Source organism: Rheinheimera mesophila (assembly GCF_000986865.1).
In the GTDB taxonomy this organism is placed as follows: domain Bacteria; phylum Pseudomonadota; class Gammaproteobacteria; order Enterobacterales; family Alteromonadaceae; genus Pararheinheimera; species Pararheinheimera mesophila.
This window is the reverse complement of the sequence record NZ_LAVS01000023.1, coordinates 1-42,527: the sequence shown is the minus strand read 5'-3', so window position 1 is coordinate 42,527 and position 42,527 is coordinate 1. Positions and strand designations below refer to the sequence as shown.

At 49.3% G+C, this 42,527-nt stretch carries 36 protein-coding genes; 13 read left to right on the top strand and 23 right to left on the bottom strand.

Translation table 11 applies throughout. The features are described 5' to 3' along the window. Positions 1 to 682 (top strand): type 2 periplasmic-binding domain-containing protein (locus SD53_RS09775; protein ID WP_046520062.1); only part of this gene is annotated, 682 nt, incomplete at its 5' end. Here SD53_RS09775 and SD53_RS09770 read toward each other — a convergent pair. Continuing rightward, positions 679 to 1,974: a nitrate regulatory protein gene (locus tag SD53_RS09770; protein ID WP_046520054.1), complete on the bottom strand. Its 1,296-nt coding sequence runs from the start codon at positions 1,972 to 1,974 to the stop codon at positions 679 to 681. The genes SD53_RS09775 and SD53_RS09770 overlap by 4 nt on opposite strands. A gap of 446 nt (positions 1,975 to 2,420) precedes the next feature. Here SD53_RS09770 and SD53_RS09765 point away from each other — a divergent pair, with 446 nt between their 5' ends. Beyond that, positions 2,421 to 3,275, top strand: coding sequence for a formate/nitrite transporter family protein (locus SD53_RS09765; protein ID WP_046520053.1), 855 nt, complete (start codon positions 2,421 to 2,423; stop codon positions 3,273 to 3,275). A gap of 20 nt (positions 3,276 to 3,295) precedes the next feature. Next, positions 3,296 to 4,990, top strand: coding sequence for a bifunctional protein-serine/threonine kinase/phosphatase (locus tag SD53_RS09760; RefSeq protein ID WP_206539925.1), 1,695 nt, complete (start codon positions 3,296 to 3,298; stop codon positions 4,988 to 4,990). Positions 4,991 to 5,011: 21 nt separating this feature from the next. Here SD53_RS09760 and SD53_RS09755 read toward each other — a convergent pair whose 3' ends face one another. The 6 genes from SD53_RS09755 to SD53_RS09730 all read right to left on the bottom strand — a co-directional run bounded on the left by SD53_RS09755 (position 5,012) and on the right by SD53_RS09730 (position 12,052). Continuing rightward, positions 5,012 to 6,214 carry an alginate export family protein gene (locus tag SD53_RS09755; protein ID WP_046520052.1) on the bottom strand — a complete coding sequence of 401 codons (1,203 nt, stop codon included), beginning with the start codon at positions 6,212 to 6,214 and terminating at the stop codon, positions 5,012 to 5,014. 82 nt (positions 6,215 to 6,296) lie between these two features. Then, positions 6,297 to 7,175, bottom strand: coding sequence for a uroporphyrinogen-III C-methyltransferase (gene cobA / locus SD53_RS09750; RefSeq protein WP_046520051.1), 879 nt, complete (start codon positions 7,173 to 7,175; stop codon positions 6,297 to 6,299). A 38-nt stretch (positions 7,176 to 7,213) separates the two neighbouring features. Further along, positions 7,214 to 7,573: a nitrite reductase small subunit NirD gene (gene nirD, locus SD53_RS09745; RefSeq protein ID WP_046520050.1), complete on the bottom strand. Its 360-nt coding sequence runs from the start codon at positions 7,571 to 7,573 to the stop codon at positions 7,214 to 7,216. Position 7,574: 1 nt separating this feature from the next. Further along, complete coding sequence (gene nirB / locus SD53_RS09740; RefSeq protein ID WP_046520049.1) at positions 7,575 to 10,151, bottom strand: nitrite reductase large subunit NirB; 2,577 nt, start codon at positions 10,149 to 10,151, stop codon at positions 7,575 to 7,577. Between the two features lie 578 nt (positions 10,152 to 10,729). Then, positions 10,730 to 11,692: a S41 family peptidase gene (locus SD53_RS09735; RefSeq protein WP_046520048.1), complete on the bottom strand. Its 963-nt coding sequence runs from the start codon at positions 11,690 to 11,692 to the stop codon at positions 10,730 to 10,732. A 36-nt stretch (positions 11,693 to 11,728) separates the two neighbouring features. Continuing rightward, on the bottom strand, positions 11,729 to 12,052 hold the full coding sequence (locus tag SD53_RS09730) for a hypothetical protein (RefSeq protein WP_125060866.1): 324 nt from the start codon (positions 12,050 to 12,052) through the stop codon (positions 11,729 to 11,731). Positions 12,053 to 12,522: 470 nt separating this feature from the next. On the opposite strand from SD53_RS09730, the gene SD53_RS09725 reads away from it, so the two are divergent. Then, on the top strand, positions 12,523 to 13,515 hold the full coding sequence (locus SD53_RS09725; protein WP_046520046.1) for a branched-chain amino acid aminotransferase: 993 nt from the start codon (positions 12,523 to 12,525) through the stop codon (positions 13,513 to 13,515). Positions 13,516 to 13,610: 95 nt separating this feature from the next. Here SD53_RS09725 and frdD read toward each other — a convergent pair whose 3' ends face one another. From frdD to SD53_RS09695, 6 genes are all read right to left on the bottom strand, one after another. Continuing rightward, entirely contained in the window at positions 13,611 to 14,006 is a 396-nt protein-coding gene (frdD, locus tag SD53_RS09720; protein WP_046520045.1) for a fumarate reductase subunit FrdD, read from the bottom strand. Then, complete coding sequence (locus SD53_RS09715; RefSeq protein WP_046520044.1) at positions 14,006 to 14,404, bottom strand: fumarate reductase subunit C; 399 nt, start codon at positions 14,402 to 14,404, stop codon at positions 14,006 to 14,008. Before SD53_RS09715 ends, frdD begins: the two co-directional genes overlap by 1 nt. A gap of 9 nt (positions 14,405 to 14,413) precedes the next feature. After that, a complete protein-coding gene (locus SD53_RS09710; RefSeq protein WP_046520043.1) occupies positions 14,414 to 15,127 on the bottom strand; it encodes a succinate dehydrogenase/fumarate reductase iron-sulfur subunit in 714 nt (237 codons plus the stop codon). A 2-nt stretch (positions 15,128 to 15,129) separates the two neighbouring features. Beyond that, positions 15,130 to 16,899, bottom strand: a complete 1,770-nt coding sequence (gene frdA, locus SD53_RS09705; protein ID WP_046520042.1) for a fumarate reductase (quinol) flavoprotein subunit — start codon at positions 16,897 to 16,899, stop codon at positions 15,130 to 15,132. A gap of 30 nt (positions 16,900 to 16,929) precedes the next feature. Further along, entirely contained in the window at positions 16,930 to 17,832 is a 903-nt protein-coding gene (locus SD53_RS09700; protein WP_046520060.1) for a prenyltransferase, read from the bottom strand. 268 nt (positions 17,833 to 18,100) lie between these two features. Beyond that, positions 18,101 to 20,971 carry a DUF2135 domain-containing protein gene (locus tag SD53_RS09695; protein WP_046520041.1) on the bottom strand — a complete coding sequence of 957 codons (2,871 nt, stop codon included), beginning with the start codon at positions 20,969 to 20,971 and terminating at the stop codon, positions 18,101 to 18,103. Between the two features lie 427 nt (positions 20,972 to 21,398). Here SD53_RS09695 and SD53_RS09685 point away from each other — a divergent pair, with 427 nt between their 5' ends. From SD53_RS09685 to SD53_RS09665, 5 genes are all read left to right on the top strand, one after another. Continuing rightward, complete coding sequence (locus SD53_RS09685; RefSeq protein ID WP_046520039.1) at positions 21,399 to 21,890, top strand: hypothetical protein; 492 nt, start codon at positions 21,399 to 21,401, stop codon at positions 21,888 to 21,890. Beyond that, on the top strand, positions 21,890 to 22,105 hold the full coding sequence (locus tag SD53_RS09680) for a helix-turn-helix transcriptional regulator (RefSeq protein ID WP_173425696.1): 216 nt from the start codon (positions 21,890 to 21,892) through the stop codon (positions 22,103 to 22,105). The genes SD53_RS09685 and SD53_RS09680 overlap by 1 nt, the downstream gene beginning before the upstream one ends. A gap of 15 nt (positions 22,106 to 22,120) precedes the next feature. After that, a complete protein-coding gene (locus tag SD53_RS09675; RefSeq protein ID WP_046520038.1) occupies positions 22,121 to 22,411 on the top strand; it encodes a nucleotidyltransferase family protein in 291 nt (96 codons plus the stop codon). 352 nt (positions 22,412 to 22,763) lie between these two features. Continuing rightward, positions 22,764 to 23,138: a hypothetical protein gene (locus tag SD53_RS09670; protein WP_046520037.1), complete on the top strand. Its 375-nt coding sequence runs from the start codon at positions 22,764 to 22,766 to the stop codon at positions 23,136 to 23,138. Positions 23,139 to 23,518: 380 nt separating this feature from the next. Continuing rightward, positions 23,519 to 24,511 carry a hypothetical protein gene (locus SD53_RS09665; protein WP_131647779.1) on the top strand — a complete coding sequence of 331 codons (993 nt, stop codon included), beginning with the start codon at positions 23,519 to 23,521 and terminating at the stop codon, positions 24,509 to 24,511. A gap of 295 nt (positions 24,512 to 24,806) precedes the next feature. On the opposite strand, the gene ilvA is transcribed toward SD53_RS09665, so the two are convergent. The 4 genes from ilvA to ilvG all read right to left on the bottom strand — a co-directional run bounded on the left by ilvA (position 24,807) and on the right by ilvG (position 30,316). Then, the gene (ilvA, locus tag SD53_RS09660; protein ID WP_046520058.1) at positions 24,807 to 26,312 is read right to left on the bottom strand and encodes a threonine ammonia-lyase, biosynthetic; all 1,506 of its coding nucleotides are present in this window, start codon (positions 26,310 to 26,312) and stop codon (positions 24,807 to 24,809) included. Between the two features lie 65 nt (positions 26,313 to 26,377). Next, complete coding sequence (gene ilvD / locus SD53_RS09655) at positions 26,378 to 28,231, bottom strand: dihydroxy-acid dehydratase (protein WP_046520035.1); 1,854 nt, start codon at positions 28,229 to 28,231, stop codon at positions 26,378 to 26,380. Positions 28,232 to 28,388: 157 nt separating this feature from the next. Then, positions 28,389 to 28,661, bottom strand: a complete 273-nt coding sequence (ilvM, locus tag SD53_RS09650) for an acetolactate synthase 2 small subunit (RefSeq protein ID WP_046520034.1) — start codon at positions 28,659 to 28,661, stop codon at positions 28,389 to 28,391. After that, complete coding sequence (ilvG, locus tag SD53_RS09645; RefSeq protein ID WP_046520033.1) at positions 28,658 to 30,316, bottom strand: acetolactate synthase 2 catalytic subunit; 1,659 nt, start codon at positions 30,314 to 30,316, stop codon at positions 28,658 to 28,660. The genes ilvM and ilvG overlap by 4 nt, the downstream gene beginning before the upstream one ends. 564 nt (positions 30,317 to 30,880) lie before the next feature. Between ilvG and SD53_RS09640 the strand changes: the two genes are divergently transcribed. Next, positions 30,881 to 31,141 (top strand): DUF1289 domain-containing protein, encoded by a 261-nt coding sequence (locus tag SD53_RS09640; protein WP_046520032.1) that lies wholly within the window; start codon positions 30,881 to 30,883, stop codon positions 31,139 to 31,141. A 12-nt stretch (positions 31,142 to 31,153) separates the two neighbouring features. Here SD53_RS09640 and SD53_RS09635 read toward each other — a convergent pair whose 3' ends face one another. Beyond that, on the bottom strand, positions 31,154 to 31,699 hold the full coding sequence (locus SD53_RS09635) for a hypothetical protein (protein WP_046520031.1): 546 nt from the start codon (positions 31,697 to 31,699) through the stop codon (positions 31,154 to 31,156). 208 nt (positions 31,700 to 31,907) lie between these two features. On the opposite strand from SD53_RS09635, the gene SD53_RS18045 reads away from it, so the two are divergent. Beyond that, positions 31,908 to 33,527 carry a sensor histidine kinase gene (locus SD53_RS18045; protein WP_052749335.1) on the top strand — a complete coding sequence of 540 codons (1,620 nt, stop codon included), beginning with the start codon at positions 31,908 to 31,910 and terminating at the stop codon, positions 33,525 to 33,527. Between the two features lie 85 nt (positions 33,528 to 33,612). Here SD53_RS18045 and SD53_RS09625 read toward each other — a convergent pair whose 3' ends face one another. The 5 genes from SD53_RS09625 to SD53_RS09600 form a co-directional block, all read right to left on the bottom strand. Continuing rightward, a complete protein-coding gene (locus SD53_RS09625) occupies positions 33,613 to 35,307 on the bottom strand; it encodes an alpha-amylase family glycosyl hydrolase (protein WP_046520030.1) in 1,695 nt (564 codons plus the stop codon). 111 nt (positions 35,308 to 35,418) lie between these two features. Continuing rightward, on the bottom strand, positions 35,419 to 36,390 hold the full coding sequence (locus tag SD53_RS09620; RefSeq protein WP_046520029.1) for a catalase family peroxidase: 972 nt from the start codon (positions 36,388 to 36,390) through the stop codon (positions 35,419 to 35,421). Positions 36,391 to 36,646: 256 nt separating this feature from the next. Continuing rightward, on the bottom strand, positions 36,647 to 37,375 hold the full coding sequence (locus SD53_RS09610) for a complement resistance protein TraT (protein ID WP_052749334.1): 729 nt from the start codon (positions 37,373 to 37,375) through the stop codon (positions 36,647 to 36,649). 236 nt (positions 37,376 to 37,611) lie between these two features. After that, entirely contained in the window at positions 37,612 to 38,304 is a 693-nt protein-coding gene (gene rsuA / locus SD53_RS09605; protein ID WP_046520027.1) for a 16S rRNA pseudouridine(516) synthase RsuA, read from the bottom strand. A gap of 39 nt (positions 38,305 to 38,343) precedes the next feature. Further along, positions 38,344 to 39,855: a thioredoxin-like domain-containing protein gene (locus SD53_RS09600; protein WP_052749333.1), complete on the bottom strand. Its 1,512-nt coding sequence runs from the start codon at positions 39,853 to 39,855 to the stop codon at positions 38,344 to 38,346. A gap of 248 nt (positions 39,856 to 40,103) precedes the next feature. Between SD53_RS09600 and SD53_RS09595 the strand changes: the two genes are divergently transcribed. Both SD53_RS09595 and SD53_RS09590 read left to right on the top strand, forming a co-directional pair. Continuing rightward, positions 40,104 to 41,450, top strand: coding sequence for a sodium-dependent transporter (locus tag SD53_RS09595; protein WP_046520026.1), 1,347 nt, complete (start codon positions 40,104 to 40,106; stop codon positions 41,448 to 41,450). Between the two features lie 265 nt (positions 41,451 to 41,715). After that, positions 41,716 to 42,527, top strand: an 812-nt coding sequence (locus tag SD53_RS09590; RefSeq protein WP_241481782.1) for a lysylphosphatidylglycerol synthase transmembrane domain-containing protein, incomplete at its 3' end; no start/stop codon positions are given.

Genomic DNA, 42,527 nt, shown 5'->3' with positions numbered 1-42,527 from the left:
GCCGAGCGGACAAGTGATGACCCAGCACAGAACCTTACGCCAATTGGGTTCGAACACTGGCCTGGATGTGGTCTGGACTATGACCTCACCAGAGCGGGAACAGGAGTTACGGCCCATTCGTATCCCAATAGACAGAGGTTTAATTGGCTGGCGTTTGTTGCTTATTCATAACGATAACGAACAAAAAATTCAGCAACTGGATGAAAAACAATTAAAAACCAGCCCCTCTATTCAGGGCAGTGACTGGCCGGATTACCCTATTTTAAAAGCCAATCATTTTCGGGTATTAGGCAGCGGCGACTTTGACGCTATGTTTAAAATGCTGCAGGCGAAACGTATTGATTATTTCCCTCGATCCATCACAGAAATCTGGCCAGAACTGCAGCAAAAAACAGGCATGTCGCTGACAGTTGCGCCGAAGTGGGTGTTGCATTACCCGGCTGCGTTGTATTTTTTTGTGCAAAAAGACAATATCGAACTGGCCAATGCTATAGAGATTGGGCTGTTACGGGCTATTGAAGATGGCAGTATGCAGCAGCTGTTTTTACAACATTTCAGCAGTGCTATACAGCAGGCCGATTTAAAATCCAGAACTGTGATTGAACTAAAAAACCCTATACTTCCTGCCGAAACACCTCTGCAAAACAAAGCCCTGTGGTTTGACCCACAACTGGGGTACTAAGGCGAAGTTTTCACAGGATTTAACGCTTTCACCACAGCATCGGCCACATCGGAAATACGACATTGTTGTTTCATCGCACTTTGCTGTAATTGGCGATAGGCCTGCTCTTCAGTCAATTTTTTGTACTGCATCAGTAATAACTTAGCTCTGTCTATCAGCTTTTGTTCACTGATAGCGCGGCGGGCATCCGTCAGCTCTGTCTGCATCTGGCGGATATGTTGCGCCTGCTCAGACAATAACTGATAAAAAGACCTGCTGGGCGCCTGCACTGTGGGTTCGGCCTGGCCTGCGGGCATCACAGAAGCACCGTACAAACCCGGCATACTGGGGTCAATTAACAAAGTTAAGCCTGAACTTGTGGGCAGTCCGGTCAATTCGCTTAATTCTGTCAGTTTATGCTGATGTTGCTTTAACTTCTGCTGTGCTGTTTCTACTGTCGCTGATGTCAGTTGCTGCAATTGTGCTGTGAGTCCTGCCTGCAACAGATGCATTTCATCCATACGTTCTGTCGCAAACTGATACCAGAGATCACTGACCGCAGGCACAGGTGCTGCAGTACCAGACAGTTGCTGGATCATAGTTCGCAACTGGCGTAGTTGTTTTGCGGCTGTAGACTGGTCCAACTGGTGCCACTGCTGCTGTTGCTCTACTGTGGCAAATTCCAGAAATACAGCAGCGCTGTGTTGCTGCGCCTGTTGCAGCAACAATAAACGCTCAGCCAACTCAGTAGTAAGCTGTCCTGAAGCCAGGCCCATAGCCCCCCATGCCCGCTCCTGTCCTGCGTATTCTTTGGTTTGCAGTAAGTTAAATAAAGCGACCAGAAAACGGGTAATGCCAGCATCACAAGCCAAATCGGCAGACTCCAGTACCACAGCTAACCATGCAGCAATTAAACGGCTATAGGCTTCGGTAGCCTGTAATGGCGCGATTTTCTGCTGCTGTATTTGTTCACGCAATCCGGCCAGATGATCGACTCCCTGCAAAGCTAAAGAGATACCACTGAGTAAACGACTACTATGACAAGGCTCTTCCCCCTGCAGGTACTGTTTGTTCAACGCGGTACGCAGTTGCTGCTCGGCCTGAACACTTTGCAATAATTGTTGCTGACGCTGCAAAGCAAATAACTCGCAGCCCGAAGCCAGGAAAATATTACTGATACCACGCTCACGCTGCAGCTGGTGCACCAGCTCGCTGATACTGGTGACCAGTAAACAGTTGGTCGAAAGTTGTTGCAGTGCTTTAATTTCGGCTTGTTTAGCGGCCAGCAGAAAGAGTGCCGTTGGATGATTCATGGATCACTCACAGAGCTTTACATCACGAAACTCTAGCAATGGTTATTCCACGCGTGCAGCAACGGCTGCCATAGCGTGTTAATGCTGGATTGTCAGAATAAATTCGTATTTTTGCTGAGAAGCACAAAGCAGCAACGCCCCGTAACGGTGCAGAAAATGCACAACAATGGCACCTTGCCGTGGCAGCCCTCCAGAAGCAGTTTTGCGAAAACTAAACAAAATCAATGCATTGATATAAAAGCATCAGCTGGCATTAAAGTTGCTCTATCAAAAAGGCAGAGATGGTAAGCATCTCCCAACATAGAAACATACAGTACCTTACAAAATGATATTCAGGACAAAGGCGTCCCGAGATCTTCTGGCAACAGAATGATCCGGACGCCTTTTTTGTTTTTTAAAAAACAGCACCTGAACAAACCAATAGCAACAACAGGAAGAGGTGACCTATGGCTTATTTAGTTCCAGCCGAATTTGTGACCAAAATGGTCGATGCCGGCGAATCCAAAATTTTTATGTCGACCCGCGACACGCTGATCCGCTCTTATATGGCGGGGGCTATTCTGGCTTTGGCAGCTGTATTTGCCGTCACGGTTGCAGTCCAGACCGGCTCGTTTTTAGTCGGCTCTATGCTGTTTCCGGTCGGTTTTATTATGTTGTACCTGATGGGGTTTGACTTACTGACAGGGGTTTTTGTATTAACTCCGCTGGCCCTGCTCGACCGCCGCCCAGGTGTGACAGTGCAAGGTGTATTACGCAACTGGGGATTGGTATTTACCGGCAACTTTCTCGGGGCTTTAACAGTAGCGGCCATGATGGCTTTTGTATTAACCATGGGTTTTCATCTTGAACCCGATGCTGTCGGACAAAAACTGGCTGGTGTGGGTGAAGCCCGTACTTTAGGTTATGCCGAACATGGTGCCACAGGCTGGATGACCATATTCCTGCGTGGCATGTTATGTAACTGGATGGTATCTATGGGTGTGGTCGGCGCTATGATTTCTACTCATGTCAGCGGCAAAGTACTGGCGATGTGGATGCCCGTTATGTTGTTCTTTTTTATGGGTTTTGAGCACTCAGTGGTCAATATGTTCCTGTTCCCTTTTGCCATGATGATGGGCGGTGATTTCTCTGTGATGGATTATCTGATCTGGAACGAAATCCCAACGGCATTAGGCAATCTGGTCGGTGGTTTAGCCTTTACCGGTTTAACCCTTTACAGCACTCACTATAAAACAGCACCAAAACGTCAATTGGCTTCCAAAGCGGCGGAAAGCCCGACAGCAACTCTGGCCAAAGCCTGATGATGTTGCCAGGATCCTCCTTGCAAGTCTCCATAGGCCAGCACTCCACTGCTGGCCGTAAAGCATTTAATCAGGACAGCTTTGGCGCTTATCTGCCAAAAGAGCCGGAACTAAGCAACAAAGGCATAGTACTGGCTGTGGCCGATGGCATCAGCACCAGCACAGTCAGCCAGATTGCCAGTGACACTGCAGTAAAAAGTTTTCTGGCTGATTACTACTGCACCAGCGAGGCCTGGTCTGTACCGCACGCTGCCTTGCAGGTGCTCAAAGCCTGTCACAACTGGTTGTATGCACAAAATCGTAATGGCCCTTTTAGCTCAGACCCTGATAAAGGTTATGTCTGTACTTTTAGTGCTTTAATCTTAAAACAACGCCACGCCCATCTGCTGCATGTGGGCGACAGCCGGATTTACCTGCTGCGTCATCAGCAACTGGAGCAATTAACCAGGGATCATCGGCTCTGGCGTGGTAGCAGCAGTTTTTTAAGTCAGGCACTTGGCTCTGGCGCTGTACTGGAACCCGATTATCAAAGCATGGCTTTGCAGCAGGGCGATTTGTTTCTGCTGGCCACAGATGGTTTATTTGAGGTTTTGCCAGCCTCTGAGCTGATTAGGTTGCTGGGATCAGAAGCCGATTTATCCCTGCTGGCACTGCAACTGACCGAAGCAGCTTTAGCTGCAGGCAGCAAGGATAACATCACGCTGCAGTTAGTCCGTATTGATGGCTTGCCTGCCGAAAACAATCTGCCTCTGTGCCTGGATCAGCACTTAGCTTTACCACCGCTATTGCAACAAGGCGATATGCTGGATGGCTTGCAGGTGATCAGAGCTATACAGCAAAGCAGCCGTAGCCATGTGTATCTGATGCAGGACAAAACGACAGAGCAGTTGCTGGTACTCAAAGCCCCCTCCATAGATTTAGCCGAACAGCCGGATTATCTGGAACGGTTAATGCGCGAAGAGTGGATAGCCAAAAGAGTAACCAGCAACCATGTAGTGCGACCTGCCAGTATCAACAAGCCTCGTACTGCGCTCTATACCTTGTTTGAGTATGTTGAAGGCCAGACTTTAAAACAGTGGCAGTTGGATCACCCAACCCCTACTCTGGAACAAGTACGAAGCATTATTGAACAGCTGGGCAAAGGGCTACAGGCCTTGCACCGTAGTGAAATTCTGCATCAGGACATTCGCCCCGACAACCTGATCATCACACCCCAGGGCATAGTGAAAATTATCGACTTTGGCGCGGCACGACTGGCAGGTTTGCAGGCAGATGACGAAGTAGCAGGCGATATTCCAGGCACAGCTTTGTATACAGCGCCAGAGTATTTTTTAGGTGTCGCAGGCTCAGAACGCTCCGATTTATATTCGCTGGCGGTGCTTACGTACCAGCTATTATCCGGCCGTTATCCTTATGGCGCTGATGTGGCTCGTGCTAAAAGCATCAAAGCGCAGAGGAAATTGCGTTATCAGTCTGTGTTCAACAAAAACAGCGAACTACCCATCTGGCTGGATTTAACCTTAGAAAAAGCACTGCAAGTCGATCCGAACAAACGTTATCAGGCCTTGTCAGAGTTTTTATACGACTTACGCCACCCCAATGCCGAATTTCAAAAACCTCTGAGTTTAATTGAACGGCACCCGCTTTGGTTCTGGCAATGCCTTTGCGTAGGGCAGGCGCTGATTATTTTATGGTTAATAGCAGCCCGTTCTTAGCGAGCTGCTGCTTTGTTTACTCTAATATTTGGCCAACCACTGTAACCAGAACTTACTGGTGTCTGTGTGTAAGCTGTTGGCCTGATAATCGGCATATTTCAGCAATACGGCATGCTGAGCATTCAGGTTATAACTCAGCTGCAGATCCAGCTCTTTGCCATAGTCCGCTTCGCCCTCAACCGCATCCAGCCAATGATAAAAGGCTATCAGCTCCAGCTGGTCCATTTTGTATCCAAGTTTGAGGTATTTATCTTCAACGCCACTGGCCGGAGTTGTCAGAAACTTATCGGCAAACCCCTGAAACTTATGCAAAGTAGCCAGTGGTGTCGCAAAACCTATGCCGTTATCAGAACCTAAGACCTCAACTCCGACACCACTTTGCCAGGCTCCAAGCCAAAGGTTGGCTTCCAGAGTCCAATAATCTGCATCATAAGAGTTGGGGTTATCACCAGCGTCCTGTTGCAATGCATAAGAGCCATAGAGCGTATAACGACTACTGTGAGAGAAAGCCTGACTGTACTGATAATCCAACCCTAATGTTTGATTGGACACTAAAGGTGCGTCGTCAAATTCCATCTGATAGACAAAAGCGCCGAGCTGATGATTAGCGTTCGGTTGATAACGTAGATCCAGCAGATGTAAATCCGAACTCCAGTCGCCTTGTGGGCTTTTGCTGCCAAACACCCGGTTTACTTTACTGCTGTAGCTGTAATCCAGTTTGAGTTCAGAAGATAAACTGGCCTGATAACGCACTGCATCAAAGGTTTGTTCGTTCTGACGCCAACCTACGCCACCAACAAAACGTTCATTGGCTAAGTTAATACGCTGACGGCCAATTTTTAGCGTCTGGCTCTGACTGTCGCTTTGATACATCACAAACGCCTGATTTAAATCAGCTCCAGCAGGGTCTGCCACCACAGGATAGGCTGTTTTGCCATTAATACTGTCGTTGTAATTTTTATCACCTATTGCCGCCACATAATCAAATTCGCCGCCTGCTGACCAGCCATGGCTGAGGTTTTGCGTCAGGCTAAAACGCGATAACAACGTATTGGCCAAAGCATTTTCGGCCAGGCCATCCTGATCCACAGCTTCCAGCCGGTAACGAAACAGCATATTGAGCTGTGGCGCAGGCAAAGCAGTTGATGCAGTATCAGCCGCATGGACTGAAATCGAAGAGCAAGCGGCCATTACAGCCAAAGCGGGTAAAGAGTAATAGCGCATACAGTATTCCTTTTATTTTTGGCAAAGCTTCGCCAGCTGACTGCTTTAAAGCAGCCAGAGAGCAAAACGAATGGAATTTTAGTCAATTTTCTATAGTCACTTGCTGTAACAAGCTCAGATCCACTTTCATCCGCTGCTTCAGCACATCGCCCACCACTATCAGGGTTGGGCCAGTGAGTGGAAAAGCTGCAAGACGATCACTGATATCAGCCAAAGTGCCTTGCAGCTGACTTTGCTGAGCTGTGCTGACCTGATCGAGCAGCGCTATTGGTGTATGATCCGGCCAGCCGACCGACACTAAACCGGCACACAGTTGCTGCAAGCGGTTTAGTCCCATATAGACCACCAAAGTGGGGTTAGAGCCATTGGCTCTGTACTGATAACCAGACCAGTCGGGTTGTTTGGCCGGATCAGCAAACTGTGCTGTTAAAAACTGTACTGAAGTTGCACAACCCCGGGCGGTCAGCGGAATACCACAATAAGCTGAAGCAGCGCAGGCACTGGTCACGCCTGGCACTATGGCAAAAGCAATACCGGCTTGTTGCAAAGCTGCAGCTTCTTCTGACACCCGGCCAAAAATCGCCGGGTCGCCGCCTTTTAACCGCACTACTAAACCACCTTGTTGACCGTATTCAACCAGCAACTGGTTAATCTCGATTTGTGGCATCGTATGGCGGCCGGCTCTTTTACCTACAAAGACTTTTTTGCAGCGCCGTGGCACCAGTGCAAGCAGCTCAGCCGACACTAAAGAGTCAAACAGCAGCACATCAGCCTGCTGCAATAAACGCTGAGCTTTCACAGTAAGCAGCTCAGGATCGCCAGGCCCTGCACCAATCAACACGACCTGACCTTTACCCGCTGGTTTTTGCTGATCTGTTGCTGCGGTTTCACCTTTCCAGTTCCAGCCGGATAGCCACTGCGCTGTCCAGGGTGAACGCAATAAATTACTGACTACACTCATACACTATCTCCCCTTGCCCTTTGCCCTTTCTATTTGGATCAGGCCGCTGATGCCTGTTGATCTTGTTTTACCGCATTCAGCCATACCCTGCCCTGTTGCAGCTTGACGCCATACACAGGGATCACCACTTCAGGTTGCTCTAAGCACTGGCCAGTCGTCAGGTCAAAGTGCTGTTTATACAAAGGTGAAGCCACTACGATTTGCTCACCTATAGAACCTACAATCCCTCTCGATAGCACATTCGCCTGACCCAAAGGATCATAATTCCCGATCGCGTATACCAGTGGTTCGCCTTGCAGTTCTAACAAAAACACTGCTACCTGCTGACCATTCAGCAAAGCGCAAATACCGCTGTTTTCAACTAAGTCTTCAAAAGCACAAATATCAGTCCAGGCCATGTTAGTTCTCCTCTGCTAAAGCCTTTACAGGCAGCTCCGATGTTGAAAGCTGGGTAATAGGGATTTGTTGTTGCCACTGGCGCTTTTCTTCGGCTGTAGCCGGGCGGATTTGCGCACGCTCTTCGACAAAAACTATGTGTTCATCCGCGTCCGGGCTATTTACAAACTGGCGGAAACGTTTCAGCGCTTGTGGGTTTTCCAAGGTGGCTTTCCACTCACAGGCATAGGTATTGACTAAGGCAGCCATCTGGTTTTCCAGCTCTGCACCTATTCCCAGCTCGTCATCGATAATGACTTTACGCAGATAGTCCAGGCCGCCATCGAGCTTTTCCATCCAGACGGAGGTGCGCTGCAAACGGTCAGCAGTGCGGATATACAACATCAGAATGCGGTCTATGTAGCGGATTAAGGTCTCGGTATCGAGGTCGGTGGCAAATAAATCGGCGTGGCGTGGCCTCATGCCGCCGTTACCGCAGACATACAAATTCCAGCCGTTTTCTGTGGCAATAATGCCTATGTCTTTGCTTTGCGCCTCAGCACATTCGCGGGTACAACCCGACACTGCCATTTTGATTTTGTGGGGTGCACGTAAACCTTTGTAGCGGTTCTCAATAGCTATAGCCTGACCGACACTATCCTGCACACCATAACGACACCAGGTACTGCCAACACAAGATTTGACAGTACGCAGCGACTTGCCATAGGCATGGCCTGTTTCAAAGCCAGCATCAACCAAACGCTGCCAAATGGCGGGCAACTGCTCTAAACGGGCGCCAAATAAGTCGATCCGCTGCCCACCGGTAATTTTGGTGTAGAGATTAAAATCCAAAGCCACCTGACCTATCACCAGCAGTTTTTCTGCGGTAATTTCGCCACCGGCAATACGCGGCACCACTGAATAAGAGCCATCTTTTTGCATATTGGCGAGAAAGGTATCGTTGGTGTCCTGCAAACCCACATGCGGCTTTTTCAGCACATAATCATTCCAGCTTGACGCCAGAATAGAAGCCACAGTCGGCTTACAAATATCACAGCCCAAACCCTGACCATGGCGGCTCAAGAGTTCAGCAAAGGTTTTTATACCGCCCACCTGAACTAAATGCAGCAATTCCTGACGGGAATAGGCAAAGTGTTCGCAGAGGTGATTTTTCACCTCCACACCACGGCTTTTAAGCTCATCATCCACGACGGATTTGAGCAACGCCGTACAACCGCCACAGCCTGTGCTGGCCTTAGTGCAGCTTTTGATACTAGCTAAATCGCAGCAGCCAGAGTCCATAGCCGCCACTATGTCACCCTTAGCCACGTTATGGCAGGAACAAATGGTCGCGCTGTTGGGTAAAGTTAAAGCTGCTAAAGGTGCGCCGGACGCTGCAGGTAAAATCAGTTGCTCTGGCTGTTTTGGCAGCAACATATCGTTTAAGGCATATTGCAGCAGACTGTCGTAGTTGCTGGTATCGCCCACCAGCACAGCACCCAGCAGGCGTTTGCCGTCGGAGCTTACCACCATTTTTTTGTAGACTTGCGCCCGAGGATCGGTAAAGACATAGCTTAAGGCGCCGGGCGTTCTGGCATGCGCATCACCAATAGAACCGACTTCCACACCCAGCAGTTTTAGCTTGGTGCTCATATCAGCGCCGCTAAATTTTTGCCCGCCGCCTGTCAGTTGACTGACCACCACACGCGCCATCTGATAACCGGGTGCGACCAGACCAAAAATCTTTTGCTGCCATAAAGCACATTCACCTATGGCATAAATATGTGGATCAGAGGTCTGGCATTGATCGTTCACAACAATACCACCCCGATCGCCGACAGCTAAACCACAACTGCGCGCCAACTGGTCATAAGGCCGGATACCGGCAGAAAACAACACTAAATCCGTCTCTAAACTTTCGCCATCGGCAAACTGCAACTGATAACGGCATTCAGCGCCCGCTACTATGGCTTGCGTGGCTTTGCCAGTATGCACTTGCACACCCAATTGTGTAATTTTCTGGCTGAGCATCTGACCGCCGTTTTGATCCAGCTGCACCGCCATCAGTTGGGGCGCAAACTCCACCACATGAGTTTGTAAACCCAATTGTTTCAGCGCATTGGCCGCTTCCAGCCCAAGCAAACCACCACCTATCACCACACCCACTTTGCTGACTGCTGCACTTTTTGCTATCGCATCCAAATCCTGCAAAGTGCGGTACACCAGACAATGCGGCTGATCATTACCAGGAATAGGCGGCACAAAAGCGTAAGAGCCTGTTGCCAGTACCAGTTCGTCGTAATAAAACTGGCCGCCCTGACTGGTCACCACCAACTGCTGTTCGCGGTTGATTTGCTCCACCCAACAATTTAAGCGGTACTGAATATTAGCCGCCTGATAGGCCTGTTCTGTCGTCAACGCCAGTTGCTCCGCACTGGTGCCACTGAAATAGCCGGATAAATGCACCCTGTCGTACGCCAACTGAGCTTCACCACAAAGCACAGTAATTTGTGCCAATGGGTCTTTGGCCCTTAATTGATCGATAAAATGGTGCCCCACCATACCGTTGCCAATCACCAGAATTTGTTTGGTCTGCTGCATTTTTATGTCCTTAAGGCTTTTGGTGGCTGACTCAGCCACCAAATTTTGCCCATAAAAAAAGCCCAGGCCTGAACCACTTCAACAATGGTCAGAACCTGGGCCTCGTTGCCCGTGCAGAGCTAAGCTTTGCACCTCAATTCAAATTGTGTCAGCACCAGTCTGCGCTGGTGTTGCTGGCGATACAAAAGCACAAAGAGTGCCAGTTTATTAACTGGCTGATTTTATTGAGTAATGATCAATTTATGTGCTGGCATTGCTCAAAAGCTTGCGTTGAATTGGTGCAAAACGGCACCGGATTGAGGCACGACATTTTAGTAGACATAGATCCAAAGATAATTTTTAAAATTGAGTTTTGTCGTAAGTAGTCGCAGGAAAAACCGGAGAAAACGCAAAGAGGAAAAAACCAAAAACACATTTAAAACAACGAACTGCCTGTGCATCCAAATAACAAAACGCAAATTTGAAATTTTGCGTTTTGTCTGTACTCAGTTTTCTAATTTCAGACCGTTTAGTGCAGCACTCTAGGTCAAAGTCGAGAAAGTCTGCAATCACAAAAGCAACTACAGGCCCTTCACTTTCTAACGGCCTTTATTCACTACCCTCAAAGCCGTATACAACGCCATTTCTGCGCTTACCCTGATATTCGGCTGCACACCAACGCCTTCAAAGTTAGTGCCGGTGACAGGGTTCACCGGCCTGAACATGGGAATGCGCACAAAAAGCCAGTCGTTGACCCGGGCTGCGCCTGTGTAATGAGCCAGACCAGCGCTGGTTTCACCTATCACTACAGCGCGGCCAAGCTGCTGCAGTGTGTAGCTAAAAAACTCGCCCGCACTGACCAACTCTTTGCTTTGCAGAATATAAAGTGGCTTAGTTTTTAGCAGCTCAGAGTCAGGCACGGCCTGGCTTCGTACTTGTTCTGTGCTTTTACCATTTCGGTCAAACAGGTCCCATAACAAGGTATCTTCAGGAACAAAGTGGCTGATTAAATATTGCACCAGCTCTGGTGAACCTCCGCCACTGTCTCGTAGGTCTATGACGAGATGATCACTGTGACTTAAAAACACTAAAGCGGCGTGCCCGATTTTATGAGCTTCGTCCGCCTGCCAGAATTTATGCAGTTTCAGATAACCCACATTGCCCGGCAGAATACGGGCCTGCTCAAAAGCAAAGTTATTGGTTTTAAGCGGATCAGTCTCTTTTAATCGATGCGAAACCCCACCTTGTTCAGTGATTAACGCCAGACTCAAGTGGCCATCACCGCTATGCTGGCGCAGCAAAGCGCCGATTTTTTCGACAAACTGCTCCTGATTGGTGATATCCGCCAAAGCCCCTTTTTGCTCTTGCTGCTGCAAAAGCGCGCTGACTTTTAGCGCAGTGTCGGGGAAAACATACTGTTCGTTTAAAATACGGCTCACACCCTCAATACTGGCCGCACGTTCTGCTGGAGAAAGAGGGGTGTTTGCCTGAACAAAACATGAAAAAACAAAAGCGATAAGCAGCACCAGAGCAAGGCGCCGCCTTTTTAATAAAGTAATCATAACTACCTCAAATGACTGATAAAAGTTCTGTAAAACCTATAAATTCAGTGATTTGAGCGAAAGCTGATAATAAAGCCGTTTTTTATGCAGATTAGCGTCGTGCCATAACGACAGCCTGAAACGCCGGCCTGGGCCTGCGCGAATAAACCAGAGTAACAGCAGAAAACACAACGGAAGTATCAGCGGGATTAAAGCCAAAACCTGCTTGCCAAACTCCAGCACTAGTTGGTAATCCGCTTGTTGTTTCTGATGCAAAAACAATACAGCAGGACTGCGGTTAAGCTGCTGCAACAAAGGTGCTTCGCCTGTATCGGCAGGCGCAGTCCAAAGCTGTTCATACGCGGGGCCGTGCGAAGCCACCTCGGGCTCAGTATGCAAAAAAGCCAACAAGCAGACCAAAACACAACTTGCCAGCAGTAGGTGCATAAACCGAAACAAGCCTGTCCTTTGCATAGATATATCCATAAAAAACCTGAACAGGATATAAAGCCAGCTCCGGATAAAAACAAGGCTCTGACAACAAGGATGCTGTATTGAAAAGGATTGCCACATTGCTGTGTTGCAAAGCTATGCTTCACCAAACCCAGTAAAGCTTTAAATATCCAGCACTCAGAACATGAAACGGGCAATTAGTTGATGCCGAAAACAGCAAGCCTGAGTACAATAGCCGCGCGTTGATAATTCTCAGGGTTATGTTTTTCATTTACCAAGGCCGTGGCACAGTATCGCTCTGGCAGCCGCTATAATGCCCCAACCCATATAACAAAACGCATTCAACTTTAATCAGGCCAGCCTACACTGGGCCTTAGAACATCAGCAGGAAAGAAAAAATGGCAGCTTTTGGTAGTGTATTTATGCCTGAAATGGCAATGGCCCGTTTTGATGGTGCAAATTGGGGTCAATCGGCAATAGTGCCGTCCGACAGCATCAGTCTGCACCCGGGCGCTCATGTGTTGCATTACGCCAGCACTTGTTTTGAAGGCTTAAAGGCATTCCGCCATGAAGATGGTTCTGTGGCCATTTTCCGTATGGACAAAAACATTGCCCGTATGCAGCAAAGCTCAGAATTATTGTCTTTACCTAAGTTTGACGCTGCTTTGCTCAGCCAGATGATTATCGACATAGTGCGTCATTATGCTGCCGATGTACCAACACCTCCGGGTTCTATGTATATCCGCCCTACTCATATAGGCACTGAACCAGCTATTGGTAAAGCCGCAACTCCTACCCTGACCTCTTTGCTTTATGTATTGTTATCTCCGGTGGGTGATTATTTTGCCGGCGGCAGTCGTGGTTTACGTCTGCTGATGGAAGACAATGCCCGCTGTGCGCCTCATATGGGCATGATCAAAAGTGGTGGTAACTACGCCAGTGCTTTGTACCCAACTATGCAAGCCAAAGCTAAATACCAGGCCGATCAGGTGCTGTTCTGCCCGAATGGCGATGTGCAGGAAACTGGTGCAGCCAACTTCCTGTTGATTGATGGTAACGAAATTATCACCAAAGCGCTGGATGCTTCCTTCCTGCACGGTGTTACCCGCGACACTATTCTGACGCTGGCCCGTGATTTAGGTATGAAAGTGTCCGAACGTGAACTGACAGTGGAAGAACTGTTAGAACGCGCCGCCAAACCAGGCACAGAAGCTGCGCTTTCAGGCACAGCGGCTGTATTAGCTCCTGTTGGCACTTTGATCCATCAAGGCAAAGAATACAAAGTAGGCAACGGCGAACCGGGCAGCACCACAGCCAAGTTACGCCAGACGCTGAACGATATTCAGTGGGGCAAAACGGCTGATACTCATGGCTGGCTGACCAAAATCTAACTCAGCTCCCAGAGCGTAGATCTACAGAAGCAGACCTTAGGGTCTGCTTGTTTTTTGGAAAAAACACATCAGGCTACCAACTATCCACCTTGCAGTTAAACCAGCGGCTGTTTCAGCACACACCATAACAAAGCAAGTGCCGTGGCACTTAATAAAGCCGCCAGACCATAACAAAGTAATTTTCCGGCTAAGCCTGTGTTGAGTTTCAAATCGTGCATACCGTGGTGAATACGGTGTGCGGCGTGAAACAGCGGCAGGCAAATACAGGCCCCAACCAGCGCCAGTGCCGGTATACCGTAACCAAAAGCAGCCAACTGCTGCAAACTGGCATAATTTAGCGGCGAAAGTTCGAGAAAACCCAGCGGCCACAACACTCCTAAAAGCAGCATCAACCCCGGTAAAAACACGGCAAAACAAACACCACCGGCACTGAACAGCGCCCACCAGATCGGCTCGTCTGAACGTTTGGGTTGCGTATTTACAGGCTTCATCACCCAGCTCCCAGCATTAAAAACAGCACCGTAGCAACCCCTAAAGTTGCCAGCCACTGGCCTGCAATCATCAGGGCCGCCGGAGCCAGCGGCATCACGCGCGGAAACAACTCAAAAAAGGTTTTGGCGTGAAATAAACTGGCGACAAAAGCCAGCAGGTTCAGCGCGATCACCCAACCCTGCTGCATAAAGGCCACAAAGCCCAGCCAGTGCTGTTCAGATTGGCTCAGGCTGTACAAGCCATACATCAGACAGCCCAGAAAAAATAACAACGGCAGCACAGTCGCCTCACGCAGCATATAAAGCAGGTAATAACGGTGTTTTAACCACCAGAAGGCGCTTAGCTCGCTGTGATAGGGCTTAGGGGTGGATGACGAATTTACTTTTTGCTCAGTCATGATGCACTCCTAAGGCTTAAACATGCTGATCACAAAATCAGTCGCCGACGCCACTTTGCCCTGATTCACCGCTGCGGCAGGGTCTAAGTGTTTCGGGCACACATCAGAACAAAAGCCAACAAAGGTGCAGCCCCAGACGCCATTTTTGCCGTTCAGCTCGGGCATCCGCTCGGCTTTGCCCTGATCGCGGCTGTCGAGGTTATAACGCTGCGCCAGCGTCAGTGCCGCCGGACCAAGAAATTCAGGGTTTAAGCCAAACTGCGGGCAAGCCGAATAACACAGGCCACAATTAATACAGTTGGCAAATTTACGATACTTCGCCAGTTGCTGCGGGCTTTGTTTATGTGGCTGCTCACTTTGTTCCGGATTGATCAGATAAGGTTTTACCTGCTGCAAGTGCTGCAAAAACACATTGATATCAGGCACTAAATCCTTTTCCGTTGCGAAATGAGCCAAAGGTTCCAGCAGCACTTCGTCGCCATAATCCCGCAAAAAGGTTTTACAGCCCAGCTTCGGAATGCCATTAACCATCACGCTGCAGGAGCCACAAATCGCCATCCGGCACGACCAGCGAAACGCCAGCGTCGGGTCCAGTTGCTCCTGAATATACAGCAGCGCATCCAGCACCGACGTGCTGTTATCAACAGGCACCTGATAACTTTGGCTGTGAGGCTGGCTGTCCAGTTCGGGGTTATAACGCACTATGCTCAGAGTTTTTTCCATGCTCAGGCCTCCTTCGACTGTGCCGCGCCATAAAGCCGGGCCGCAGGCGCAGATTTAGTAATGTTCACCTGCTGATAACTAATCCGGGCCGAGCCATCGGCTTGATAACTGGCCAGCGAATGTTGCAGATAGTCGCTGTCATTGCGGCTGTTCATGCCGGCATCCAGGCGCTGATGGGATCCACGCGACTCGCGCCTTGCCAGCGCACTGGCGCACATGGCTTCGGCTACATCCAGCCCAAAGCCCAGCTCGTAATGCTGCAGCAATTCATAATTAAATACTTTACTGCGATCGCCTACTTTCAACTGCTGATAGCGCTGTTTCAGCGCCTGCAGTGTATCCAGACACTGCTGCATCCCCGCTGCATCGCGGTAAATACCGCAGCCTTGCTCCATCGCCATGGTCATTTCGCGGCGAAGCCCAGCCACAGTGTCTTTTTGCCGTTCACCAAAACGCGCCTGTAGCTGCTGCAATTGCTCCTGACATTGGGCCTTTAGCGCAGCTTCTGGTACGGCTCGGCTTTGTCTGGCATGTCTGGCTGCTTCCATGCCTGCCACTTTGCCAAACACCAGCAATTCCGTCAGCGAGTTCGAGCCTAATCTGTTGGCGCCATGCAAGCCAACAGAGGCACACTCGCCCGCGGCATATAAGCCCTGAATAGCGGTATGGCACTGCACATCAGTTTGTATGCCCCCCATGGTGTAATGCACAGCCGGGCGTATTGGGATCAGCTGATGCTGCGGGTCAACATTGACATAAGATTTCGCCAGATCACAAATAAAAGGCAGACGTTCGTTCAGTTTGTCGCAGCCCAAGTGGCGTAAATCCAGATAAACCACAGCGTGCCCTTGATAGTCGCCGGTGCGGCCTTTTTGTTGTTCGTGCCAGAAGGCCTGAGACAACTTATCGCGTGGTCCCAGCTCCATACATTTGTTTTCTGGTTGGCCCAGCGGGGTTTCTGGCCCTAAGCCGTAATCCTGCAAATAACGGTAACCGTCTTTATTCAGCAGTACGCCGCTTTCGCCACGACAGGCTTCGGTGATTAAAATGCCCGAACCGGGTAAACCTGTTGGGTGATACTGCACAAACTCCATATCGCGCAGCGCCACGCCATGACGATACGCCAGCGCCATGCCATCGCCTGTGACTATGCCGCCATTGGTGTTGTAATGAAACACCCGGCCAGCGCCGCCTGTGGCCAGTACCACACTTTTCGCCTGAATGTGAAACAGCTCGCCGGTACTCAGTTGCATCGCCAGCACACCGGCCACCTGCTGCTCAGCCACCAGCAAATCCAGTACAAAAAATTCGTCAAAGCGTTGAATATTCGGATACTTCAGCGAGGTTTGAAACAAGGTATGCAGAATATGAAAGCCGGTTTTATCAGCGGCAAACCAGGTACGTTCGGTTTTCATGCCACCAAAACGCCGTACCTGCACAGTGCCATCCGCTTTGCGGCTCCAGGGGCAACCCCAACGTTCCAGTTGCACCAGCTCCTGATAGGCATGGCTGACAAAATAATCCACCACATCCTGATCGGCCAGCCAGTCGCTGCCTGCGACTGTATCCTGAAAATGCTGTTCCAGACTATCTTCCGGCAGGGTGACCGCTGCGGCACCACCTTCGGCCGCCACTGTATGCGAGCGCATCGGATACACCTTGGACAATAAGGCAATGCGGCACTCTGGGTCGGCCTCAGCGGCAGCGATAGCGGCCCGCAAACCAGCCCCTCCGCCACCAATAATCACCACGTCAGTTTGTATGATCTGCATCTTTGCTCCTTCAAAGCACAAGGCCGGACATCAGCCCGCCAGCGGGCCAGCCCAATATAAACCCAGACTAAGCAGCAAGGGGTACAAGTGGCATAACAACACATTCATGCCCAGATAAGGCCGCAGCTGGTCCGGACGGTCGGCATATTTAAAAATGCCCGGCAGTAATTTTAATAGTAACGGCAGGCTGAAAAGCCCCAGTAAACTTTGCCACGGCAACAGCTGCATCAGCACAGCAAGGATCAGCAACAGATAACTGCCAAGCGCCAGCAGACAATAAACACTGGCGCTACGCCGCCGCCCTATCACAATAGGCAAATGCCGACGCCCAACCTGACGGTCAGCTTCCAGGTCCGGAAACTGGTTCAGCAGTAATAAGTTACTGACCAGCAAACTGATAATCAGCGCCAGCACCCAGGCCCCGGCTGTTAATTCACCGGCAAACACCCAAAAAGCGCCCAGTGTCATCAGCACACCAAAACCCAGCCCAGGTGCCAGTAAACAAGCCAGCGGCAGTTTATTCAGATACTGGGTATAGGCGTAAATAATCAGTACACCCGGAATGCCAATCAGCAATAAAGGCCAGCCGTGCTGCGACACCAGATACAAGCCCCCGGTTATCACCACCAATAAACTCAGCAGCGCCAAAACCAGCGCCATAGTGCTGGCGTGAGGATTCTCCACCAGGGTGCCGCTGCCGCCGCTAAAAGGAGTGCGTTCGGTTAAAAAATCCAGACCAGATTTAAAATCAAAGTATTCGTTAAAGGCATTCACACTGATATGAGCTGCTAGCCCAATCAGGGTGACAAGCGCGGCTAAACCAGCCTGCAGCGGATGACCCGCCTGCCAGCTAGCGACAGCGGCCAGTGCTATACAGACTAAAGTGAGAGTAAGAAAGTTGGCGCGGGCAACGCCACAAAGAATTTTTAACAACACAAGCTCCATATCAACTAAACAGCGGCAGCATAACCTGATCCCATAGCTTAGCTGTTGATCTGTGACAGTGTATTGACACTTACCGCTGCACAAACAGGCGACAGCCCTGTGTTGTTTAACAGGAAACTGCAGAACCCGCTAAGCCACAACAGGCCATAACAAGGCTAAGCACGACAGCAACAACTTACCCAGTAATTGCTGTAGCAGCAAGGCTTTAAGTAAAGCACTGCGCCCACACTGCCTCAGAGCCGCCCCATGTTTTCCGTTATTTGCTCAGTTGTAACTTGCCCGAAGCTGTTACTTTGAAACTGCCAACCAACACCTTGTCGGTTTTTTCCAGCAATCTCATACTGACCCGCTGTTGCTGCAGAGCAGGACTGCCAAAACCGGTTTGTAATTTTAAGTCCAGCATCACGCCCCGGCTTAAACGCGCCAGCTGACTGCCGTAATAACGCACCAGCACCTGATACTCACCCGCTTTGGGGGAGCGCAGAATAAACTCTTCCGGGCCATAACCACCGGTAAAATCTTTTGACATCCGGCCGCCCTGATAGGTGGCTCTGTGGCCATAAAAAGCTTCTTCGCCATTGGGATCAATCACATGCAGGTCGATATCTGTGTCGTTTAAATCCCAGGCCAGCACCACCCTCATCTCAACAGGCAAAGGTGTTTTCATCACGCCTGACCACTGCGCAGGCTTGGCTGTCTGGCAACGGCTGGCTCTGTCGTGATATTCACCCAGCGCAATTAAACCAATCTCGGCAAAGCGGTCGTGCCATGGCGTTTCAACCACATGCTGCAACAAGTTTAAAGCCTGCTGACATTCCGCCTCAGCAGTCAGCGCCAGCGCTAAATCGCGATAAGATTGCGGCTCATCCGGCGCCAGTTGCACTACCTTAGTCAACAGAGCCTTTGCCAGCTCGTCATCGCCTGCCTGCTGTAAACGGTAGGCCACTAATCTTAATGTGGAGTGTTGCTCTGGCATCAATTCGAGCAAGTTACTCAGCACCCGCTGCGCTAAAGCAGAGTCAGACAGTTCATACAAGCGCTGCGCGACATCAAAATAAAAGGCCGGGCTTTGCGCATAAGCCGTGCGTAAATCCAGATAACGCTGATACAGCGCCTGTGCAGAACTGGCTAGTTTCAGCTCAGCTAAATAAGGCGACTCCATACTCACCGCCTGCAACTGCATCGCAATGCTCTGGTCCGCCTGTGGCGCTGCAGTATTTGGGATTGAACCCGAGGCTGGCGGTGGTGCAGCCGGAGCGGCCACCGCCATAGCCTCGTAAGCGCTTTGTGTGGCTGAGGCTACTTCCATCCGCTGCTCGGACGCACTGCGCTGCGCCATAGCGCGTCGTTCTGAAGCTGCGGCCTGCTCAGCGCTGTTTTTCACAGGTTGAGGTTTATCTTTCGGGAAACTGCGTTGCCACCACTCCAAACGTTCCTGCCAACCGGCTTCAATAGCGGCTCTGTTGCTGATCGCCTGCGCCGCTTTTTGCTGCGCCAGCAGTTCAGCCTGTTGCAGCACTTTTTGCCGCAACGGGGCGTCAGCCTCAGGCGGCATAATAGCGTGGCGCAGATAATCCTGTTCAGACTCTAATACCAGCAGGCTGCTGTGCGTGGTCGCTATACCAAAACGACTGCCCAACTGCGCCAGTTCAGTGCTGTGTTTAGCGCCTTGTAAAGCCAGGCTTTCTGCCCACCAGCTGGCGCACCAGAAGGTCGCCAGCTCACTGCTGCGCCCCTGTTTCAGTGCATGCTGTTTCAGCCCGGCATCGCCTGCATAAAGCACAGGTAAAGTAATGGCAGATGCGGCCGGACCAGCAGAAGGCGCGATATAGCAGGCACGCAAAGCACCTTGCTGCGGCGTATGGCTCTGGCTGAACCAGGATAAATCACCCGGTGTTAAACTAAGTTGCAGTGCAGGCAAGGTAGTTAACAGCTGCAGCGCTTCAAGTGCATTATGGCGGGATAAATCAATAATGCGCCCGCCTGCGCGGCTCAACCAGGCCGCTAAGGCCGGGTCGGTCAGACTGCTGCTGATGCTGTAAATAGGTTTAGACGGCGCAGGCCATTGCTGTGCTGGCATAGTGTTTTTCAAATCATTGAACAGCAGCACTTCATCTGCCTCTGCCAGTGCAGTCCAGCCCGCAAGGTTGGTGGCACCATCGGCAGGTTCAGCACTGAGGCGTTGCACCAGTGCCTGAATATCTGCCGCCGTGTTGATGGAAAGCTGCTGACGCTGCAGATCCTGCCGCAACAAGGTAAGAGTGACAGTGCTACTGCGGTTTTTCAGATAAGCCGCCAACAATTCCAGCTCCGCCTGACGCGATTGCTGGTGGCTGCTTAACGACAAATCCCACACCACCTCGATATGCCGCGTCTGAGTTTTCGGCCGGGCTTTTTCTGCCTGCTCAAGCGCTGGCACTTCCAGCCAGTGCATCTGTAAACCATCAGCAAAACTCTGGCTAAAACTGCTGTCGCCTGCTGGCGCTTTCAGGCAGAGGGACTGCGCAGCACCGGCTTTCACCGGCCACTGGCCTTGTAACTGTCCGGCTTTTTTAGTCAGTTGCAGTGAGGTTTTTACAGAAGATCGCTGCGTTTCGTGGATAGTGACCGAGGCTTTTAACGAGGGGCCGGGCGGAAGATCAGCCTTTAACTGATGCAACCAGCCACAGTCTGTGCGCTCGGCCAGACTGGCGATGGTCAGCCGAACCCGGCGCTCACCACCGGCTGGTACAGGAAACACCCGGATACTGTAACTATTGCCCGGCGCTTTTTCAGCCAAAGCCGGGTCTACCTGCCGCCGCACCGTTTCTTCAAACACAGCGCGGGCCTGAACTTTCGGCACTGGCACCGCTTGTCGGTACTGCCCTGCCACATCCAGCGCATAACTTTGCAGCCGCTCATCTGCGGCCAAAGGTAACTGCAAGGTGGTTTCCAGCACTTGAGTACCGGCATTTTGAATACGCAGCTCCAGATGACGCTGAGCAAAAGGCCCGTCCAGCTGCCAGTGCAACGACTCCACCAACAGCACAGTGCCAGGCTCTGAACTGGACAGCGGTAAAGCCATAAGCTGCAAAGGGCTACACAACAGGCCACTTAACGCCGCCAGCAACGTGATTCTGAGTTTCATCCAGATTATCCTTTAATTGTTCTGACCGCCTTTTTACAGGGCAACCACCTTAGCCACCATCACCTGAAATACAGCCTCTGCGACAAAAAAACCACGCCACTAAACAACAGTGAGGCAAGCTAAAGAGTGCTGCTTTATTTGTGAAGGGCGACTTAACAATAGCCTGCTTTTTACTTTTAAAAACGCCCACAGAACAAAAGAGCAAAGCAGGGCCAAAGCGGCGCAACATCAAGTGGGTATAGGCCATTTTCGCCAGCGACGGCAGAGTTTTTTTAGGAAAACTAAAGGCAGGTAAAACCTGATACCGATGCTCTGTCTTACCACACAAATGCAACCTTAGGGTATCAAAAAAAACTTGACACTGATACCTAAAGGTTTCATATTGATACCTCAAGGTATCTAAAGTCACTAAAAAGGAACAATCATTATGGCTAGATGGACTATTGAAGATCAGGAAAATTGTGTCAAAGCTGCTATCTCCGGCGCACTGTTTTTTGCGCTGCTGACAGGCTTCCAATTGTTAAGAGATATCAGTTTGTTTTGGTTTGAGCTAAAAGCAGTCAGTGATGCTTTTAGTTATGGCGTGCTGTTTTCGGTGGTTTATTTTCTGGTTAAAGTAACCAAACAACCTAAGCTGCTGTCCTACGGTTGGAAAATCCGCGAGATCTGCGGCGATTTTCAGGACGAATACTTACGCAGCCGTTTTCAGCGCGCAACTACGCTGGCCTATAACTTAACTATAGTGGTGGCGTTTTCAGGTTATGTCACAACCCACTTAATCAACAAAAACGGCAACCCGGACTGGCTTGGCTTCCAGCCCTTTTTATTACTGACCATCTTTGCCGGCTCCATCAGTTTTTATCTGAGTTTGCGCACAGTACTGGATGAACAAGACGAAACGGCGCAGGACAGCAACTGATGGAAGAGCAACCCCTGTACAACAGAATTGCAGAGCTGCGCGCCGCCAAAGGCCTGTCGCAGCAGCAACTGGCCGACGCCATAGGCGTATCGCGTAAAACCATCAGCACAGTAGAAACCAGCCGTTTTACGCCCTCTGTCGTAATAGCTTTGCAAATGGCCCGTTATTTTGAAGTGCCGGTAGAACAGATTTTTAGCTTTGATGGGTTTAGGTGAAGGAGTGATATTGGTATGAAACCTTCAGATGCTTTAACTAAACACCGCGAAGAGATCCGTCAAGTCGTTGCGGCCCACCATGCCAGCAACGCCCGGGTTTGTGGTTCAGTGTTGCGGGGCACAGATACAGAACAAAGCGATTTGGATTTGCTGGTCGACCCCACACCAGAAATGACCCTACTCGACATAGGTGCTATCCGCCATAAACTGTTGAAACTGCTTAAAGTTCAGGTCGATGTTTTGACACCCAATGCTTTACCAAAAAAAGTCAGAACTACAGTATTGACAGAGTCAAAACCTTTATAAGTAGTCACCTTGAAAAAGTTATAAAAACAACAACTTACCCATCCATCATTTGATATTCGACGCAAGTCCCGAAAAACAGCTTGCCGTTTCTGAAAAGCTGAATTAATTTGGTTCTAAACGAGTTACAACCATACATAGGTTGCCGGAAAAGGAAGTTTGGCAGTTCAGTTCTTCTTGGCGTTTCAGCCTTTAGATCTCCCGCTTAATACCTTCTGCTTTTCTTATGCGACTTCAAATTTCACTGGGCAAAGGGCAAGACCTGACACCAATTTTTTCTTTCGTAACTTCAGATTTAACTGGGGCACAGGGCAAGACCTGACACTGATTTTCGTTTTTTTGGTCAAGGAGTTTTATGAAACGAATAGCAGCTCTAGCTATATTAAGCACCTTTTTGATGAGCACTCAGGCTCAAGCCACGAATGTATTGCCCGAAGCATTTAAAGGTATTTGGAACAGTAACTGTGAAGTCACTGATGATATAGATTCAATTCATATAGATAACGACGCATTTGGTTATTGGGAAAAAATAGCTACAGTGAAATCAATTCGGGTCATTAGCAACAACGAAATCTCTGTCGAGCTACATTTTGCTGATAACGAAGGCTCTGAATGGGATGAAAAAAGAAGCTATAAAATAACAGAGCAAAAACTGGTAGAAACTATCCAGATACCAGATTCGATAAAACAACGTGCAGAAATCAGGCTTCGTTGTGGGAAATCCAGGTAGGCCAAGCACAGACAAAATCTAAGTTTAGAGCCTTTGATCCGCCGCAAGTCCCGAAAAACAGCTTGCCGTTTCTGAAAAGGTGATTTACCTTGGTTCTAAACGAGTTACAACTGTAACGAAGTTGCCGGAAAAGGGAGTTTGGCAGTTCAGTTCTTCTTGGCGTTTCAGCCTTTAGAGCTCACGCTTCATACTTTCTGCTTTTCTTATGCGACTTCAAATTTCACTGGGCAAAGGGCAAGACCTGACACCAATTTTTTCTTTCGTAACTTCAGATTTAACTGGGGCACAGGGCAAGACCTGACACTGGTTTTAAATTTAACTGGGGTACGGGGTAAGATTTGACCTTGCGGTAAATTTTTATAATTTTAAAGGTACTACAATTGCTGAGAGTAATAATATTGATGCTTACCTTTGTTTTTCCGATTGGAATTCATGCAGAGGAAGTTGCTCCTAAAAATAAAACTGAAGAAACGGCAGATGTAAATAATAAAGTAGTAATCGAGCTAAAAGCTCAACTACAAGAAATGAAAATTAGAAACGACTTGCTTGAAAATTATCAATCTTCTTTGTTATCAACTGTACACTGGTCTTTGAGTTTCATGGGGGGGATTGCTCTATTACTAATTGGTTATGGATGGTGGTCGAACTCTAAGATACATGAAAAAGATAAACAGCAACTTAAGCAGGAAATCGCTACCTTATTAGGTGAATGGGAAATCAAGATAAAGTCAGATAATGCAGATGTAATAAACGAACAGGCTAAGACTATTGAGAATAGACTTATTCGCGTCGACGAACAGGTAAGAGAAGTAGAAAAGTCTTTTGACAATAAGCTTACTCGCATCGACGAACAGGTAAGAGAAGTAGAAAAGTCTTTTGACAATAAGCTTACTCGCATCGACGAACAGGTAAGAGAAGTAGAAAAGTCTTTTGACAATAAGCTTGAGAAAATTTTTTCTGAATCGAAAAAGCTTCACGAAAAGTTAGCTATGAATGTTGAGTCTATGGCTAGTCAGATATCGATTTTAAGTGTCGGTCAAATCCATCTTGAAGGAAGTATGCTGCATGTTGAAGAACGGGTATGGGATATTAAAGGTGTTACCCAAAACATTTTATTAACTCAAACGCAAGGTTTAGATGCTGCTATCAAATTAGGTAGTGATTATGGCTATCGCGTGGATACCGTCCTTGAAAGAATAAAGGAAACTTTAGAAAAGCTCATTAAATCAAAAAACCCTACAGCGAGACCATATTTAGTTAACCGGCTTAAGCAATCTCTTAACAGTTTAGATAGTGTTTATTCTGTAAAAGTGTCAGAAATTTTAGGAATACTTGAGACAATTCGAGTGGAGGAAGTGAAATCATCTTCATGATCTGATTGAAAAAACAGCGTCTATCTTCCTGAAAAAAGGCGATATGCAATACGTCACCAACGTCAGTGTTTATCCTTACAGAGATACCAAAACCAAGGTCGTCTATGAATGTTATCTGAAGAGTGCACACTGGCTGAACAGCGACGGCACCGTGAGCTTTGAGAAGTTTCCAGAGCCAAAAGAAATACAGAAGATGCTGTGGGATATTGCGAATGGGTAAGTGCGGAATATCAACTTAGTAACCTTTGAAATTAAACACGGGCGACCACCAAGGTCGCCCCTACCGCTCCAGCCTCTAATCCGCCGTCAAAAACACCCTATAAGCCCCATTACTAGTAACAAGCCGATACTCATAGCCCAAAGTATCCAAATGCTCAGCAATTTCCGCATGATCAGCAATCTCAAAGCCAGCCAATACATCGCCCGTAGCGGCACCATGGTTGCGGTAATGAAACAAGGTGATATTCCATTTTTCGCCCAGAGTATTGAGGAAGTTCATTAACGCGCCTGGGTATTCCGGGAAGTTGAATTGGTAAACCTGCTCTTGCACTAAACGCGGGGGCATGCCGCCGACCATATGGCGGACGTGCAGTTTGGCCAGTTCGTCGTCGGATAAGTCCTGATAGTCGTAGCCTGCGGCCGATAAGGCTTGATTCACCTGCTGCAGTTCTTCTGCGCCGTGCCGTAGTTTGATGCCAACAAAAATATGGGCTTTGTTGTCGCTGGCGTAACGGTAGTTAAATTCGGTGATGGCACGGCCGCCTAAGGTTTGGCAGAAACGGCGGAAGCTGCCTTTTTCTTCCGGAATAGTCACGGCAAAAACCGCTTCTTTTTTCTCGCCCAGTTCGCAGCGCTCCGACACATAACGTAAGGTATCGAAGTTTAGGTTAGCGCCGCTCAGTACTGCGCTTAAATTCTGTGTCTGATCGGCAGTTGCCGCATACTTTTTCAGGCCAGCTAAAGCCAAAGCACCTGCAGGTTCTGCGACTGCTCTTAAGTCGTCGAAGATGTCTTTTATCGCCGCACAAATTTCGTCGCTGGAGACTGTGATCACATCGTCGCAGTATAAATGCGCCAGTTTGAAGGTCTCGTTGCCTATACGTTTTACCGCCACACCGTCGGCAAATAGCCCTACTCTGTCTAACGTAACAGGCTCGCCCGCATCCATTGCGGCTTTTAAGCAGGCGGCGTCGTCCGGCTCTACGCCTATCACTTTGACACCCGGCATTACGGCTTTGATATACACCGCCATACCAGCCAATAAGCCACCGCCGCCGACCGGAATAAATACCGCATCCAGTTTGTTATGTTGGCTCAATAGCTCTTTGGCGACAGTGCCCTGGCCTGCGATCACGTCGGCATCGTCAAAAGGTGGAATATAAGTGGCGCCCTGAGTCTGGGATAACTCCATGGCAAACTTATTGGCTTCGTCAAAGGCGGTGCCGTGCAGCAGCACTTTGCCGCCAAGGGCTTTGACTGCTGCTACTTTAATTTCCGGCGTGGTGATAGGCATCACAATAGTGGCGTTCAGGCCTAATTTGCTGGCGGATAAAGCCACACCCTGGGCATGATTGCCAGCCGATGCACACACAACGTCTCCACCCGGCTTTTGCTCACGCACTTTATGTAATTTATGGAAAGCTCCACGCAGCTTAAAGGAATACACAGGCTGCATATCTTCACGTTTTAACAGCACATGCTGGCCAATACGCTGGCCGAGTTTTGGCATAGCCTGCAGCGGGGTTTCTATCGCCGCCTGATATACAGGCGACAATAAAATTTCCCGTAAATATTGCTGCATCAAACCTGGGTTTGGTGTTGGGCGCTGCCAGTCTGCTGCAGTTTTAAAAGATTTCTCTACCACACTCATAAGCTTTCCAATTTACTCAGGTCACGCACTGCGCCTTTGTCGGCACTGCTTGCCAGCATGGCATAGGCTTTTAACGCCGGGCTGACGGAGCGCACACGGTCTACCGGTTTCCAGGCTAATTTGCCTTTGGCTTCCATCGCAGTGCGGCGCTCTGCTAATACGGCATCGCTGACACCTATGGCGATGCTGCGGTTTGGAATATCAATGGCAATAGCGTCGCCTTCTTCTACTAAGGCAATAGCGCCGCCGCTGGCCGCTTCTGGTGACACATGGCCTATGGATAAACCCGAAGTACCGCCAGAGAAACGGCCATCTGTGATTAAGGCGCAGGCTTTACCTAAACCCATAGACTTTAAGTAACTGGTTGGATACAACATTTCCTGCATGCCTGGGCCACCCTTTGGCCCTTCGTAGCGGATAATCACCACGTCGCCTGCGACAATTTTGCCAGCCAGAATGGCATCTACCGCACTGTCCTGACTTTCAAAAATACGGGCGCGGCCGTTAAACACCAGGTTTTCTTTTTCCACACCAGCGGTTTTTACAATACAGCCGTTGGGCGCTAAGTTGCCGTACAGCACAGCCAAACCGCCGTCCTGTGAATAAGCGTGTTCTTTACTGCGGATACAACCCTCAACCCGGTCGTCGTCCAGCGTTGGGTAACGGCAGCTTTGCGAAAAAGCCTGAGTGGTGCGGATACCGGCAGGGCCAGCGCGATAGAAGTCTAACACCTGCTGATCTTTGGTGGTCATAATGTCAAAGCGTTCTAACACGTCACCCAAAGAAGTACCCGCCACATGAGGGGTATTTGGGTTTAACAAACCAGCGCGGTTTAATTCGGCCAGAATGGCAATCACACCACCGGCGCGGTGTACGTCTTCCATATGGTATTTTTGTGTGCTCGGTGCCACTTTGGATAAGTGCGGCACTATGCGCGATAACCTGTCTATGTCGCTCATGCCAAAATCCACTTCGGCTTCTATAGCAGCGGCCAATAAATGCAGCACTGTGTTGGTGGAACCACCCATGGCGATGTCCAGCATCATGGCGTTTTCAAAAGCGGTTTTATTAGCGATATTACGTGGCAAAGCGCTGGCGTCGTTGTGTTTATACCAGCGGTTGGTCAGGTCCATAATGCGCTGGCCCGCACTGATAAACAGCGCTTTACGATCGCTGTGGGTGGCCAGCATAGAGCCATTGCCCGGTTGGCCCAAACCTAAAGCTTCCACTAAGCAGTTCATCGAGTTAGCGGTAAACATACCAGAGCAGGAACCACAGGTTGGGCAGGCGCTGCGTTCAATTTTTTCGCTGTCTTCATCGCTGACATTCGGGTTAGCGGCGGAGACCATAGCGTCGACTAAATCCAGCTTGATAATTTGGTCCGACAGCTTGGTCTTACCTGCTTCCATAGGGCCGCCAGAGACAAAAATGGCCGGAATATTCAGGCGCAAAGCCGCCATTAACATGCCTGGAGTGATTTTGTCGCAATTGGAAATACAAACCATAGCGTCGGCGCAGTGGCCGTTGACCATATATTCCACCGAGTCAGCAATGATTTCGCGTGACGGCAGGCTGTACAACATACCGCCGTGGCCCATGGCAATGCCGTCATCTATGGCGATGGTATTGAATTCTTTGGCAATACCACCTGCTTCTTCTATAGCTTCAGCCACCAGTTTGCCTAAATCGCGTAAATGCACATGGCCAGGCACAAACTGGGTGAAGGAGTTTACAACCGCAATAATAGGTTTACCAAAGTCGGTATCTTTTACCCCTGTGGCACGCCATAAAGCACGGGCTCCCGCCATATTGCGGCCTTCGGTGGTAGTGGCGGATCTTAACTTTGGCATGGTTTTGTTGCTCCAATTTATTCAGTTCCCCTTCGTACTTGGAACCGCAGCGTTGTTGAGCTTTTTCGCCTGGCTGCGGCTTCACTTCGGGGTAAATTAATTATGTTTAGTTAAATGGGGTCTGACCCCATTTTTAATTTGTCTTAAGTTTAGCGGCTTAAGCCCGCATTGAACCCGCTTCGGCTTGTGTCTGTTCAGACTCCACACAATCCAGATAGTCGATGTCGTATAACTTGTTCAGTTGGTTAGTCAGCAGGCTGATCGGTTTGTCGCTGACGATAGACAACTTCACCAGTAAGCCGCTGAAATCAGCCAAAGGCTTCATTTCCATACCGGCCACTTCAAAGCCACGGTAACGGGTGACCTGCAATAACCGCTCTAATACCACAGGTTGGTTTTTAGTTTGGATGGTTAAAACATGGCTGCTCATTGTGCTTTCTCCGTTAACATATCCTGATTGGCTGCTCCTGGCGGTACTAAGGGCCAGACATTATCGGTTTCGTCGATTCGTACATGCAATAAGTAAGGGCCTGGCCAGGTGAACATGGCTTCAAGCGCTGGTAATACTTCGTCTTTGCGACTGATGCTGTGACCAGGAATGGCAAAAGCAGCGGCTAACGAAACAAAATCCGGGTTATCGGACAAATCGGTTTCGCTGTAGCGTTCGTTAAAAAACAGCTCCTGCCATTGTTTCACCATGCCTAAACGCTGGTTATCCACAATCACAATCTTCACCGGCAGGCGAAAGCGCTTGATGGTGCCCAGTTCCTGCACATTCATCATAAAAGAGCCGTCACCACTGACTGCCACTACTGTATCTTTAGGCCGCGCCAGTTGTGCTCCTATGGCGGCGGGCAAACCAAAGCCCATAGTGCCTAAACCACCGCTGCTTAAATGATTGCGCGGGTGACTAAAGCTCATATGCTGCGCCACCCACATTTGGTGCTGACCTACATCGCAGCACACCACAGCGTTGTCCGGCATCCGCTCACTCAGTTGCTTCAGCATTAAAGGCGCAAAAATACGCTCACCCGGATGGTCATAACGCCAGCCGTGTTGTTGCTTCAGCGCCAGACAATGTTGTAACCAGTCGGCACAGTGTGTAGGTACTGACATAGCTGGCAGTAACTGGCGTAAATCGCCTAACATGGCGCATTCGGCGCGGCGTAATTTGTGCAGCTCGGCTGGGTCTATGTCGATATGGATCACTTTGGCGTCCGGCGCAAAAGCCGCCAGCTTGCCAGTCACCCTGTCATCAAAACGGGCGCCTAAACAGATCAATAAATCACATTGCTGCACCGCTAAATTAGCAGCCTGAGTGCCGTGCATGCCCAGCATACCCAGGTAATAAGGGTTTGAAGCTGGCACTGTGCCCATAGCTTTTAAGGTGGTAACCGACGGCATTTGGCTTTGGGCTAAAAAGTCCTGCAACTGGCTTACCGCGTCGGCCATATGCACACCGCCGCCTATGTAGGCGATTGGCTTTTTCGCATTCTGGATTAATAAGCGTGCCTGATCCAAAGCGGCGGCCGGTAAAAACTGCGGCTGGGATGCAGCGGTATCTTCGACTAAACGGGGTTTAAACTGCACTTCGGCCAGTTGCACGTCTTTAGGAATATCGACCAACACAGGGCCCGGACGGCCTGACATCGCCAGCGCAAAAGCTTCGTTTAAGGTGTGTTCCAGTTCGGTAACATCGCGCACCATAAAGCTGTGTTTAGTCACAGCCAGGCTTAAACCTAACACGTCGACTTCCTGAAACGCATCTGTGCCCATTACGGCTTGGGAGACCTGACCTGTGATGGCGACTAAAGGCACTGAATCTAATAAAGCATCGGCTAAGGAGGTGATCAGGTTAGTCGCGCCAGGGCCAGAGGTGGCCATACAAACGCCCACTTTGCCTGAACTGCGGGCATAACCTATGGCAGAAAAAGCCCCACCCTGCTCATGACGACACAGGTAGTGTTTGACTTTGCTCTGATACAGCGCGTCGTAGATTGGCATAATAGCTCCGCCGGGGTAGCCGAAGATGTGTTCGACTCCCTGTTGTTCCAGCAGCTTGATCACCAGTTCTGCGCCTTTCATGTCCTTCCCCTCTTTTGGCCTTCGTACTTGGCGCTGCAGCGTTGTTGACTGCGGACTCTCGCCCCAGTCACATAGTTCACTATGCTCCTGGGGTCTCAATTCCTTGTCGCCTAGCTGCAACACCAATTACTTTGGCCAATCTGTTTTCTATTGTTGATATGGTTACCAACAAAACCTTTTTCGAACTTTCCGGGGACCTTAAAACACAAAACCCCCGGACCTTTCGGTGCGGGGGTTTTGTTGAGAATTTTTTTGCTGCTTAAAATTCCAAACGCGAGCCCCCGCAGTGACTAATCACCACGACTACGAGGACCACAATAATGTTCAGAATAGAAGCTAAACGCATTTTTTAATGTTAACTCTTTGGTTAAGTTTATCTTTTTACTTCGGCGGTGTTTTTACGTTAGGTGCCGAAAATTTGTGCCTATAGAAATAGCCGTCTAACCATCTTTAGTCAACAACTATTTTTGCTTTTTGCTGATTTTCGTAAAAAAATTACAAAAGCTGCAATTTTAGGCAGAATAAGCCAGAATCTTAACCAGAGTGTGGTGCAGTGTTGGTGGAATGGATCAATTAGAGCTGTTTGACTTACCCAATCCTTGTATTGGGGTCTGCGAAAACAATAGCAAAGGGTATTGCCTTGGCTGTTTGCGCTCGCGTGATGAACGCTTTAACTGGCATAACAAACCTGTGGCCGAGCGCTCGCGCATTCTGAAACTATTGGAACAGCGCAGAGCGCGGCGCGATGCCGCCCGGCTTGCCGGCAAACCGGATCAAAACCTCGAAGCTGACTTAGGTTCTACCCCTGATATGTTTGGTTTCTGACACCAGCAGAGCCTAGACTCTGGCGGTCGGCACGTCAGCGCAGTTATTGCGTGGTCTTTGCCAGTTTTCTGTGACAATCTGCTCAGACTGCTTCACCAGCTTACCAGCGATAAACTCGTACACCATGGCCAGATAGGAATAGCCAATGGTTTCATCTGAGCCTTCATCGGTCAGGCAATGTTTGTAATCTTTATCGGTCAGCGGCACTTTGATAGCGCCGGTAAACCATTGCGCTTTCAGCGGATACTGTTTTTCACTGAACAGCAACTGTGGATCGACCCTGGCTGCAGAGTTGTTGCAGTCAGGTTGTTGTAAGGTGTTGAGAAAAAGCTGCTGCCCTTTTAATTCCCAGATGCCCTGATAGCCCTTCTGCCCGGCCTTACAGTGCGATGGTTGTGGCAGCTTCAGGCGTATTTCATCAGCCGCATAAAGTTTTTCCAGTGGACTGCTGTCCACGTCATGAGGCACACCATCGATAATAAATTGATCGGCTTGGTCTACAGCCGCCAGACTGACAGCGCTGAAGCATAACAGCAGACTCAAACAAAAATAGTGCATGCAAACTCCTTGGTGGCTCTGGTTCAACACTACGGCTGTGAAAACAGGCACTTTCTAGTTGTAGCCTGAATTCCTCTCCAGTTGCAACCTAAGTCCGGTTATTTATTTTTAATCTTTACGCCTTATTTTAGTCTCAGGTTCACGGATAGATTGCACCTTGTTGTGTCACTGGTTTAGAGTGAACTGATGCACTATGCGGAGTATCTGATTGTTGAGTCAGTCCCAAAGCACCTCCACAACCGAGTTGCAACGTCAGCTCAGCGCTATCCGACACAAGTTTACCGACTCGTTATGGCGAAGCTTTGCCCTGATTGCGCTGATTGGTGTCCCTCTGTCTGTTGTCCGCTCCTTCAATACCGGTTGGCTACCAGTTTATACCGTTCATGCGGTGGTCGGCCTGGCTTTAGTCATAGGGGCTTTTGTCTGTCATAAGATGCCGCTGCATCCGAAAGGAGTATTGCTGATCCTGGTATTCTGGCTGATCGGTTTGCCGGGGGCTTTGACTTTTGGCTTTGCGTCTCCCGGCGTTTGGTGGCTGGTATTAAGTTGTGTGGTGGGTTATGTGCTGTATAACGCCAAAGTCGCCATGGCACTGGCGTTCGCTACTTTGGTCAGTCTGATTGGCACGGCGATGGGGTTTATGTTGGGTTATCTGCAGATCCCGGTCAGCGTGACCCGTTACATGGCCGATCCCGCCTCCTGGGCCACGTATCTGATCGTAAACTTTATCGCCTTTTTTGTGGTGGTCCGCACTTTTATTACCTACACCGAATCCTTACAGGCTACAACTCAGCATCAGTTCCGGCAGTGGATAGACGATTTGCCGATGGGTGTGGTTGTAATGGGGAAAGATCAAAAGCCTTATTACAACAACAAAGCGGCTGAAGAATTATTAGGCCCGGCTCCGGCGCAACCTCTGGCTTTTGTTGCAGGTACAGACCAGATCTACCCGGCAGAACAGATGCCTGCAACCAAGGCGTTGGCAGGGGAAACTTGCCAGGCAGAGGATATAGAAATTGAGCGGGATGGCATTCGCCGCCAGATGCAGGCCTGGGGCCGACCTGGCTACAACGAACATGGTGAACTCACCTTCGGTATTGCAGTGTATGAAGATATCAGCGCCCGTAAGCAACTTGATTTGCTGAAAAACCGTTTTGTTTCTACTGTCAGTCACGAACTGCGCACACCTTTAACCTCTATTCACGGCGCTTTGAGGTTAATTTTAGGGGATGCACTGGGAGAACCCACGCCTAAAATACGCGCTATGCTGGAACTGGCCGAACAAAACAGTCAGCGGTTGATCCGGTTGATCAACGACATTCTGGATATACAAAAGATTGAAGCCGGCCAGATGAGTTTTCAGTTTAGTAAAGTACAACTGGCGCCCTTGCTGCATAATGCCGTTGACCAAATGGCCTCTTATGCCCAACAGCATAAAGTAAGCATCGTCTTAGGGCCTGTGGCTGAGGAGCTGTGGGTATGGGCGGACAGCAACCGTTTGATGCAGGTCTTAGCCAATTTGTTATCCAATGCGGCTAAATTTTCTTTTGCTGACTCTGTAGTTCAGTTACAGGTGCAGCAACAGGGCCAACGGGTCCGAATCACCATCAGCGACCAGGGGCCTGGTATAGACGAAGCCTTTAAAACCTTGATCTTCAGGCCTTTTAGTCAGTCGGACACCTCAGATGTACGAAATGTTGGCGGCACAGGTTTAGGCTTAAGTATCAGCAAATCTATTGTAGAAAAACACGGTGGTACTTTAACTTTTGACAGCACCGCAGGTGTTGGTAGCAATTTTTATATCGACTTGCCGGGGGCAGAGTCTTGACTCTGCCTCCCTATTGATTGCTTCATCAGACTAAAGCGCTGTATAAGCCTGATCAAAGGGGCGGAGCCAAAGCCCCGACCCTTTTTTAGTTTTGCCAGATTTGTAGTTGGTGGGCATTCAGCTCTGGCGTTTCATCTTCCTGCCAGGTCACTGTCATGCCTGCAGGTACTAAATCAGCCGGGACGGCCAGCGTCTCAGCCGATAAGTTCAGCAGCATCAGGCTTTGTTTATCCGCTAAAGAGCGGACAATTTTCAGCAACTTACCATCGGCTAAAAATTCCGCTTTGTAGTCTCCGGCTATACCAAACTCGGCACGTTTGGCTTTTTGTTGGATCAGGAATTTATACAAAGACCAGACAGATTTGGCGTCGGCTTGCTGAGCCGCTACGTTGTTTGGTCCTTGCTGCTGCGCCGCTAAAAATGGCGTCCACCAGCCACTTTCGGCCTGAGGCGGGAATAAGTCGTCCCGTTGCACCCAGACTTTTTCCGCTGTACTAAAACCAGCCTGAGCACTGTTGTCCCAGAACATTGGCGAACGGCGGTGTAAATGCTCTTTGTCTGACGCCTGAGTCAGCGCAATTTCTTCGCCATAATAGATGTACGTTGTGCCCGGTGAGCTAAACAGCAAGGCCGCAGCCAGCTTGGCTTTATTAAAGTCCTGACCCAATTGCCAGCTTAAACGCGGCTGGTCGTGGTTGGTCAGGAAGGGGCTAAAAAACTCCATTGGGGCTGAGGTTGTTTTGCGCTGCTGTAAATTTGCCATCAGCACATTGTCTGCCTGCTGACTGGTCGCTTGCTGCATAGTGCCAAACTCGGCATTTTGTTTGCCAGCGTTCAACAGCTCCAGCACCTTGTAACCAAATTCAAAGTCAAAGCCAGCATCCAGGCCTTTGCCATTGCCCCAGTATTTGGCTGCTATCGGCAAATCAACCCAGGCTTCCGCTACCAAATAGGCGTCGGGCTTGACACTTTTCACATACTGAGTGAAGTCGACCCAGTAATCGATCGTGCCCTGGGTATCTGCCCTTTGTTGTGGACCATCTTCCTGCACGTAACGCACCGCATCTAAACGGAAACCTGCAACCCCTTTATCCAGCCAGAATTTGGCCATTTTCTTCATTTCAGCAATGACATCAGGGTGTTTTAAATTCAGATCCGGTTGTGATGCGCCAAAAGCCGCGTAGTAATAAGCTTTGCGCTCTGCGTTGTAATGCCAGACCGCTTCAGGTTTAACTTCCGTGCTCCAGGCGGGTCCCCAGCCATCTGTGGGCAGTTCGTCACGCCAGACAAAATAATCTTTGTAAGGTGCTTCACCTTTGGCTGAGCGCTGGAACCATTCATGTTTATCGGAGATATGATTGATCACTAAGTCGAGGATGATATTAATATTTTTGGCTTTGGCTGCCTGTACCAACTGCTCAAAATCCTGCATAGAACCGTAATCTTGTTCTACCTGATAAAATTCGGTGAAGTCGTAGCCATGATAAGAAGGCGCTTCAAAGATAGGTGTTAACCAAATCGCGTTAATACCTAAATCTTGCAAATACGGCAGCTTGGCTTCGATGCCTTTGAAATCGCCCGTGCCATCGGCGTTGGTGTCATAAAAACTGCGGGGCCAGATTTGATAAAACACCGCATCCTGCCACCAGGCTTTTGTTGCTGTGGCCTGAACAGCGGCCGGAGTATCCGCAGTGCTACTGGTGGTCGTTTGTTGCGGCGCTTTGCCACAGCCCGTTAATGCTATAGCTAACGCCAGCGCGAGCATTGATTTATTCAACATTGGTAGATCCCTGTTTCTTGAGTTTGACCCAGCTTAGTCAAATTCCAGCCACAGGGCCAGACTGCATACGAATGCACTCTATTAGTGCATTCGTTTTCGTGTTGTATTGGCTTATTGGTTAGTTAAACGCTTACCAAAAGAGATGGCATACGCGGCAGACCGCATTTGTAATACCCGGTCGCTACTGGCACGCACGCCGCTACTTAGTACATTGGGATCAAAATTAACACCGGTACAGGCTTCTCCGCCCTCTGCGGTAATAGACAAGAGTCCGACATCCAGTGTTTTACGTTCTTTCGGCCATACCACTGATGGATCGGTTTCAGTATCACCGGCTTCTCCCACGACCAACTGCATGGTCCACTCTGTTGGGCCTTTGGCTAACCGCTCTGCCAGACGCTGTTGTAAAAACTCCGTTGGCGGTGCTTTGATTTCAGCTTCAGTTAAACCTTTCACCCCATCTTTAGGTACAAATTGCCAACGTACTTTTTGCTCGACACCACTGTTGTCTTTGATAAAAAAGCTATGAATACCAAAGTACGGTGTGGTGGCGTAACTCCAGGGCGGAGAATTTTTTGCTAAATACTCGGCCTGCGCCTGAGTGTCCGGATGAGCCGCACGGAAGGCCTGAATTTTGGCCATGTCAGGCTTGCCTGTAGCCGGATCTGGGATCTGAGTCTGCAGTAAACCTAAAAAGGTTTCCGGATCTTTAGCGCCAAACACAGGAGTGGTTAACATGGCAAAATGCTGGATTTGACCATTGGCTGTTTTTAGCTGTAAACCTAAGCCGCGTGGAGAACGGCTGTTTTCAGGCGCTTTTGGATTACCACCCGCCATCGAAAAACGCGCAGTCACAGGTACAGTTTCACCGGATAACCAGGCCACTGAGCTGAAGTTTTTTGCATCAGGTAGCGCCTTAAAGGTACCGGCCGCACAAAAACCTTTGGCATGTCCTTTGCGCTCGCCTTTATGTTCACCAAAAATTTTGGCAAACACATCGATAAATTGATTAGGTGTGGCCTGTTCGGCTGCAGACAACGCCGGGCTTAACGCCAGCAATAACGACAAGGTAATTTTGTTCATACACCGTCCTGTTTCGAATTGGAGCAATAGATACAACCAATCAAGACAGGACGATCAATGAAAAACTTTCAAAAAAACGGAACACCAAATCGTCAGGAACGATTTTGCACATCGGAGCGAAGGCTGCTCTGTAGGACAGCACAACATAAAAAATGGCCACTGCAGACAACAACACAGCGGCCACTGGGAAATCATAGAAAGAGCTGAGCGGACCAAAACACTGTGTCAAGGCCGCTCTGGCTGTAAAAAGAACGGGTTATAAAATACCGGAGATTGAACGCATCAAGCCTTTTACTAACTCAGGTTCAGCTTCGGCATATTCCATATTGACCTGATTGGCTGTCGACAAAATACGGGTCTGGTAACGTTTCCACTCGGTTTCTTCAGTCGAGCTAACATTTTTATAGCCACTGTTGCCTTGTTTTAAGCTGGCTTTGTTTTCTTCCAGCACCACAACACCTTTTTTCGCGCGTTCAGAAATTTGCAGGTCGGTGATGATGCTGTAATGAACATCTTTCACCAGCGCATCCGCGGCTAAACCTATTAAAGCACCACCTACAGTTGCCGCCGCACGACCGCCACCGCTACCAAACTGGTTACCAATAGCACCACCAATTAATGCACCACCAAAGCCGCTACCAAAGGCTTCATTTTGTGAGCGCAGGTCAGTTTGACCCGCCTGCAATACATTGGCCTGTAACAGGAAGTTAGCCTGATCAGGATCACGTACTACGCGATAACCTTTGGCCTGCACAGCTTCGATGATCTGAGGCTCAATAGATAAACCTTGCTGATCTGAAGTGTTACGTACCTGAATAAATACAGTACGTTTGTCATCTGCCACAGGGTCCAGAAAGATGGTGTCACTCATCTTGGTCTGAACTTGCAAATTCCTTTTGCTGATCGCCGTATGAGTGGCAGAACAGCCTGACAACATCAAAGCACCAAGAGCCAAAGCAACAACAGCGATTTTCATTTTTGACATACAAACTCCATAACACAAAGTGAAATTAGACCTGCACAGTGTAGCGGACAGCAGGTTGCAGACCAAGGCGAAGTATTCATACATCAGGTTAAAAGTTGTAACAGACTATGCCGTTTTACGCTTCTGCTGCCGTATGCCGCTTGATTATAACCAGGGCCGCTGAATTGCAGATGAATTAGGAGGAGTCAGACCACATGCTTCACAGTAAACCATGTGGTCAGCACCAGCTTGAGGTATCAGCGGAACAAGGCGACTTCTTCAGGGGTTAAATAGCGGTATTCACCTTCGGCTAAATCCGGATCCAATGGCAAGTCGCCAATTTGTTCGCGGTGCAGCTTCTCCACTTTGTTGCCAATAGCAGCAAACATACGTTTGACCTGATGGTAACGCCCTTCGCTGATCGTTAGCAAAGCCTGGTGTGGGTCTAGTATCACCAGTTCTGCAGGCTTAGTTAAGGTTTTTTCACCCCGCAACATTATACCTTCGGCAAACTGGGCTATAGCTGATTCAGGCACAGGGTCGGCTAACCAGACTCTGTAGGTTTTGGCGCAGTGATGTTTAGGTGAACTGATTTTATGTGACCACTGGCCATCGTCGGTGATCAGCACTATGCCGGTGGTATCCAGATCCAATCGTCCTACTGTATGCAAACGCTCCAGCAGAGGTTCGTCCATTAACGCGAACACTGTTTCGTGATCCGGGTCTTCGGTTGAGCAAATATACCCGGCAGGTTTATGCATCATGATGTAACGCAGCCCAATCAACTGCAGTTCTTCACCATCGAAACACACTTTGTCTGTGGCTTTGAGTTGCAAAGCAGGTTGTTTGGCCAGCTCGCCGTTCACTGTGACCAGTTTTTGCCGTATTACTTTTCCGGCCTGACTGCGGGTCAGACCAGTACAATCACATATAAACTTATCTAAACGCATGTTGAATTTCCTGGATTTTCTATTTCCAGTGTAACCAGATCAGGGGGCAGACTCCAGTTTTGCCGCTGCAGGCACTTGCAGTTCCGTTAACTTTTGCTCCTTCAGGTGCCAACGCACTATTCTGTTATTGTTGGTGTCCGCTATGTAGAGCTCGCCGTTAAAAACCGCCAGTCCACCGGGTTCATTCAGCTCAGTGCCTAAACTTAACGTCATCACCTGCTCTTCGTCTAAATCCAATAACCTGATTTTATGGTTATAGGTGTCGGCCACCGCCAGGGTATCTTTGTCCAGCCAGACCACGTCTTTGTTGTGCTGCAGCAAGGCTCGTTTAAAACCACCATCTTTTAAACCAAACTCGAATAAGCCCTGCCCCACTAGGGTGTCGACGTCGCCGGAACTTAAATCAATTTGCCGTACAGCACTGGCTTCTGCATCGGCCACCCACAATCTGTTCCCCCGCAAAGCCAAACCACTGGGCTGGTTAAAAGCTGCATCGGTGCGTTTGCCATCCAGTAAGGCTTCCTGACCTGTGCCAGCGAAAGCTTTGAGTTCAGAACTTTGCAAATCCAAAGTCCAAATTTGATGGCTACCGGCCATCGCAATGTATAACGTGGTTTTGTCCAACGCTAAATCCCAGGGCGAGCGCAACGAGACTTGAGTAGGCGTTTTACCGGGGATCAACCGGCCTTGAGCCAGTTCACCATTACCAGCCAGAGTACGGACTTCAAAAGTGCTGAGATCAATACGGCGGATGGCATGGTTACCGGTATCCGCCACGTACAAGGCGTTTTCCGTCAGCACCAACCCCTGAGGGGACGAAAAAGCACTGCTGTCGCTGTGCCCATCTTTCAGCTCTGCGATGCCGGAGCCTAAACGTTTCACCAGCTTGCCCTGATGGTCCAGCACTACAATTTGATTATGCAGCGTATCGCTGATCGCTATATAACGCTCATCAACAGTCAGGCTGCCCGGCGCTGCTAATGCAGTATTCAGCGGATCCAATAACTGGATAGGTAATGCCTTGAGGTTAAGCTCGCCTTTAAACTCTGCCAGTAACTGTTCTATGGCTTGATCCAGTATGTCATAACGGCCTTCGCCTGAAGTTTGGCCGACGTATTTACCATCTGGCCCTATCAGCACAAAAGTAGGCCAGGCTCTGACCGCATAAGCGCGCCAGAGTTGAAAATCAACGTCGTTGACCACGGCATGTTGCATACCATAACGTCGCACTATGGAGGTTAAAGTGCTGAGTTGTTTTTCATTATCGAATTTAGGGGAATGCACTGAAATGACGGCCAGCTTATTGCCGTATTTCTGTTCCAGCTTGTGTAAATCGGGAATGACGTGAATACAGTTGACGCAGCCGTAGGTCCAGAAATCCAGTAACACCACCTTGCCTTTTAGCTGCTGCATAGTGAGTGGTTCCGTCACATTTAACCAGGGTAAACCGGCAGGAAACTCGACACTATTGGTGCGGGCTGACGCCTTGGCCAGACCAAAAGTTAAACTACAAAGCATAATGACAATCCAGATTTTCAGTTTTAAACGCATCGGTGACTCCCGGCCAGACTGCTGTTACCTACTATAGAACGGTCTATCCGCCATTTTCGTTCAATGTTTTACCTGAGTTTAACGATAGATTAATGACAGTGACGGATTTTTGGTTGCTTTTTGACACAGATTTCCTCTATCTTGCTGCACACCAAGGTGTAACTTCTGTGACTTCCAGACGAGCCCTGTCTGTATCCGTGGGTCTGCAGATACAAAAAGAAAAAACTATAACTAAACAAGAGATAAGCATGACTAACTCTACAACACGCGGCAGCTGGGGTTCGCGTATCGGCTTTATATTGGCAGCAGCAGGCTCGGCAGTGGGCTTAGGTGCGATCTGGAAATTCCCTTATGTTGCCGGAGCCAATGGTGGCGGCGTATTTTTATTGGTTTATCTGGCCTGTGTATTTTCAGTGGGCGTGGTGATGTTACTGGCTGAGATGATGATAGGCCGCACCGCAAAAAAATCAGCCACTTCAGCCTATCGTGCTTTAGGCAAAGGCTACTGGCATGTGGCCGGCTGGCTTTCTGTACTTGGGGTGTTTTTAATTCTGGGCTTCTACTGTGTGGTAGGGGGCTGGACCATTGCTTATATAGTGCAAACCATACAGGGCACGGTGCTGACGACTGATGCCAAAGTATTAAGTGATACCTTTAGCCATTTTATTGCTAACCCAACCGCTTCTTTAATTTACACCGCACTGTTTATGATCATCACTGCCGTGATTGTGATTGCCGGTGTTCAGGCTGGTATTGAACGTATTTGTAAAATTCTGATGCCAGCACTTTTTGTGTTAATGCTGGTGATGGTATGGCGCAGTCTGACCTTACCAGGCGCTATGGAAGGTGTGATGTATTTCATTACCCCGGACTGGAGCAAGCTGAGCATTAAAATGGTACTGGACGCCTTAGGTTTGGCAGTGTTTTCCTTGTCCGTAGGCGCCGGTTTAATGGTGGCGTATGGCTCTTATTTAAGCCCTGAAACTAAAGTGGTAAATGCGGGTTTATGGATTGCCGGTTTAGCCACTATGGCTTCAGTATTGGCCGGTTTAATGATTTTACCTGCGGTCTTTGCCTTTGACGTCGATCCAGCCGCAGGCCCTGGTTTAACCTTTATCACTATGCCGGCACTTTTTGCCCAAATGGCGGGGGGTCAGGTGCTGGCTTTGATTTTCTTCTGCTTGCTGCTGTTTGCTGCTGTGACTTCTTCCATCTCTATTCTGGAGCCAGTAGTGGCGTTTTTGATTGATGAATATGCGATGGACCGTAAACTAGCCACTATCCTGGTCGCCGTGGTGAACTATGTCATTCTCGGTATTCCTGCCGCCTTGTCTTTTGGCGGCGGTATGGAAAGCTTTACCATATTCGGAAAAACCCCATTTGATGCCATGGACTTTATGGCGTCTAATGTGCTGATGCCTTTGGGCGGGATGTTTGCTGCTACTTTTGTTGGCTGGCGTGTCTGGCCACAAATTAAAGCCATACTGGCTGGTGAAGTGCCGGGGGCAGTGCAAAAAGTGTACTGGTTATTAGCGGCTATTGTCTCGCCCGTGCTGATTGCCATAGTGGCCGTCATGACGATCAAAGGCAGTTAATCCATCAGGCTCACACCGGCGAGCTGGTTTTGCACGCCGATTTGAGCCAATCTGCTGTAGTTTTAAGCGGCCAAACAGTAAAAAACACGGCTTTGCTTGCCAAAGCTCGTCCTGAGTGCTGAGATAGGCCCAGAGTGATACATAGAACATCAGATCGACTGCCTGCTGGAGTGCGAACCAGAGGACAGAAGACACATGAGACACGTCATGGTTGTGTTGCCCTTTTCGCCGCAACGCGAAAACAAGCGATCAGACAAGGATTGAAATGATGATAAAAAAAGACTACTTCTGGCCGTTGTTAGGTTTGGCCGCTGTAGCATTTTCGGTTTATGTGCTGCTTGAGCAGCTCAAAGATATTTCTTATGAAGATGTTGTCGTCAGTCTTGAGGCTATCTCTTTAGAAGGGTGGCTGATGGCTGCCTTAGCGACCGTCTTTGCTTATATCGCCCTGGCGGGGTATGACCGGCTGGCTTTATCCCATCTGCGTAAAAAAGTTTCCTGGACCTTTATTTCTTTCGCATCTTTCACTGCATACGCTATAGGCCACAACCTCGGCGCGTCCGTATTCTCCGGCGCTGTAGTGCGCTACCGGGCTTACCGCTCACAAGGTTTAACCGCAGGCGAAGTCGGTATTCTGGTGGCGTTTTGTTCCTTCACTTTTGCACTGGGCACCATCTTATTGGGTGGCATTGTGTTACTGATTGAACCCAGTTTGCCCGCTCACTTCCACAGCGCCTTGCCGGAGTGGGTAGCGATTTTGTTAGGCGTTGGCATGTTATTTTTAGTTGCTCTGTATTTGTGGGGCAGCTTTATGAAAAGACGCTGCATCGATTTATGGAAGCTGAAGCTGGAATACCCGCGTTTTTCGCTGATTTGCCGTCAGTTAGTCGTAGCGCCACTGGAGTTATTAGCGGCCGCCGCCATTATTTATTACGCCCTGCCCGAGCAAAGTAACCCGGGTTATTTTATGGTATTAGGCATCTTTCTGGCGTCGTTTTCCGCCGCGTTGTTATCGCACGCCCCCGGTGGTTTAGGCGTGCTGGAAGTGATGTTTTTGCTGGCATTACCCGATGTAAA

Coding starts and splice junctions, on each gene's coding strand:
- SD53_RS09770 (WP_046520054.1), bottom strand. CDS start 1,974: ATGAATCATCCAACGGCACTCTTTCTGCTGGCCGCTAAACAAGCCGAA.
- SD53_RS09765 (WP_046520053.1), top strand. CDS start 2,421: ATGGCTTATTTAGTTCCAGCCGAATTTGTGACCAAAATGGTCGATGCC.
- SD53_RS09755 (WP_046520052.1), bottom strand. CDS start 6,214: ATGCGCTATTACTCTTTACCCGCTTTGGCTGTAATGGCCGCTTGCTCT.
- cobA (WP_046520051.1), bottom strand. CDS start 7,175: ATGAGTGTAGTCAGTAATTTATTGCGTTCACCCTGGACAGCGCAGTGG.
- nirD (WP_046520050.1), bottom strand. CDS start 7,573: ATGGCCTGGACTGATATTTGTGCTTTTGAAGACTTAGTTGAAAACAGC.
- nirB (WP_046520049.1), bottom strand. CDS start 10,151: ATGCAGCAGACCAAACAAATTCTGGTGATTGGCAACGGTATGGTGGGG.
- SD53_RS09735 (WP_046520048.1), bottom strand. CDS start 11,692: ATGATTACTTTATTAAAAAGGCGGCGCCTTGCTCTGGTGCTGCTTATC.
- SD53_RS09725 (WP_046520046.1), top strand. CDS start 12,523: ATGGCAGCTTTTGGTAGTGTATTTATGCCTGAAATGGCAATGGCCCGT.
- frdD (WP_046520045.1), bottom strand. CDS start 14,006: ATGAAGCCTGTAAATACGCAACCCAAACGTTCAGACGAGCCGATCTGG.
- SD53_RS09715 (WP_046520044.1), bottom strand. CDS start 14,404: ATGACTGAGCAAAAAGTAAATTCGTCATCCACCCCTAAGCCCTATCAC.
- SD53_RS09710 (WP_046520043.1), bottom strand. CDS start 15,127: ATGGAAAAAACTCTGAGCATAGTGCGTTATAACCCCGAACTGGACAGC.
- frdA (WP_046520042.1), bottom strand. CDS start 16,899: ATGCAGATCATACAAACTGACGTGGTGATTATTGGTGGCGGAGGGGCT.
- SD53_RS09695 (WP_046520041.1), bottom strand. CDS start 20,971: ATGAAACTCAGAATCACGTTGCTGGCGGCGTTAAGTGGCCTGTTGTGT.
- SD53_RS09685 (WP_046520039.1), top strand. CDS start 21,399: ATGGCTAGATGGACTATTGAAGATCAGGAAAATTGTGTCAAAGCTGCT.
- SD53_RS09680 (WP_173425696.1), top strand. CDS start 21,890: ATGGAAGAGCAACCCCTGTACAACAGAATTGCAGAGCTGCGCGCCGCC.
- SD53_RS09675 (WP_046520038.1), top strand. CDS start 22,121: ATGAAACCTTCAGATGCTTTAACTAAACACCGCGAAGAGATCCGTCAA.
- SD53_RS09670 (WP_046520037.1), top strand. CDS start 22,764: ATGAAACGAATAGCAGCTCTAGCTATATTAAGCACCTTTTTGATGAGC.
- ilvA (WP_046520058.1), bottom strand. CDS start 26,312: ATGCAGCAATATTTACGGGAAATTTTATTGTCGCCTGTATATCAGGCG.
- ilvD (WP_046520035.1), bottom strand. CDS start 28,231: ATGCCAAAGTTAAGATCCGCCACTACCACCGAAGGCCGCAATATGGCG.
- ilvM (WP_046520034.1), bottom strand. CDS start 28,661: ATGAGCAGCCATGTTTTAACCATCCAAACTAAAAACCAACCTGTGGTA.
- ilvG (WP_046520033.1), bottom strand. CDS start 30,316: ATGAAAGGCGCAGAACTGGTGATCAAGCTGCTGGAACAACAGGGAGTC.
- SD53_RS09640 (WP_046520032.1), top strand. CDS start 30,881: ATGGATCAATTAGAGCTGTTTGACTTACCCAATCCTTGTATTGGGGTC.
- SD53_RS09635 (WP_046520031.1), bottom strand. CDS start 31,699: ATGCACTATTTTTGTTTGAGTCTGCTGTTATGCTTCAGCGCTGTCAGT.
- SD53_RS09625 (WP_046520030.1), bottom strand. CDS start 35,307: ATGTTGAATAAATCAATGCTCGCGCTGGCGTTAGCTATAGCATTAACG.
- SD53_RS09620 (WP_046520029.1), bottom strand. CDS start 36,390: ATGAACAAAATTACCTTGTCGTTATTGCTGGCGTTAAGCCCGGCGTTG.
- SD53_RS09610 (WP_052749334.1), bottom strand. CDS start 37,375: ATGTCAAAAATGAAAATCGCTGTTGTTGCTTTGGCTCTTGGTGCTTTG.
- rsuA (WP_046520027.1), bottom strand. CDS start 38,304: ATGCGTTTAGATAAGTTTATATGTGATTGTACTGGTCTGACCCGCAGT.
- SD53_RS09600 (WP_052749333.1), bottom strand. CDS start 39,855: ATGCGTTTAAAACTGAAAATCTGGATTGTCATTATGCTTTGTAGTTTA.
- SD53_RS09595 (WP_046520026.1), top strand. CDS start 40,104: ATGACTAACTCTACAACACGCGGCAGCTGGGGTTCGCGTATCGGCTTT.